The organism is Shimazuella kribbensis DSM 45090, from assembly GCF_000428065.1.
Classification (GTDB): domain Bacteria; phylum Bacillota; class Bacilli; order Thermoactinomycetales; family Thermoactinomycetaceae; genus Shimazuella; species Shimazuella kribbensis.
The window spans coordinates 1-57,671 of the sequence record NZ_ATZF01000007.1 but is presented as its reverse complement, the minus strand read 5'-3'; the positions used below and the strand labels follow the sequence as shown (position 1 = coordinate 57,671).

Below are 57,671 nucleotides of genomic sequence, written 5' to 3'. Positions count from 1 at the left end.
TTGACAGAAGGTAGTATTCCCCTTGATACAGGAGACTTTCGATTGATGGATCGAGCAGTGGTGCAGGCTTTGTCTTCAATCAGGGAGAAAAATCGATTTGTCCGTGGATTAGTAAGTTGGGTGGGATATCGACAAACTGCGATCGAGTATGTTCGGGAGGAGCGTTTTGCTGGGAAAACCAAGTATCCACTCAAGAAAATGCTCCGTTTCTCGATTGATGGGATTACTTCTTTTTCCTATAAGCCGTTGAAGTTAGCTACTTATCTTGGTTTTATTATTTCATTTATTAGCTTTACCTACCTGATTATTTCGCTTCTACAGAAACTTTTTTTCGCTGGTACTGTTGCCGGTTGGGCCTCCTTGATTGCCTGCGTATTGCTCCTAAACGGGATGACACTGATGTTATTAGGTGTTCTGGGCGAATATGTCGGCAGAATTTACGACGAGACAAAAAATCGACCACTCTATATTTTGCGAGATAAACAAAAAGCGGAGCATCCAACGTCCGATGAGGTGAACTGGAGTGCCCACCAGTAAAAACAAATTTATTCTCTTTTTGCGATTTTGCACCGTAGGTATTGGAAACACCATTATTGATTTTGTTGTTTTCTATTGCCTGATTCAAAGTGGTTTGCCCTATATAATCTCTCAGATTCTTTCTTATATAGCTGGAGTCTTGAATAGTTTTGTGTTTAATCGAGCTTGGACATTTCAGTAGAAAAGTAAAGCAAACATGCAAGAAATGATTAAATTTTTTGTTGTCAATGGTTTTGCTTTTCTCTTATCCGTTGGTTTGCTCACTTTATTTTATGATGTCTATCATTTTTCTCTTATGGTAAGCAAAGTCATCGCTTCGATAATTAGCATCAGTGTAGGTTTTATCGGAAGTCGTATTTGGGTTTTTTCCGAATGCCAAACAACAAGGAGTGATCGTAATGAAAATCAGAAAAGCAGTTATTCCAGCAGCAGGATTAGGCACGAGGTTTCTTCCTGCTACCAAAGCGCTACCAAAAGAGATGCTACCAATCGTTGATAAACCTGCAATTCAATATATTGTGGAAGAAGCAGTGCAAGCTGGAATCGAAAGCATCATTATTGTAACAGGTAGGAACAAGCGTTCCATTGAGGATCACTTTGATCGATCTATTGAGTTGGAACAGAATTTGCAAGATAAAGGGAAATCGGAAGTTTTACAAGAGTTACATGGAATCACCAATATGGCTTCGATTCATTACATTCGGCAAAAAAATCCTTTGGGTTTAGGACATGCCATCTTATGTGCAGAACATTTTATCGATGACGAGCCATTTGCTGTTCTATTGGGCGACGATATCATGGTTTCGAAAAAGCCAGCCTTACAACAAATCATGAATGTGTATGAAACATATCAAAACCCAGTAATTGGAGTAAAAACAGTACAACCAGCAGATGTAAATAAATATGGCATCATCGATGCATATCTGCAAAATGGAAGCGTGTATCAGGTTCGCGATCTAGTAGAGAAGCCGTCAATTGAAGCAGTGCCTTCTCAGATCGCCATCATGGGACGTTATATTTTAGAACCATCCATTTTCCCAATTTTGCAAACAATTGAAAGAGGTGCAGGCAACGAGATTCAATTGACCGATGCACTGCGAGTGTTACTAGAGAATGTGCCCATCCATGCATTGGAACTAGAGGGAGATCGTTATGATATAGGAGATAAACTAGGTTACTTACAAGCGAGTACGGAAATGGGATTACGGCGGAAAGAAATGCGAGAACCTTTACTCGCTTACTTGCAAAACGTACTAGAGAAAGAGTTGAAAAGGAGCGTTTATTGATGAAATCTGTATTGGTTACAGGAGGAGCAGGTTATATAGGAAGTCATACTGTTCAAGCGTTGGTTGCTCAAAATACAAATGTGGTCGTTTTGGATAATTTGACGACTGGTAATCGTGAAGCAGTGATGACGCCTCACTTTTATCAAGGTGATATTGCAGATGAACGATTGGTGCGTGAGATCATTCGCAAACACCAAATTGATGCAGTAATCCATTTTGCGGCAAAAAGCATCGTTTCGGAATCGATTCAAAATCCAGAGCTTTATTTTTACGAGAATACAGAAAAGTCATGTCATTTCTTTGAAACAGTCGTTAATGAGGGAGTAAAGCAGATTGTTTTTTCCTCCACAGCAGCAGTTTATGGAACAGCACAGGACAAACCCATTCCAGAGAATGAAGAAATAAAACCGATCAATCCATATGGAGAATCAAAGGCTAAGATTGAAAAATACTTACACCTAATGAGCACCGTTCATCCAATAAGATGGATCGCTTTACGCTATTTCAATGCTGCAGGTGCTTCACTTGATGGGACGATTGGAGAAGATCATCAACCTGAAAGCCACCTTATTCCACTTATTTTGCAAACGGTATTAGGAAAAAGGGAAGTTATCTCGATCTTTGGAGATGATTATCCTACCATGGATGGAACCTGTATACGTGACTATATTCATGTATTGGATTTAGCCCACGCTCATATTTTAGCTCTTCAATCATTACAAAAGGATCAACCTCTAAAACAAAACATTTATAATATTGGAACAGGTTTTGGTCACTCGGTGAAAGAAATTATTCAGACAACAGAACATATTACAGGCAAAAAGATAAAACAGAAAATAGAACAAAGAAGGATTGGTGATCCTCCTGTTTTGATTGCAGATAGCCGATACTTGCAAGAACATCTTGGATGGAAACCTAGATTTAGTGATCTGAAAACGATTATTGAGACAGCTTGGAAATGGTTTGAGGCTTATCCGAATGGTTATAAACAAAAAACTCGTGTTCAATAGGAGGGAGTTTTCATGGATTATCGCAAAGTATACAGACATTGGATAGAGCATGAATCTCTCGATCAAACACTGAAAAAACAGCTATTTGAATTGAATGGTTATGAGAAAGAAATCGAAGATTGTTTTTATACCTCTCTTTCATTTGGAACTGCGGGCATGCGCGGAATGATGGGTGTAGGGCCGAATCGGTTGAATAAGTATACAATTCGTAAAGCTGCCCAAGGATTGGCTCAATCTATTTCTAAATTAGGTAGGGAATATCAACAAAGGGGAGTAGTCATTGCTTATGATTCTAGGCATCAATCTTTTGATTTTGCCAAAGAAGCAGGACTTGTATTAGCGGCAAACGGAGTAAAAGCATTTGTCTTTCCAAGTTTATGCTCGACTCCAGAGCTGTCTTTTGCAGTTCGTCACCTACATGCAACTGCTGGGATTGTCATCACCGCAAGTCACAATCCTTCAATCTACAATGGGTTTAAGGTCTATGGGTCAGATGGTGCTCAGATTACTGCTGAGTTAGCAGAGCAGATCACGCAAGAAATATCCAAAGTTCCAGATGAATTACAAGTGAAAGTTGCTAATTGGAATAAAGCACAAGAACAGCAATTGTTTGTTTGGGTAGAGAGTGATGTAACCGAAGCCTATCAACAGAAATTGCATGCTATCGCCTTGCAACCTAAAGGGAGTAATCATGATTTCAAAGTGATCTATACACCTTTGCATGGAACAGGAAGTAAACCTGTTCAAAAAATACTTAACGACCGTGGTTTTAAGCAAGTATATACAGTGTTTGAACAAGATGTCCCAGATCCCAATTTCTCGACTGTCCTATCACCGAATCCAGAAGAGCCAGAAGCATTGAAAATGGCAGTCGAATTAGCACAGCAAAATGATGCAGATTTGGTTATAGGGACTGACCCCGATGCTGACCGAGTCGGGGTTTCCATAAGAGATAAAAGTGGTCAATGGATCGTTTTAACAGGAAATCAAGTAGGAGCACTGCTTTTGGATTATGTCTTATCCCAACGAAAAAAGCAAGGTATTCTTCCGGCCAATGGAGCGATGATTAAAACAATCGTAACTTCTGAAATGGGTAGAGCAATTGCTGATCAATATGGCATCGAAACTTGGGATACATTAACAGGATTCAAGTATATCGCAGAGAAGATAAAACACTGGGATGAAACGAAAGAATATCAATTTTTATTTGGCTATGAAGAAAGTGCAGGTTATCTTATCGGTGACTTTTGCAGAGATAAAGATGCTATCCAAACAAGTATGCTCATTGTAGAAATGAGTGCTTATTATAAGCACAAAGGCTTTAAATTGTATGAAATTCTGCTGAAGTTATATAAAAAAGTTGGATATTTCCAAGAAGATATGATTCCTATTACACTATCAGGGAAAATTGGACAGCAAAAAATAAATTATCTCATGGAATATCTACGATCAAACTTTCCTTCATCTATTTCAGGTTTAGCTGTGATGGAAAGAAAAGATTATATGCAAAATATAGAAGATTTACCGAAATCAAATGTACTAAAATTTGTATTAGAAGATGGCTCATGGTTTGTAGCTCGTCCATCGGGAACGGAGCCAAAGATGAAGTTTTACTTTGGGGTAAAAGATGTAAGTCTATCAAATACTAACAGAAAGCTAAAAATGTTTAAGACAATAGTAGGAGATTTACGAGAATTGCTAATAAACGAGGATTTGCTATTTTTATAAATTTGCTTTACTAGGGTAGAATCACATGCCCATATGTTACGCCGTACTTACGGAAGGGAACTTGTTTCCTCTGGAGTATGATCTTATTGGATAAGCTTCTAAAGAAGATGCACATATGAATGGATTATGGCATCGAGTATTCACTTGCATAGTAATTAATAGTGAAAACAGGACAATGTTATTACAGAAAAAGTCACCTTCCCTATATACATTTGACAGACCAAATTATGTGGATGTAGCTGTTGGTGGACATTATGTTGCAGATGAACGTATTGAGGATGGTGCAGCAGTCTGCCTAATTCCTAATGGCTGGAGTTTCTCAAATAAAACATAATACCTAGCTCTTCTTTGACTTCTCTTGCAACATTGTCTCCCGTTAGATCTTAAACAGGAAAAAGGAAATACAATGAATGAAATGGATACAATACACTCAATCATGGACTGAAAAATACTAGTTATTTTAGTTGGTTTTCCAAAAATCATATTTTATCTATGGAGAAGCTGGGAAGAAGCATAACAGAAAGCATCAATCAAAAAGAGAATTTCAAGGACAGAACAGTTGTTTATGGATGATACATTTTTAATATAGATTGAGCCATTTTTAAGATTTTATCTTTTAATTCTTTGGGTTCCATTACTTTTATCTGATCAGCAAAACCTAATAGATATCCTTTTGCTTCATTTTCTGTTTGAAACGTTAAATGAATGGGAATCCAGCCATTTTCCTTACAAACCCCGACTTTGGTAATTTGAACAAAACGTTCTGCAAAAGTGAGCCTATGATATATCGAAGAATGAGCCATTGCTTGTACTTCGTAAGTTGGTAGGTTCTTCAAAAAACTATTGGTTGAGTTTTCCCAGTAACAAGCGAGATCGAAGCTTGGAGGTCTTTGGAATGTTTCAGCTATTGGATTGGCTATTCGAATTCGTGAAACGCGATAGGATCGAATAGCTTCGTTTTTTTTGGAAGCAACGAAATACCAATTGCTTCCCTTGGCTACAAGACCCAAAGGACATACTATTTCTTCTGTCTTTTCTCCATTTGCTCGCTGGTATTGTATGTTTAGTTTGTTTTGTTTCCATATGGCTTTCTTAATGATTTCAAAAGCTGAGTTTTTTTCTTTTTTTCGCTTTCTCCATGTGCTTGTATCAATGTGAATACGATTCCAAACATCTGTTATACGCTCTTTATCCACAGGAAGAGAAGCAAGTAGTTTGTTTCTCGCATCTTGTGAGGTTTGAGTCAAACCCAGATCATCAAGCAAAGGTACAGAAGCAGGAAGTAATAAAGCTTGAATTTCTGCTTCTTTTAAACCAGTCAGACTTGTTCGATACCCCTCTAATAAAGACCAACCTCCATCTTTTCCACGATTTGCATAGACAGGAATTCCTGTTGCGCTTAATGCATCCATATCTCGATAAATAGTTCGTTGAGATACTTCCAATTTTTTTGCTAATTCACTGGCAGTAACTTTCCCATAGGATTGCAGTAATAAAAGTATGGATACAAGTCGATCACCTCTCACTCTATTATCCCTCCGTTATTTGCATTATATCAATGAAGAAAATTATAGTTCTTTCCATTGATATAATACTGGGCCTCATCCACTAAGGTTTTTTTCAGACATTAACGATATCCAGATGAGTTAGCAGGTTTACCTGCTTCCATCACTTCCATAATATATCTCCAAGCATCCGGACTAGAGCCATCTAGATCAGTAAATTTGTATATAGGAGCAAGTTGCCCGCTTGAAAGAGATTGTCCGTTCCATCTAGCTACATTAGGATCTTGGGCAAGTGACGCAACCGCTCGTCCTATATAACGAGGTGTTTCAGAGATAATAAAGTGAGGCTCTTGCTCTGTGGCTTCTTTCCAGTTGCCTTCTGTAACACTGAATTTTTCCAACATGATTTCTGACCGCAACCAACCTGGAGTAAGGGAAAGTGCAGTGCAATCATAAGGAGATATCTCATGTGCCATCGGTTACTTCTATGACTAATCCACCTTTGTTCTTTATTAGCAAAGGTAATGCAAAGTGGCTAGTAATTACATGAGTATCTATTGCCAGTCTTAACAACCTAAAACCGTTCTCAAGTGAGTGTTTCCACACGGGTTGGTTCCATTCAACTAAATACTCACCACCCCAAATATCATTGACAAGTATATCAAGTCTCCCCTGTTCTTTTTCGATTTTTGTTACTAGCGATTTTACTTGATGTGCATCTAAATGATCTACCTGTACTGCTATACCATGGCCGCCTGCTTGATTTACTAATCCCGCTGTCTCTTCAATGGTTTCTGGTCGGTTGTACTCTGATTTCTTTTTTTGGTTGTACGTCCTGTCACATAGACTGTAGCTCCCGCCGCACCTAATTCAATTGCTATTCCTCGTCCGGCTCCTCTAGTAGCTCCTGCAACTAAGGCCACTTTACCATTTAAAGGTTTCATATAACAACTATACTTCAGGTAATATGACATCCTTTGTCATATTACCATTGCTACAAAAAAAGGGCAGAAGTGTATGGGGAATCTTGAAAATAAGAAAGCAACTATTTGAAATTCAAATCATGGTAGAAAGATAGAGACAATGAACAAGGGGATGAAATGATGGATCATTTAAAAGAGAAAATAGCATTGGTAACAGGAGCGAGTAGAGGTATAGGACATTCGATAGCTTTATGATTAGCAAAAGACGGAGCAGATGTTATTGTCCACTATAGTAACAATCAAGAAAAAGCAAACCAATTGATAGAAGAAATTCAATTAATAGGTAGAAGAGCTCTAGCTATTTAGGCTGATTTGAGCAAAATGGAAGATGTGAATGGTTTATTCCATTCTTTGGACTCCATATTAAAAGAATGGGGTAAAACCCATTTTGATATACTTGTAAACAATGCAGGGATCAGACAAGAATCAACCATAGAAAGTATAACAGAGACTCTTACAATGAAGTGATGGATCTACATGTAAAAGCGCCTATCTTTCTTATTCAGAATTCGTTAACTCGTTTAAATGATGGTGGCAGGATTATAAATATCTCGTCCTCAGCTACTAGAATTGCTCTTCCGAATCTATTGGGGTATAGCGTATCAAAAGGTGCAATTAATACGCTCACCTATGTTTTAGCACAACAACTAGGGTCCAGAAAAATTACTGTCAATGCTATCTCACCAGGTTTTGTGAATACGGATATGAACGCTGCTGTTTTGAGTGATCCAAATGGGCGACAATTTGCTGCGAATCTCTCTGTTATGGGAAGATGGGCTGAAACGGATGATGTAGCGAATATTGCTGGATTTCTTGCTGGATCAGATGCAAGATGGGTGACAGGTCAATCCATTGATGCTAGTGGGGGATCTCGTTTGTAAAATAAGAAAAACCTGAGGGAAACAATCCCCCCAGGTTTTTCTTATTTTACTACCCCAACGGAATCATAAGCATTTTTTACTGACTTTACTTCGTTGGAATTTGCACCATACAAATCGGTGGTCGATTGAATTGCTGCATCACGCATATCAATGAATTGGGAATTGGAGGTTAAGTAACTGGTAAGGGCTCGATAGTAAATTGCTCTTGTTTTCACTCTTCCGATACCATTTATTGTTACTCCGTTGTGTTTTCCACCAGCGGCAATCAAATATGCAGCTTTGTTGTTGATTCCGCTATTGATGTGAACTCCACCATTATCTTCCCAACCAATATATCTGTCATCGTAATGGTCTGGCTGATTATATTTGGTTGGTTCAGACATGGATCGAAGTGCATCACCTGGTTTGTTTGGAGTATATACATCTTCACCTAGCAACCAGTTTTTATCATCAACCATTACACCCATTATATCTGACATCGATTCATTTAGAGCTCCGGATTCATTGCGGTATTGGAGATCTGCAGTATATTGCGTAACTGCATGTGTGATCTCGTGTGCGATAACATCCAAGGCACCAGCTAGGGATATAAATGTTTTTCCATCCCCATCTCCATAGATCATTTTTTCGCCATCCCAAGCTGCGTTATTCCATTTTTCACCAACATGTACATAGGATTTGATTTGAGTTCCATTGCCATCAAAGCTGTTTCGATTAAAATGTTTTTTATAAAAGTCATACGTTTTTTCTGCATATGCATGTGCGTCTATAGCAGAAGGATCACTAAATGTGGTTGTTTTACTAGATACTAATTTTCCGTTAATAATAGGGGAGTTTTCATTTTGGTTTTCTGCATCGAATGTGGAAATTTTACGAATCTGATCTTTCAGATAATACAAGCTTCCATCTTTGGTAATCTCAAACGTTTTTTTGTCACCTTTCACACCTTTTCCTTCACCAGTGATCTCATGAAGGATATTGATTTTATCCAATACTTTTCCGCTTTTTGCATCAATGAAGTATTGCCATACAGTTGGTTGAGGTCCTAAATAAGCCAGTTTCACTACATAAGCATAGGTGTGAGTTTGTTGATAGGGAAGAACAACTAACTCAGAGGTAGGTTGATATAGATACTGTTTCGCGTTTTTGACTTGCTTCTTAGAGATAGAAATCGCTTTTGTTGAAGAGATTAGCTTTGCTTGGGTGGCAGCAGGCAATTTAATATTAGGGATAACTTGTCCCAGATAACTAGTTACTGTATTAGCTTTGTCTGTATGAATGGTCTGTTCGGACCCGAATACAGGAATACCATGATGTATTTCTTGCAAACGATAGTGCGTCATACCCAATTCATCTGTATTTTTGCTTTTTAATTTAAAGTGATTTTGAGCTTGGTCAGTAAAGCGGAATAAATTTTTCCTCGCATTGAGATAATCCCAGACCAACTCATTAGGAGCTAAATGACGTTTGGATGAAGACCAATTTTCCTCAATAAAGGATGGGGTTTTGTAAACTGGGTGATAGCGAACATCAGGTGTTTCTTTTGCAGTTACAAAACCGGCAGAGGAAGTCAATGTCATAGCAGCAGCTAAACATGTTGTAAGTGAAGCAGAGAGCCAACGAAATTTCATGCATTCAACCCCTAATATTTTGTATTATTTTACAAATAAAGTATATCCGATTTAACTAACAATTTACAATGGTTTTATTATGTATAATTTTCAAATAGATAATCCAACCAAAAAAAAGATGCCAGTGTTACCACCAGCATCTTAATGATTTATTCATTATACAGATTCTGTTTGATTTTTTGTTACTGATGAAGTGGACTTAAAGCCGACAAACAATACTGATAACCCTACAAGAAAATGTACGATTTCAGTAGTTAGTGTAACTTCGATTAGCCCAAAAAGATTCGTCGTAAAAAGTCCAAGCACAGCTACTGCTGTATAAACAAAACCAAAGACAAGCGATACAATTTTACTCCATTGGAAGTTTCCACTAACAGCTAGGAAGAGAACCCCAGTAGCTAGGTGTACAATGTTGTGTGCGGTACTTAGGTGTAGCAATTCATGTATCGGACCAGTTGTCGGCAAAAAGAATCCAGCTCCACCTAATAAAAGAAAGATTGCTCCAAATACACGTAAGAACCCTTGAACCATAGAATAGACACCTCACTTTGATAATAGTAAATAAAATCAAACATAGTAAGATTTTACCATATAGTATATGCCGTAAACAAACTTTTTATAAAATTCTATTTATTAATATTTTTATTTAGATATCAATGCTAATTAGTTTACTTTTAACGCTCCTTTATACATGCCCATTCCACATGTGAATGTTATGATTCCGGTTTTTTCGGGAGTGAAGGATATAATGTTGTCACCTTCTTTTAATTCTTGATTTATTCGCAAATCTTGAATTATAAGATAAGATAAACAACCTGTATTGGATATTTTTTTGAAATTTAATTTCGTTGGTATACCTGCCTTAAGGGATATGGAGGAAGGAAAGTATCCGTTTGATCGGACTTGAATAACTGCCTCTTGGTATCCCTTTTTCTGAACACTACTGCTTAGGGTATTAGCATGTAAAGGGGATTCCAAACTTGATTGGAAAATTGCAAGAGATGCTAAAAAAGCACATGTAGGCAAAAAGAGATACCAAGAATATTTGGTTGTTTTTACATGTGAAGATGGAATGGAACGATGGATGAATTGAAACACGAGCAATGTAATGAAAGCAAACAGCAATGTAAAAAAACCAATGAATAAATGAGGTTTACTATTAGAGACCATTAATCCTGTCATCGGACCCATTAAACCACCCATAATACCAGCCAAAATACCATCCAATTGAGCTAAGATCCCAAATGGATAACCGATGATATAACCAATAAATATCCCAAGCACAATAGTATAAATGGTTGCTATCGTAGGATCGCTAATCACCTTTAAAGCAATCGTCATTCCAACAGTCAAAGATACCATCATTGCCATCGTCATGGCGATCATCATTCCACCCATAGAGGATAGACAATGTTTCCAAGTATAGACTTGATAACCAATAAATATAGTTATGAGTATCACGAAACAAACCATTAAACCTATAATCATTTTTCCCCTCCAAATTACTATTCTATCTATCTTTTCGACACGGATTGGAATATACCTATTGTATATACAAGTATTGGAAACATAATGTGGATTTCACTACTAGACTCTAAATGTTACAATATAGTTAACAAATAAATACATTTGCCAAAGGGTGATCTCCATGCCGAAATTTCTTTGTGTACAATGTGGGACCGAGTATGCTGAGTCTGTTTCCGAGCCGCATAAGTGTTTGATCTGCGAAGACGAGAGACAGTTTGTGAGATGGGATGGACAAGAATGGACGACGCTATCCTTGATGAAAGAGGATGGATTTAAAGTGGTTCCGTTTGAAGAAGAGCCAGGTTTATGGGGATTGAAATTGAACAAACCATTTGGAATAGGGCAGAGAGCTTTGTTAGTCCCTGGTGAAAAAGGTAATATTTTGTGGGATTGTATACCTTATATCGATGAACAAACTATCCAAGCTGTAAAAGACTTAGGTGGTTTGGAAGCTATTGCGATTTCTCATCCTCATTACTATTCTACCATGGTTGAATGGGCAGATGCTTTTGACGTTCCGATTTACTTACATGCATCAGATGCAGAGTGGCATATGCGATCAAGTGAAAAAATCACCCTTTGGGAAGGAGAAAGTTTTTCCTTAACGCCTGAGATTGAACTCATACATTTAGGCGGACATTTTGATGGAGCTACTGTACTTTTGTGGACTCAAGGAGCAGAAGGTAGGGGTAGTTTGTTAACGGGTGATGTGATTCAAGTGAATCCAGATAGACATTCCCTTAGTTTTATGTTTAGCTATCCCAATCATATTCCGTTATCATGTAATACAATTAAAAGGATAATAGCCAAAATAGAAACATATGACTTTGATCGGATTCATGGAGCTTTTAGAGAAAGGTTCATATGGGAGAATGCAAAAGAAAGAATAAAGGCATCTGCCAAGCGTTATAAAAAATACTTAGAAGCGTAATAGTAGCCAATACCACCAATACTCTTAGGGCTGAGTAGGTGGTATTGGCTTTTTTGTTATTTATCTATATTTTCGAAAAATCCAATCAAATATGAAGGATGCTTAAAAATAAATTCACCTAACTCCGATTTAGAGAATTAGCTGTAAGGGATTTCTTTTAAGATATCGGCCGCAACTGGCAAAGAATCAAATGAAAACTTTTTAAGTGGTTGAATATTGAGAACAAATTATTATGTAACATAGTCAACTCATATGGATAAGTTATTTTTATGTTTTTGGATTAATTGCGACTCTTGAACATGAATTCAAAAAAAGTCCAACACTCTATTGCTTAAAATCAGACATAAAGAAGAGAGTGCTGCATTTGCATCCAAAAAAAAGTCGAGTTTCTTCCATTATAATAGTAGATCAAATAGATCAAATAAGCGGAATTAAGATCAGAGTCTAACTAATGCGACTAAACAAATGAAGATTTGCTGGAAAAGAGAGTTAATTGTGGGTCGATCCTAGGGAAAGCTATGAATTAAAATCGGCATTTTTTCTTGTTATTTCTCAATACTATAGTTAACTTTTTCTATCGAGAAAAACAGGGAGTAAAAAGTGTTAAATCTTGCAGCTAATACCCCTCTGATTTACGCAATTTAACGTTACAAAATGTTAATTTTGTAACGTTGTGTGGAGAAAAAGCAGAACTAGGTTTGATATTCTAAAAATCTCCATGCATGCTAACACACCTTTCTTCAATATTTTGCACTTTAAGTATTTTTTTACCATTTTTCGTTCTGTTTAAAGAAAATAGTATATTTTGTTGATCTATCATATCTTTATTACTCTCGTTCATTTTTTCGATTTTAACAAGCTACTTACGAATTAAATTGACACACATAAAAAACAACCTTAGGCAGAACTAAGGTTGTTTTTGGGGATTTTACTGATTTGATTGTTTAATCGCAGTTGCATTCATCTTTTCCTGTTTTGGGACATTTTGAACGAATCATCTCATTCACCCCCCCTGAACCGGAATGGAAATCAATCAGATGAATTTCTCATCTTTTTCATTATACAGAAATCTATTCTAGTCATATACCCCCCCCGTTTTTAAAATAATTAGAATTAATACCGGGTGTATGATTTTTGTTTGAAATATGATAAAATGATGGGTGATTTATTTCCGCTGAAAGGAAGAAGAAAAATGGATGCACCCACAACAACAAACTACCAAGTGTTGTTATACTATAAATATGTTCATATCGAAAATTACGAAGCTTTAGCAAAAGAACATCTTGCTTTCTGCAAGGAATTAAACTTAAGAGGCAGAGTATCGATCGCTTATGAAGGGATAAACGGAACTGTTTCAGGGACAAAAGAAGAAACAGATAAATATATGGAATACATGCATGATCATCCCCTCTTTCATGATATGCAGTTTAAAATCGATGAGCATGATGGGCATGCATTTAAGAGACTTTCTGTCCGGCCTCGTAAAGAAGTAGTGACATGGAGAATCGATGAAGAAGTTGATCCTAGTCGAGTTACTGGTACTCACTTATCCCCAAAAGAGTTTAACGAGCACTTAAAAAGGGATGATGTGATTGTAATTGATGGTAGAAATGAATTTGAATATGATCTTGGTCATTTTCGAGGGGCGATACGTCCTCAGGTAAATACCACTCGTGAGTTTCCAGAATGGGTACGCAAAAATCTAAGCGAACACAAAGATAAAAAAATTATCACCTATTGTACCGGTGGAATACGGTGCGAAAAATTAACGAGCTTCCTGATCTCCGAAGGATTTGAGGATGTTGCACAGCTTGATGGCGGGATTGTAACTTATGGAAAAGATCCTGAAGTAAAAGGTGAATTATTCGATGGTAAGTGTTATGTGTTTGATGAGCGAATTTCTGTTCCGGTCAATCAAGTGGAACCAGTAATCATTGGTAAGTGTTACCATTGTGATCAACCAGCAGAAACTTATATCAATTGTGCGAATGATTTTTGTCATCGCCAACACATCGTTTGTCCTACCTGCCAGGAAAAATACCAGCATTTCTGCTCTAAAAAATGTGAAGATCTAGTAACACAAAAACAAGTCAAAGAATTAGTGGAGACATCTATATAAAAGATGTCTTTTTTGTAGATACAATTGTCAAATATCTTTATAATTGGTATTTTGCCAGATGTTTTGCAACACTCCTCGCGATTGATTAAAGTCATAACTCCACAATTGGAGGTGACAAGCAGCTTCACACATTAACACCAGAAGCATTGAACTTGCTGTAGACTCCCTCCTTTCTAATATTACTGAATCACGGAAACTCTCTTTTCGCTACACAAGAGATTCTTGTAAGATGATAAAAAAAGAAGCTGAACCATTTTGGTAAAGAGGTTCGGCTTCTTTTTTTACTTCGTTCTCTGTATGTGTAATCCATTCATGCTTCAATATACCCATGATAATCCGATCATAACAATTGCCATCTCGAAGGACAACTGAACGCATCCGGTCTTTTGTGATGAATCCAACTTTTTCATATGTTTTTATCGCATTTTTGTTATATCCTATAACATCTAACTCCACATGATTAAAATTTAGTTCGTGAAATGCGTAACGCAAAATTAATCTTAACTCCTCTGTTCCGTATCCCTTATGTCGATCTCGTCTATTGCCGATACCGATTGCAATTTGTCCTGTTTGATTATTCCATTCAATTGAATGGAATAATCAAATCCGATCAAAGAATCATCTGCTATTGTTCGAATGCTAAATTGCACCCCATCGGCACTTCGGCTTTTTAAATAGCTTTCCGTTTGTAGTTCTTGTAATGTTCTTGGATATGCAAAATCAGTATCTAAGTTTCTTAGTAAATGTCCATCATCATACCAGCTAACCATTTGTTGTGCATCCTCTATTCAAAAAGATGCAAGACGTATAAGATTTCCGTGGAAAAGGGGTGTTTGATTTGGAAACATACTCTATTTCATCCTTTCAACTGGTTATCACCTCATATAACTCCTTTAATTGCACCGACCAAATCATTGGCGTATGCCCCTTTCATTTATGTATCTTATAAAAATACTATGATATTCCTATTTTTTTCTATACATCAAAAAACACAACACATGTTATTTCGCATTTCTACTTTTCGCTGTGCGTAATATACCATTTTTTAGTGTTATCAAAAAACAAAACTGCATATTTTACCATCTCTAAAGCGTCGTAAATGGAAGTTTCTTGTGGATAGTATGATTTTGCGTGAGTATAAAATAACTCTGCATAGGACTTCAAATTGTCATTGGGCAAACATCTAATCGCCAAATTTTTCGGCATATTCCAAATTTGGATGGCATTATCATACTCAATGGATAGCACCTGATATACCAAAGTAGATACTTTTGTACACAACAAACGGATTAAATGAGTTAGCCGATCTTTACCATGATCCAATAGAGCAGTAAGATAGTTTGGCGTATCATATAAACGATATAATGATTCGTGTGCGGAATGCTTTAGTTGTTCATTTGTTGCTTCTTGGATTGGCATCGTTCCAGCGACTATTTTATATGTACCAGGAACAGGGCCTATATATCCATCAGGCAATTGGCTGGAAAGTGCTTTGCATTGGATGTACCGAAAAGGCGTTGTATCTATTTTAGCTAAATCTTGGTGGGCTTTTAAATAAAGCTCTAATGGCAGCATTCCATTCCTCTCGAAAATAGACGGTTTTAAAAATAACTGAAAATCGATATCGCTTGAACCATGAATAAAGCCACCTTTTACAGCAGAACCATGAACGATTAAACCAATAAAAACTTTACCAGTGTGTTTTTTGTAAACATCCATTACTTGTTCTGCAATTTTTTGTACTTCTTTTTTCATTTGATCATGACCCCTTGCTAAATCGATAGCTTGGCAAATTTTTGTGAAACAGTTGGAAATGCTGTTGGTTTCACCTTGTTAGCCGATCATTTCTATCGATATAAGAATTATATAATTGAATATTTACATACTTGTATTTATTAGGAAAAGGCGATCTACAAACCAATTATACACAAAATTCCATACATTGATTTCGTTACGAGAGCTTTTATTTAGTTATTCGTTTTTTGATTAAAATTTGCAACTCTCTCTTTTCTTTTGAATCCTATTTGCAGGTATCTTCCTTTTTCCGATAGACTATAGATACGAATAGGAGACAAAAAAAGAAGGAGGATGAATTTGTTTCACTCTAGAAGGCTACCGGTTAACATCAACCGCTTGATTGGGGATTTACCAGAAGATATCCAAGATTTTTTCCTAGAAATGATAAGTGCAGAGAGATCTCCGCTGACTATTGCCAATTACGCTTATGATTTCTCTTTATTCTTTCGTTTCTTAAAAGAAAAAAATAAAGATATGGATTCGCTTGATGCCATTACCATTAAACGTTTTTTTCGATACATAGAAAACGGATACGAACGTACTGTTTATATTCAAAATTCAGACGGAGAATGGATTACCCGTAAACATTTTCATGAAAACACAAGAAGCGGAAAGCAACGAAAAAGAGCCTCTCTTCGATCATTGTTTCGTTATCTTGTAACCGCGCAAATATTAGATAAAGATCCTATGCAAGCATATGAAGATGCAAGTCTCAAGACAAGGTCAAAACAAAAAGTACCTGTTTTTTTAACAATGGAAGAAGTGTCTCGGCTATTACACGCAGTTCAAACTTATCATAATCGAAAAAAAACAATTTCATGGATTAAATCAAGAGATATATCTATTCTACTTCTTTTGCTAAATACAGGTATGCGGGTATCTGAACTTGTTAGTTTGAATGTAAATAGTTTACAAAAATCCGGAGAATCTTTGCGTATCGTTATCATGGGAAAAGGCGGCAAAGAACGGATGTTGAAGTTGAACGCAGTCGTTGTTAACTCCTTACAGCAATATCTACAGGAAAGACCATCATCTTCTGATGCTGCCCTATTTTTAAATAAAAATAGCTCCAGATTGAGCAGAAAAGGCATCTCTGAACTTATTACAAAATATGTAAAAGAGGCTAAGTTGCCTCCCAAGGCTGCGAATATATCACCACATAAACTTCGTCATACTCTAGCAACCATGTTATTATCCAATGGGGAGAACCTTAGGGTGGTACAAGAAATTTTAGGTCATTCCAGTATTCAGACAACACAAATCTATACACATGTCATCAATACAGAGAAAGACGATGCTCTTGATAAATTGGCGTCGATACAAGCAGACATTCTCTAGAACAACCGTTTGATTTTTCTTGTTTGTTTCGCTATAATGATACAGACCGATGCACTATGTTCGGAATTTTTCGGGAGAAAAGGAGATGAGAGTATGAAGAGCAATAAACTTTCGGAGAGACAACAAGCTATTTTAAACTATATACAAAAAGAAGTATATGACAAAGGATATCCGCCATCAGTTAGAGAAATTGGAGAAGCTGTAGGTTTGGCTTCAAGCTCAACTGTTCATGGACATCTCAATCGCTTAGAGAAAAAAGGATATATTCGTCGTGATCCAACCAAACCAAGGGCTATTGAAATTTTAAATCAGAACTCCTCCAACATTACCAAAAAAGATACAGTTATGGTTCCTCTTGTTGGAAAAGTTACTGCGGGAGAACCCATTACAGCTGTAGAGAATATTGAAGATTACTTTCCACTCCCCACTCGAATAGCCGGAACAGATCAGACTACTTTTCTGTTATCTGTACAAGGTGATAGCATGGTTAATGCTGGTATCATGGATGGAGATTATGTTGTGGTTCGTCAGCAACATACTGCTGTGAATGGAGAGATTGTTGTTGCAATGACTGGTGAAGGTGAAGCTACAGTGAAGCGTTTTTTCAAAGAAGGTGACCACATTCGACTTCAGCCAGAAAACGACCGTTTGCAACCACTTCGCCTTCCTCAAGTCACCATACTTGGAAAAGTAGTTAGTTTGATAAGAGAAATTGTATAAATGACAAAAAAAGCTCTTATATTAGGAGCTAGCGGGTTAGTGGGGAATACATTGACTAACTTGCTCTGTAATGACATAGCATATGATGAAATACATATTCTAGTAAGAAGATCATTAAATTTCGCACATGATAAATTAATAGAGCATGTTATCAATTTTGAACACCTTAGCTCCTATTCTTCTTTATTTGAAGTGAATGATGTTTTTTGTTGCTTAGGGACTACCATGAAGAGAGCCAAAACAAAAGAAGCGTTTTATCAAGTTGATCATGATTATGTTTTAGAAGCAGCTAAACTAGCATCGATTCATCATGCTAAATTTCTAGTAGTAAGCTCGATGGGTGCAGATCCTCATTCTATGTTTTACTACAGTAGAGTCAAAGGTGAAATGGAGCGATCTTTACAGAGCTTAAATCTACCTGTTTTGTACATCTTCCGCCCTTCCCTACTACTTGGATATCGGGCAGAATTTCGATTTGGAGAAACACTAGTAACCCCGGTTAGTAAATGGTTGTTAAGAGGTCCATTGGTTCGGTATAAACCTAATCATGCTAAGACCGTTGCCAATGCAATGTGTACTGCCGCAAAACTGAGCAACACGGGAACACACATATATACTTCAATCGATATAGAAAAAATAGGACAAGGTGTTTATTAAGTGTAAGAATAAAGGTCAAATTCTCACGTAGGTGGAATTTGACCTTTATTCTTTTGGGCGATTTTGATCATTTGGTATAATGACGATCTATATGTCATTTTTAAAATAGAAAAAACCAATCTCTACTTTGTATAGAAATCGGTTGTTAGCAGACAAATCATTATCTATCGTCTAAACACACGAAAGTGCCTCACTCCGTCGTTATTTGCCAATGTATATCATATTTGTCAGATAATGCCCCATAAGATTCACTCCAAAAAGTTTTTTGTAATGGCATCTGCACTTGCCCACCTTGGGATAACTTTTCAAAGATCTTTTTCGATTCTTCTTTACTTTCTACTACAATAGCGATGGATACATTTGAACCTATTTGATGGGGTTGCCCTGGGAAAGTATCGGAGAACATCAAATCTGTGTCCCCTACTTTTAATAAAGCATGTGCAATTCGATCTTTTGCTTCTTCTGGTAAAGGAAATGATGGATCAGCTGGCATTTCACCAAATGTTTGAGACGTAATTATTTTTGCACCAATGGCATCTTGGTAAAATTTGATTGCTTCTTTTGTTGTTCCGTTTAGTGTAATGTATGGAGTTAAACGCAAAGCCACGAAAATCCCTCTTCTCTTGTTCTTTGGTTTGAAAAGCTGATTTGATCCTAACATAATGAAAATCATGATACAAACAAATGTTTCTTTTGTATGTTTGTATTTTTCTTACAATGATAGTAGCATTTTCAAACATCCGAAAAGAATGGATACATAAATATGAACTAGTGGCTGGCATAATATTGAATGATAAAATCACGAAATGCATGCGCTACTTTGGATAAATAATGATTTTTTCTCCATGCCAGTCGAAAAATACGTCGACAATCAGGTTGCTCTATTGGTAAGAGAATAAGGGAAGGTTCTTTTACTTTTGCAATCTCAGCTAAAAAAGCGATCCCCATACCTTCTTTTACAAAGGTACTTACTACAGTAGAATCATCTACCTCACATGCAAGCTTCGGTTTGAATCCTGCTCGTTTACAAAAATCATCTGTTAATATTCGAAAACTATTTTTTTCATCTAAACCAATAAATGGTTCATTTGCTACTTCGTACAATGAAATACTCTTACGCTTGGATAAGCGATGACCGGAGGGTACAGCCAAAAAAATTTCTTCCGTCAGAAAATCAATACTCTCCACTTCGGGATGATCGATCGGAAGTGTGGTAATACAAAAATCTAGTTCTCCCTCTTGGAGGAGTTCTATTTTTTTCTCATGCAACGAATTTTGGGTAAGGCGAAGGTTGACATCAGGATACATGGATAAAAAAGGACCAACTATTTCTGTATCGCACTTGTGATTGGTAGTTGCTAGTGAAATACGACCTTGTTTCAACCCTGCTTGATCGATAACTTGTTGTTTTCCCTCTTCTAGTATAGTATCCGGCTACCAGTGAAGGTGCTGTACCAGGAATAGCGAATAATGCAGATCTTAAAGTTGTGATCTCATTAGATGATTTAAAAGTGTAATGATAAATTTGCATCGTTTAATGCGATTCTCCCCCAGAAACAAATTTCAACCCCACTATTCCCGCTACGATGAGCAAAATAAATAAAATCCTCATAAAATCACGAGATTCTCCTAAATAAATCATTCCAAATATGACTGTTCCAACTGCCCCTATGCCTGTCCAGATTGTATACGCAGTCCCAATTGGTAATGTTCGAAGGGCTAACGATAATAAATACAAACTAATAATCATCGAAATGATCGTGAAAATACTAGGGACTAATTTAGTGAAACTTTGGGTATATTTCAATCCTACTGCCCAACCCATTTCAAAAACACCTGCAATGATAAGGTAAAACCAAGCCATCCTTCATCCTCCTAACCTGCTGTTAATTGATCACGTTCTTGTAATTCCGAAATACGAAACTTTCTGCGTTGACCTAAAAAAGTAAGAGCAAGCGACCCAATTAGATACAATAGGATCATCATAAAAGGTTTTATAAGTTCCGCAGGTTGATGATAAACAATAATATGTCTTAGACCATTTACCCCATAAGACATAGGAAGTAATGGGCTGATGACTTGGAAAACATGCGGGATAAGGTCTACCGGAAACGTTCCCCCACTTGATACCAACTGGAGTACCAATAATACAATACTTACCAGTCTGCCTGGTCCGCTTCCAAGTAAACTAATCAAGGCCCCGATTAATGCAATAGACATAAACGAAATACAAAGTAAAAATAGATAGTAAAAGAATGGTTGCTTGATAGGCAAACCGAGCACATAATGAATAACAATCCCTGTAACCATCGATTGAAATATACCAAAAGGTACAAAAGTCAAAAGCTTTCCGATTTGTATAAACCACGGATGGGAAGGATACAAACGCCACCGCAACTCACTAGCAGGAACAGCAAAATACAACATTAATCCTCCGATCCATAGAGAAAGCGGTAAAAAATATGGCGCGAGCCCTACTCCGTATAGATTTACTTTGTATATGCTTTGATCCAAAATCTCGATTGGGTTAGAAATGATACTGGATAAAGTAGAGGGATCAGCTTGTTGTTCTTTGGTAGCTTGGGTTAATTTATCCGCTAATTTCTTATTCCCTTCCTTTAATTTTTTTGCTCCAATGATCATCTGAGGAAGAGGTTTGATGATTTCTTGAAGACCGTTGTTTAATGCGGTGGTACCCTTTTTTAGTTCTTTTGCCCCGTTATTGAGTTGCTTCGCACCAAATGCAACTTGATTTGCTCCTTTGTCTAGTTGTTTTATTTGTTGTAACTTTACTTGGAGGTTGTTTATTTTGGAAACGACTGTATCTAGCTGATCACCTATATGTTCGATCGTATCCACTCGATTTTTGATCATACTAACTTGATCCAATAATGGTTTTCTTTCTGGATGATCAGCTAATGAGGCTTCGAGATCTTGCTCTAGATTCATCATTGCTGTTTTTATATTCGTGATTTCGGTTTTTATCTTATCGGTATTTACGTTATGTACAGATTTTAGTTTGGTAATAACATCATTGATTTTATCAGCTTCCAAGGCTAATTGATGTGTTCCTGATGCTACTTTATTGGTGCCGTCAACTAATTGAGATGTACCCGTAACGAACTGGGCAGATCCTCGATCTACTTTTTTTGCCCCTTCTGCTGCTTTATGTAATGCTTGTTGTAACAAATCCAAACCGGTTTCTAATTTTTCTGCCCCTGCTGACAGTTGATTTGCCCCTTCTGCTGCTTGAGAAATACCTGATTTAGCTTGTAGAAGAAGAGATAAGATATTTTCTACATACTGATTGGTAAATGTATTAGAAACCTCTGATGCCATTTCTGACTCGATGCGACTAGCGATGGTACCTGCAATATAGTTTTTCCCTTCATTTCGAATGAAAACAAGTTGAGATTTTACGGGTTTTGAAGAAGTAATGGATAAAGATCGCTGTGTAAAATCAACAGGAATTTTTACAACTAAATAATAGCGATCTCCTGCTATTCCTTTTTCCGCTATTTGGGAGCTTACTGTTTCCCAACGAAGATCTATTTTTTTTTGCAGCTGTTTTGCTAATTCTTCTCCATAATTCACGTGTTCTCCATGATACACGCCTCCCTTATCTTCCATCACAAGGGCAACTGGCAACTTATGCAGAGCACCGTAAGGATTCCAAAATGCATATAGATATAATCCGCAATAAAGAAGAGGGATAAATAAGATAGCCAAAATAGCTAACCGAGAAAGGTTATTACGAAGTAAACGTAACCACTGCGTTTTCGCCACATTCCATATGATCATCTTTTATTCTCCTCTAACAACATCGTCTTACTACAACGTGATGCTGTGTATTGGTCGTGAGTGGTAATGGATATTGCAAATCCTTCCTGTTTTTGAATATCCAATAGATGATCCCAGATAGCTTGCCATTTCCCTTTTGTTAGATGGCGTTCTGGATGATCCAAAAGAAGTAACTTTGGGTAGTGTACCAATGCCATGGCGATTTCACTGCATCGCATGTAATCCTCATTTAAATCCCTCAATCTTTCTTTTTGAACCGATTGAAGACCCCATTGCTCGATTAATTGGTCTGTTCGCTTATTGGCATTCCTTACTCCGAATAACGAACTATGTTGGATGAGTGATTCTCTAACTCGAAGCTCTGTAAAAAAAGGAGTAAAGTTTGGGATTGGTCCCATTCCAACATCAGAAGGTTTGATCGGATGTTTTTGACTGTTTTCCAATAAAAATACATCGCCTTTACTCGGATTTATATATCCTCCGAGTAAAAAATAGAAAGGAATCTGTTGCTTTATTTCTCCTCCTAGAAAAGCGAATTGCTCCATGGGGAATAATTCCATGTTCCATTGCTGTATTACATATTCTTTTTTCGTTTGAAGACTTATGTTGTTATATACGAACTTCCATTCCGTTTTCATCATTCACTCCTGCTGCGTTTGTTTACTCTTACTATGCTTGTAAACAATAGGAAGTATGTAAAATTAATAAATTAACCCTGTGTTATTCAGTTCTACTTCTATATGAGTGACAATTTTTATGTTGGGGTAGTCTTTCCACTGATTATTAGATCCACTCATCTATAGTTTTCTTGTCCGGAACAAAAAAATGATTCATGAAGACTTTATTAACTCTACTGTTAAGAACTTTTTAATTGGGATCACCAAGAAAAATTCATTTGTCAATTAATCTATATACTGGAGTAGCTATTACCGTGCCATGCCATCTCTGAGATGGTTCATTAGCGAAAAAAGCGCCCCTTATTCATACGATTTTCATCAAAAAAGAGCCATCCACTGGATGACTCATCTTATAGTTTCTGAACAGCCGTGTGCTCTATCCAGAGATATGATACTTCCAAAATATACCGATCGGTCTTTTGACATTTTTCGTAGTTAGACAGTTATTTAATGACTAAAAGTATGTCTAAATGTGTATTTTTCGTGAAGTGATTTTATATTATAGCGACAATGCTTTTTTGTTAATATCCATTAATAGTTCATTAATTTTTTGATAATCAGGGGTTTTTGGAAGCTTTGATTTTTCTAAAGCAACATTTAATTGATTATCATACATTTCGATCATTTCTAGTGCGTCTTTCAATGAATACTTACCATTTCTACAATCAAGCAGTAATTGTCTGTTAGAGCGAAACGTACTAAAGTCACCTGTTTCTAAAATCTCAATCGCACTGGTGAGAAGTCTAATACTATGCATGAAAAACTTTGTATCATAGCCATACGCATCAACTAAGTCTTGTCTTCCTGTATCGTTATTTTTTTTCGCTTTTAATTTTTGAATTTGGGAATACGCATACCCACCAAACTTAATTTTGATATGTTTTGATAAGAAATAGTGGCGATTATCAATGAGCCTTTGTCCTAATGATGTTACTTTTAAGTAATCTTGTTGCCTTGAAAAAAGAATTTCAATATTATTAGGTACACCTTGCAGCGCGTCTTTTACAAATTTATTGATATGAATAATGGTGACATCTATATCGTCTTTTGTATTACGGAAGTTTTTTCCTCCACTTTTATTATATTCATTAAAAGAATCTAAACCTAAGTAATACTCAATAGGAGGTATGCAAACTCCCTTGTAGTCTCTATCCGAAGTTTCCGTATTTGTTCCATAAGCATAACTTCCTGTTGGTGCAAGAATAATCGTTCTTTCCTCAAGCCATCTTAAGTTGCTGTTTTCCAAGTTTAACTTACTCACCTAACATTACTCCTAACACTAAACTTTTTATCCTTGTTGGTCTTTGGGTTTTATTTACTCATTCGTTGCAGAATGCTGATTTTAGTATAATCCCTTGTTAAGGCATATAGCCACCCAAAGCATTTTGAATACAAGAATGAAAAAAACAATCGACTAAACATTAATCGATTGTTTTTTATCTGTTTTTATATATGCATTTAACATCATATCCTTATTTGGATACAAGTGAAGTGGAAGCATGAACAAAATGCTCGATACGATCAAATGCTTCTTTTAGATTATCCATAGAAGTTGCATAAGAAATACGGATATAATCATCTGCCCCAAATGCAGAACCAGGAACAACTGCAACTAGTTCGTCTTTGAGCAAGGCAGTCGACCACTCGTCAACCGAGCCATACTTCGAACCAAGAGCATCTTTTATATGAATAAAAGCATAAAACGCACCTGGTGGAGTAATGCATCGGAATCCAGCTATGTTTTGGATTCTTTCAATCACATAATCTCTTCTTTCCTTAAAAGCGGATAGCATGGTAGCTACTGGTTCTTGGGTACCCGTTAATGCAGCAATCGCGGCATATTGGGCAATCGATGTTGGATTAGAAGTGCTATGACTCTGTAAATCCGTCATTGCTTGAATGATTTCTTGTGGTCCAGCTGCATAGCCAATTCTCCAACCTGTCATCGCATATGTTTTGGAAACCCCAGTGATAATGATTGTACGTTGGAAAAATTCCTCATCCAACGAAGCGATGCTTACATGCGGTTTTCCATCATAAATGAGATGTTCATAAATTTCATCGGAGATGATAAGCAAATCATGTTTGACGCAAACGTCACCAAGCTCTTTCAATTCTTGTGCGCTATAGATCATACCTGTCGGATTGGATGGAGAGTTTAATATCAACGCTTTCGTGTTGGAGGTAATTGCTTCCTCTAATTGAGATGCGGTAATTTTTAAATGATTCTCTTCTTTCCCTTCCACGATTACAGAAGATCCTCCGGCTAGTTTGACTTGCTCAATATAACTGACCCAATATGGAGCAGGAACAATCACTTCGTCTCCATCGTTTAAAATTACTTGGAACAGATTATAAAGTCCTTCTTTTCCTCCAACAGTAACCATAATTTCTTTTGGGCTGTATGTAAGTCTGTTCTCGTTTTCGAACTTTGCTATGATTGCATCCTTTAATTCTTTAATCCCGCCAGATGCTGTGTATTTCGTATAACCTTTATCCATTGCATCCTTTGCAGCAGCTAAGATGTGCTCTGGCGTATTGAAATCAGGTTCTCCAGCTCCTAGCCCTACTACATTGTGACCTTGTTGCTTCAATGAATTTGCTGTTGCCGTGATTGCCAATGTTGGTGATGGTGATAATTGTTTTACTCGATCGGAAAGTTTTGTCATTGCTCTCCTATCCTCTCTAATTCTTGTTTATTTCTTTTATGATACCACCATTACGTATGATCTACCAGATGCTTTGCTTCCCTCGCGATCATCAGCTCCTCATTTGTTGGTACAACTAATACTTTTACTTTGGAGTTTGACGTGCTTATTTCTCTTGTTTCTTTCGATCGTGTATTATTTTTTTCTCTGTCAATTTCAATTCCAAAAAAACTAAGTTGATCACATACTTCTTGTCTTACAAAGGAAGAATTTTCTCCAACACCTGCAGTAAAGAGTAAAATATCTACTCCATTCATTGCTGCAATGTACGAACCGATTGTTTTGCGTAATTTATACAAATACATGTCTATTGCCAACTTTGCTTGTATATTGCCTTCTTCCATTGCTTGTGTAATCTCACGCATATCACTCGACATACCTGTTACTCCCAATAACCCACTGTGTTTGTTCATCATAGATTGAATTTCAATCAATGTCAGATCTTCTTTTGCAATTACATAGGGAACAATTGCTGGATCTATATCTCCACAACGAGTACCCATCATTAATCCTTCCAGCGGGGTCATCCCCATACTTGTATCTACAGAAATGCCATTTTCGATAGCTGTAACACTTGCTCCATTTCCGATATGAGCAGAGATGATTTTTAGATCAGATAGAGATTTTTCAAAAAACAAACTTGCTTGTTCAGAGACATATTGGTGGGAAGTCCCATGAAATCCATAGCGACGAACTTTGTGCCGTGTGTATAAAACATAAGGTAATGCATATAAAAAAGCATGTTTTGGCATGGTTTGATGAAAGGCAGTATCAAATACAGCGACATGAATAGCATTAGGGAGTTGTTGTTCCGCTGCTCCTATTCCTAATAGATTTGGAGGGTTGTGTAAAGGCGCTAAATCGACTGTTTTTCGAATAGCCTGTCTGACTTCACTGGTAATAATTACAGATTTAGAGAAGTGTTCCCCACCATGTACTACGCGGTGTCCAACTGCTGCCACTTCATCTTCACTAGTGATAACTCCATCATTTTTGTCCATTAATAACCTTAAGACTAAATGTAATCCTTCTCGATGATCCAGAATCTCCGCTGTTCGCATCTTTTCTTCTGTTCCTGTTACTTCATAGGTAACAATGGCACTTTCAGTACCTATTTTCTCCACTAAACCTTTGGCTATAACCGATTCATCATCCATTTCAAATAACTCATATTTAATAGAAGAACTCCCGCAATTAATGACTAAAATTTTCATGCCTTACCGCTCCGTTTCTGATTTATATGCATATACAATATAAATTGCCATAGACATTCGAATGCTATTCTACTCTTTTTTTACAGTAGATTAAAGTGTGGAACAAAAAAAGAAAATTTAATCAAATATAAATGGTGAAAATCAATACACACTTAAATATATTGCCTGTGCAATTCTTGCTCAACCTTCACGCCTGTTACTTGGATAAGGGTAAATCCCTTTCGTAATATCGTATGAAACATTCTAGGCTTGTACTTGTGAAATGCCTGTTCCTATAAAATTTTGTATTCTTTATTTTACAGTTCAATTCGATTATTAATTTGAAAGACATCCCAATTAATTATGTAAATTTTATAGACCTAAAATTCGGTTTTTTTATGTGCTGTTGGTTCAATCGTAAATAGCAGCAGCATTATAGGGGTACCGCCACATGCCCATCAAGCTAAGAAAAATGGATACCCTCAAAATGAAAAAAATGAGCTGCATTTTCTCTGGAACATCCTCAGAAAAAGTACTCATTTCTCATGTTTAGTGATGTGGCAACTGTTTAGCTTGATGGCTATGGGGTACCGCCAACATTTTGTAAAAATCCTACACTAAGAGATTCAAAATGAAAAAACAGTCGATTTTCTCTATACTTAGAATGAATCCCTCAGCCATTCGAACCGATGAGGAATTCATTCTTTAATTCGTTCTCAGTGGTCTGAGATTGTGTAAACCAATCGTTCGATCAAAGTTATACTTGCATTCCCCTAAGGGATTAATGTATTGCCAACCTAGTGGGGAGATGTGACTCAATAGATGTTCTGAAAAAGGATTCATCTGCATCAAACACTCCGTTCTTCCTTCATCCATTGTTGTTTCAATCGTGATGTCAATCCTCTCAAGTAAAGTTCCTAGAATGTATAGAGTCGGTACTTTTCTACCTATCTGAACATAATGGACTTTGATTTTTCAGGCAAGATCCTAACAAAAATGCGGAAAGTCCCAATTTCAAAACAAAATTCGGAACAATGATAAAATAAAAATGATTTGAGGCTGCACATGAGCAACTTCAAATCATTTTCCCAATTATTATAGAGATGGCACCAAAACCAGTCTTCGCTCCCTCTACCCCTAAAAGATATGACCGAATACGCTTTAAACCTCTCTTTTTCGCTCAGGGTGGTAGATAATTCTAATGTAATCTGTATCCCGACTATCCATATCCCCAAGATATTTTCGTTCATGCTCCGGAATTAATTCATATAATTCTTTTAACCTGGCTCTTGCGGGCTCGGAAGGATATTCAAGATAGTCGTAATAAGCTTCTCTGCATTTCTCTAACGACGTTTCGCTTCCGTTCAACTTTTGATAAGTATCGACTAGCTGTTTATACTTTTCAATTGAGTCGGCGCTATACACTACTTCTCCAAACGTAATTTTGCCCAGATCTTCAAAAACTATAGTGGTTGGATTAGTAAAGCTAGTAAATAAGGTTCCGTTTTGAAAGTATTCTTCAATATCATCTATTTCAAAATTCAATTCAAATTTCGTCGTATAACAAGTTACACGCCCATCCTTATAAATAACTAGATTAGCCAAATAGTTCTTATCCTGATGCTTAAGAAAGATGGTGAACGCTTCACCTTCAGTGGTTTGATACCCTATTTCATTTTTTACATAAAACTCACTTGCTTGCGGGGAATATATTACTCTTCTGCTTGTTTGTAGTTGTATTTCATCCTCAGAGATTGTATACATGTTCTCCATTTTCGGATTTAGACGTTTGACAGTATCTCTTATATGCCTTAAATAACCCGCTTTATTATATTTCCATTCAGCCGATTGTACTTTGTAAGTCCCTAGTCCATATATCGAAATGTTTTCACTGTCTGGAACCTGTGAAACTATCCAACTATGCGTCATTTTTTTCTTTAGACCAGCCAGATCCACCAATTCCCAGCAGTTTACCATTCCATCTTCATATACATCTATATTGACATAGTGGTACTGAATATTATTAATGATTCCGGGTACTCTGGTTCCTTCTATTCTTTTTTGTCTACTGATTTTTTGCATGTTCTCCATCGCCTCTTAGTCTATGATTTTTAACCTGTAGATGTCGGTTCCTTTTTTCCATGCTCTTATTATAATTTATTCCCCCCCTTTCTAAGGCCTAGTGACAGAGTTTCTACCATAGACCGCAAAGTAGCATCATGATGTAAATTATCAAACACTTTCATTCAGTCATATAAATGAGAGGTGGTTACTTTGTGTCAACATGCAAGAAGTATGGATACAAAGTAACCACCTTTTGAACGCTCGGAAGTGTATCAGTTATGGAGATAGGAAAGGGCACCCTTGAGGAGCCAGCCCACAGACCAGACTCATGATAACGAACCAGATGAATGAGACCACCCACAGGCTGGGTCACTCGTGTGGAGTTCCATCGTGAAAGTACGATTCCATATCAATTTACGTATCAATGACGAGATCTCAGTTATTGATGAAATAATGGCTGTCGCCAGTGACCCGGACGAAGTCGACCAACAACTTGAATTAAATGGTGCATCGTGCGTCCTAAACGATCTAACGGCCAAACCATCAAAGTGTCTTCAGAACGAACATAACGAACAGTCTGCGTTGGACCTAAATTACAACCATAGCAAAACGCAGTAGTAAGATATCGCTCTTCAGGATAATCTATTTTTGCATCATGACCTGAAATCGAACCAAAAATGCATGTCCAATTCAGCCAATATTCCGTATCCGCGGGTAGATAAGCGCAAAAACAGGACATAGTCTAGGAATATTTCCAAGAGTGGCACTTTAATGTGCGAATAGGTGCCATACCCCATAATAGATTGTCTATGTGGTAGCACTTACTCTGGTTTTGCAACAATCAATCGGAGAGCACCAGTAAAAGTGGACTGCGTTCGATAATGACCATATTTGCGATCCCATTCCCCTGATTTTAGCTCCTCCTCTAAAGATTGAACATATTGTTTTTCAATCTCACCAGGTAAAAATCCCCAAGCAGACTGAGCTGCTCTCACTTCTTTTTCTAGAAAAGCTTCTGGGCGACCATAAAACGCTTCTTGAAAACCATCTTTACAATCTAAGGGAATTGGTATTTTCTGAATCTCTATTTCTCCACCTAATACTTCTGTCAGGTAAGCAATGGCGGGATATCGTTTTCTCTCTATTTCAATAAGCTCAGGAAAATAATTCACATTCCAAAATTCATCGAGTGCATCTGGATCGAAGGTTAGAACTAAAATCTGACCTTTTGTAACACGTCTTATCTCTTCAAGGCCAGCCTTTATATCTGGCCAATGGTGTACCGTAACCATCGCCATTGCAGCATCAAATGCATCGTCATCAAATGGAAGATGATCTGCAAATCCATGAATCGCAGGTACTTTATTCGTAACAGCTCTTTGCGCTCGCATTACCTTGGAAGGTTCAATTGCTATCACGTAACGATCCTTTGGTTCATAGGATCCAGCGCCAGCACCGATATTAAGCACTGTTTTTGCTACTCCTAGGGTATTGTGGACATAAGATGATATACGATTATCGGTCTGACGAATAGTGGAATATCTTTGACCTGTCTTGTCATAATTAAATGCGGGATTTGTGATTTCGATCATAATAACATCTCCTATAGTTATAGTCTATGGTTTATAAACATCATATAACTTTTGAATTGTTGAAGAAACTAAATAGAAATGTTTCCCAGTTTGGTCCCATTCCTCACACATCCTAATTGGGAAATATCACTAATTTATGTCCCGTTTTTACATGTATCTCCCCGTTACCCCCAGTAACGTTTGTTCCGTTTTTTTGTTTGACGCTCCCATACTCTATTCGTAAGTAACTAAAAATTTTGTTTTGATGGTTATATAATAAATGCGATCTTAATTTATTGATGCTCTAGGAGATTCAAAAGGAAGAGAAGGCGGTTGTCGATTCAGATTAATCTGATATTTACCAAATCGATTGACATGTGCCGTTACATAAGGACTTAAATAGGAAAGCCATTCTTCTTCGTATTCATTTCCTTCTATCAAAAACGATCAAACACCAGCTTTCTAATTATCGAACAGAAATTTTAGTAACCAGTATTCGTGTTCATCAATCACATGAATTAAAAAATAACCGACTCCTTAACATACAGGCGGTCGGTTATTTTTATCTGTCAGTTGTAAATGCCTACTTTGAGCCCTCTTCAAGGGGTTCTATTCTTCCTTTTCAACATCAAGACGATTGCCGTCTTTATCGTAATGAAAAAACCCTTCTCCTGTTTTGATCCCCAGATGTCCGGCACGTACCATTTTTTTCAACAATGGTGCTGGTCGAAACTTGGTGTCTCCAAATTCTCGATACAATCGCTCTAGTGCAGCTAAAACAGAATTTAAGCCAAATCGATCTGCCATTTCAAAGGGTCCATAGGCAAAATGGTATCCATTTTTCATGGCAAAATCGATTTCAGCAGCTCCTGCAACACCTTCCATGAGAATGTAACTAGCTTCGTTGATAAACAATACAATCATCCTTGTAGTAACAAACCCTGGGGATTCGAACACTTCTACCCCTTTTAGCTGAAGCGTGGTTAACAATGTTCGTAGCTGAGCAACACATTCTTCTGAAGTTTTCAACCCGCGTACTACCTCTACTAGGGGTCGTTTGGTTACAGGATAAACAAAATGCAAACCAACCACTTTGTCTGGTCGATTGGTGACTGCGGCAATCTCGGTAAGACTCAAAGTGGAAGTATTACTAGCAAATAAGACATCCTCCCGACATAATTCATCACAAATCTGGAAAACAGCTTTCTTTGTATTCATATCTTCTACTACCGATTCGATAACAAAATCTGCTTTTTTTAAGAAATCCATATTAGAAGTAAAAACAATTCGAGAAAGAGTTAATTTTTTTTCCGCAGTAGTGATGCCCCATTTGGATAGTTTTTTATCTAAGCTCTGTTCAATTTTTGATTTTGCATATTGGGCCAACTCCTCTGTTTTCTCTAATAATAAGACTTCATAACCTCTGGATGCACATAATTCAGCAATACCTTGGCCCATGGTACCACCGCCGATGACAGCAATTTGTTGTATTTCTTCCACCAAAACAAAATACTCCTTCCCTAACTCACCAATTGTTGCATTAATAATTTACGAAATTGATCTCCGTCCAATCTTTCTTCTACTAACAGGGTGTTCAAACAATCTCGGAAAAATGAATGGTGTTTCTTGGTCATTTGAATCGTTTGTTGATACAACTTATCTAAAATCCGGGAAACTTCTTTTGAAAGTTGATCCGTTGACAGTAGAGTCATATCGATTATACCTAATGAAGTCAGTCCTGTATCAATCATTGTTTTACAAAGTTGAATTGCTTGTTCGTAATCGTTTTTGGCTCCAGTAGATCGATTATCATACCATACTTCTTCTGCTGCCGTACCTGCTAAACAAATCATAACTTGTTTCTCTAATTGTTCTTTGGTGTGTAAATATCGATCATCTTTTGGATGATGTCGAACATAGCCGAGGGCCTGTCCTCTAGGTGTTAAAACCACTTGTGCCACTGTGTTAGGCTCTAATAATTCTGCAACTAAAGCATGTCCCAATTCATGAATGGCAACACGTTTTTTATCTTCTAAGGAAGTGGATCGATCTGTTTGTTCTCCCATCAATACTTTATCAACTGCTTGAGCAAAATGTTGGTCTCTAATATCTTTCGATTCGGAACGCATAGCATATATCGCGGCCTCATTAACAACACTAGCAAGACTTGCACCAGAAAAACCATATGTTTCTTGCGCTATTTTGTTTACATTCACATTTTCATGAATAGGTCTTTTTTTCATGTGTAAAGATAATATGTGAGCTCGTCCTTCTTTATCAGGTAAGTCCACCGAAATATGACGATCAAACCTCCCAGGTCTAGTCAGGGCTGCATCCAATAAATCTTTTCTGTTTGTTGCTGCGATGACAAAAACAGCGATATCATTCTTTTTAATACCATCCATTTCTGTTAATAACTGATTGAGTGTTTGGTCATATTCTTTATGTTGAGACCCTTCTCTTTTTGCTCCAATCACATCGATTTCATCAATAAAGATTACTGCGCGATTTTTCTTTTGCTTTTTTGCTGTGTTTCTAGCTTGTGTAAATAATTGACGTACACGATTGGCCCCGACACCCACATACATTTCTACAAATTCACTACCAGAAGCCGTGAGAAAAACAGCATCTGAATAGTGAGCAGCAGCTTTGGCCATTAAAGTTTTCCCTGTACCAGGTGGGCCAGTTAACAAAATCCCTTTGAGCGGTTGAATTCCATATGCTTGCATTTTGTCTTGCTGTATAAGGAAATCCAGTGCTTCCATTAATTCTTTTTTCGCTCTCTCTTGTCCTCCGATATCCGTAAATTGAATACGAGGTATAGTGTTACGTTGATCTTTGGCATTTTCTTTTTTCCAAAGAGAACCCGCTTTTGTCCCTGTTCCTGAAAAATACCAAATTGCGATACCAATACCGACGATTACAAGCATAGGTAGTATGGGAACTCCTAAATAAGCAAGAAAAAGCAAAAGACCCAGTCCAACCCCTAGCAAGGAAAAGTACATTTATTTCACCGCCTTTATTGGTAATATCTGAAACCATGTTTTATTTCCGTCTTGTAGAGAAAGATAAACATATTGATCATCTAAAAATAAGTTATATGGAAGATGATACTTATTCGCTATTTGTCGAACAGTAGATTGAACAAGCGTATATTTCCCTGTATTCATACCTTCTTCCACACCAAACACCATTTCTTGCCATGCTTTTTTGATTGTGGCTGTTTGGGGATTGATAAAAGATATTTTCCATTTACCTTGTCCGAGTTCCTCATCTAATTGAGTAGGTACATCTGGGAATTTATCTATAAAATCATAATTTGGTTTCGCATGCACTTGTACTTTCGTGATTCCAGGCTCTATTTTCATGTTGACGATAGAAATTTCTACCTGTTTTTGCAACACATCTTGTATAGGCTTTTCCACTTTGAAATATTGAAAACCTTGGTAACCACGGAAGAGTACAAGTAAAGTGACAACCAAACTAATCGCAACTATTTTCATTTGTTTTGTCATGATTGTCACGTACCTCCATCTTCTGATATATCACAAAGTACACTAGTTAGTATATCACATGTAATATATCTCCGTTGAAAGGAAAGATTGGAAATAAGAAAAAAGACCGTATTTACGGCCTTTGTAAAATGTGTAAGACATACCTTCTTGTTGTAAGGTGATACTATAGTTACACCGCAAGGGAGGGTATACCATGTCTTCTTGTTGGTTGTACGATCTATTGGAGACTCATTTATCCGAAGTACAGCTAAGTCAGGTGGAATCCTTTATCCATTCGGAATCATGGGCCTCCCCCGCAGCCCGATGCCGAAATTGGACTGAAGAAGAAGAACCACCACTACGTTTTCGTCTGGATATTGATGTACAAACATAGATTTACTTAGTCATAGTTTTACAAAAAATCTTCTACCTATTCCTTCGCCGAGTCCATTTCGCCTGCCAATTACTGGCAGGCCTATCTGCTTTCCAATTCTTGAAATGCTTGATTCGCTTGATGACTAACTTTTTCTTCATCAATCGTTTTCAATTCTCGATTTAGCATTAATGCTTTTCCATCTACAAAAACATCGACAATATCTCCACGCGAAGCAGCATAAACGATATGAGAAACAATATCGTGTAGAGGTTGCATATGTGTAGCTGTTCTATCGATAGTAATAAAATCTGCTTTCTTTCCTTTAGAAAGCGTTCCTGTTATTTGATCAAGAAACAAAGCTTCAGATCCATATACTGTACCCATCCATAGAGCTGTTTTTGCGGGTACCGCAAGTGGATCTTGATTTATTCCTTTGTGTATAAGAGCCGCTAGTTGGATTTCTTCTAATAAATCTAGATTATTATTACTCGCAGAACTATCCGTTCCCAATGATGGTCGTATGCCTGCTTCTAACATTTTTGTGATTGGTGCAATACCGCTTCCTAACTTTAAGTTACTACCTGGATTATGTGAGATTTTCACATTTTTTTCTGCTAGAAGCGCAATCTCTTCATTATTTAGATGTACAGCATGAGCAACCAAAGAAGGGAGTTCAAAAAATCCAAGTGAATTCAAGTGAGCAACTGGTCTCTTGCCATATTCTTCAACATTTTGGGCTACTTCTCTAGCTGTTTCTGACATATGAGTATGTATAGGTAACCCCAGATCGATAGCTTTTTCGATAAACTGTGTAATATAAGTTGGTGAACAAGTATAGGGGGAGTGTGGAGACATCATGGTAGTTATTCGACCACTAGCTGCACCATGCCAATTTTTTGCAAACTCCGTAGCTTCTTTTAATTTTTTCGCTCGAAGTTGATCATCTCCAAAACCAATACAACCCCGGCATAAAGAAGCTCTTATACCTGTGTTTTCTACTAATTCCGCTACAGTATCCATATAATCGTACATATCTAGAAAACAGGTTGTACCTGAACGAATCATTTCCGCTATCGAAAGAGAAGTACCCGCTGACACTTGTTCTTTTCTATATTTTCCTTCCAAAGGCCACATTTTATCTTCCAACCATTCTTGTAGCGGTAAATCATCAGCATATCCTCGTAACAAACTCATTGCAGTATGACCATGTGTGTTTATAAACCCTGGCAATAGTACTTTTTTGCTCATATCTACTGTTTGATCAACTGAAATTGGTAATTCATTTCCTTCGTATACTTCTAAAATAACGTTATTTTCTACTACTAAGGTTCCCACGAAAGGCGAGTAGTTTTCTTCCATCGTTAAGATAAGTGCATTTGTGTAAGCAGTTTTCATTTTTTCCTCCATTATTTCAAATGAATAATAACATTTTGGTTTATGTGGTAATAATCCTTAAATCCTCTTATCACATATTCTTGGTCATCCAATTCATACCCTGCTGCACCTCGATTGATAAGTCGAGGAAGAACTAAGACATCTTGTTTCATTTTAGCATGTTCTCCCACTATTATTTGTCGTTTTTTATGTATAGCAGCATTCATATGATATTGCGTATAAAGATAATAATAGTTAAACAATGCAGATGAAACGAGAAACAATACAAGTTGTATTTGTATTATTGGTTTTTTTAAAGCACCAAAAAGTAGGATAATACTAGCCATCGCTAATGGTATTGCTGGAAAAGCAATTCTTCCACCTGTCATCGATGGAGTAAAAATAGTTGCTATGTTAATTAAAAGAAATCCAAGAGGAAACATCAAGAACAAATAATTTTTCATCTGGATTGCCAAATATCCTGACATGGCGATAATGATAAAAATTAAGATCAGGCCATAAAGACTCAAATAAATCCGATTCATAAGCAAAGAATGAAATATATTTGATTGTCCAAAAAGAGGAATGTCAAAAGTATATGGGAGTAAAACAATAGGTCCACTTATAAGCCAATACCATTTAGAGGTAACTTGATAGCAGAGTATTGAAAGTAGGATAACTAGAAGAATAGTGAAAATAGCTTGTTGATCGATAAAAAAACGAACCATTGCAGGAAAAGTAATCTTAAGTTTTCCAAAGAGAGATAATTGATTGTAAAAAGCAATGGCACTTGATGATGCTCGTGCATTTACGCCTGGTGATAAAAATAATCCAAGAAAACCAACAAAACCAAAGAGAAGGAAGCTAAGATATATAGGTTGCATTTTTTGTTGATAAAACCATTCTTTTCCTATCCAGAATAATAGCAAACCTAATGTTAATAAAGCGATTTGCTCTTGCGACCATCCGAGAAAAAATGCTAATACCAAAAAAATACAAACGGGTATTCTATGTTGAAAGGCCTTTCCATAGTCGATACGTCGAAAATAGACAACCAATAAAAATAGACCTACCATCGGATAAACATAATTAAATGATCCGACTGCATAATATAAAGTTTGACGTGCGATGTATAGATGTACAAGAAAGAACATAGATATCAAGACAAAACCAGCCGATTCGTCTCCTCTCTTTGGTAATCTTACAAAGACAGAGTAAAAAATGAGATAACCAAACAATGTTAGGATAAATGGATTGAAAACTCTCCAGATATTTATTCCTTTGACTAGCATGAGTATAGAAAAGATATTAGTAAAAAACCTTCCGTTAACATGGTAATAGTCATATATTTGGTTATATATGACTTGGTAGATAGAAAAATCATGTCCATTAAAATGCGGATACAAGCTAAAATAAGTAGCATAGCGATAATCATCGCCATACATAAAGATCTTTTGATCCAACAAAAACATACCAAGAAAAAGCATTACAAAAGGGATATGAGGAATGAGCCACTTCATGCGATTTTTTATCATCCATATCTTCCTGTCCATTACCTATCAGAAATATTTTCGAACGAACTGCAACAAGGTTGTAAGATTATATTTTGTTCCTTTATAAATAGGAGAAAAAATATCCCCTTTTTCCGATATTCTATCCCCTATATTTGTGAGGGTAAAATCGCTAGGCCTAATAGGCTGTATCAATTCATCCCATTCAAGTGGTGTGGAAACATTAGCCTCTTTTTTAGAACGAGGAGAGTAAGGAGCTATTAATGTTTTTCCTCTCCAATGTTGCAGATAATCAAAATATACCTTTGTTCCTCTATCTTTGACTCTTCTTTCAATCGTAATTAGCTTTGGATACTTTTCCGATAGATAACGAGCAACAAAGGTACTTATCTTACGTGTTTCTTCAAAAGTATGAATGGGTTCTAAAGGTATATAAATTTGTAAACCACTTGCTCCAGATGTTTTGACTATTCCATCTAATCCCATTTCATTGATTAATTCCCTTGTATAGATTGCAACTTCCTTCACTTGTTCAAAGGGAGATCCAGTAGGATCAAGGTCAAAAATTAATTCTGTAGGTGTATTTACTCTATTATAAGAATGGAATGATGCATGAAACTCCAAGCAAGCGAGATTAGCTAACCAAATAAGTGTTGGGATATTTTGCAACATGACATACTCTGTATTCTCAGCTTTTGTAGTACTGACAAAATGGGGTTTAGAGACAGGTACATTTTTTTGATAGAAAGAATCACCAAATACACCATCCGGAAAACGAATGGTTGTGAGTAATCTGTCTCGGCAATATCGAAGTAGATAAGGACCTAAAACACCTAAATATTGAACATAGGCCCATTTCGTTATCCCAGGAAAAAGCTCTTTATCAGGATTGGAGATCTTCACTTCTTCTCCATCTATACGAACATACATATCGCCTATTTCCCAACTTTCCATGAGCAAATAGTTATTTATCACATACACTGCTGTATATACGTAGATCTAAAGGAGGATTCCCTATGTTTAACAAAAATATTGACTATGAAGCTTTATGGGATGAAATCGAAAATGAATTGGATACAGATGTAACAATTGAAGAGTATCAAAATATTAATGATCTCTCATCTTCGCATTATCAAGCACGACATTGCCGTCCAATATATGATCCATTGTTCTTTATTTTCTTCCCGCATCGTCGTCATTATTAACGTTCAATCATAGCACCTTTTAAGGTGCTAAATTATTTTAGAAAACTTTCAATTACAGGGTTACGAAGAGTTGCATCAGGGGTCCATTCTAAAAATCGTATATTTGCCTGCATATTTGGTGAAAACCAGCGAATCTCTTCTTCTTTAAAAGCAGGAATTGCTGTTACTGGATTGGAGACGGAAAGAGAATTGCTGTATATCGTTAAGATTTGTTTTTCTTCTGTGCTCAAGCCAGAAGATACTCTTCCTATGTATATCCATTCTCCCCTTTCTCTTTTACCTAATAACAATGAATACACAGATCCAGATTTTAGTGTCACACCAAGTACAGTAGCTGTTACATATTGAAAATGCTTTATTTTCTTCCATGTAGGATGTTTTACTCCCAAATGATATTTTCCGTTTTTTTCTTTTAACACAATTCCTTCCCAACCTTGATTTTTTGTATAGTGAAATAAAGACTCTCCATCAGTGGTCGTCGGACAAACTTGAATCTTATCCGTTGGTTCTATTGTTTCATGTAAAATAGATAATCGTTCATGGAGTGGTTTATCTGTTATCCAATCATTATATTGAAGAATATCAAATACAATATAACTAACTGGTATTTTCGAAATGTATTGTTGAATCTTACTTGCTGTTTTCATGCGATCTCTTTTTGCGACTTGAAAAAAATCTGCTTTTCCTTTATTTATTGTTATCATTTCTCCATCTAAATATAAAGTTTGCTTTGCAAACTTGTTTGTTAATATATCCCTGATTTCTGGATAGATGAAACTTCTTACATTTCCATTTCTCGTATGAAGCAGAACATTTCCATTTTCTATTTTAGCAAGTATTCGAATTCCATCCCATTTGACTTGATAAACCAGGTTAGGATCTACCAATAGTTGATTAGATAAAACAGGCTCCATTGGTTTAACCAGTGCACACATGCATTTTGATCCTCTCTAAACAGGCCTTTTTGAATACTGTAGCCCTATCCTCCCTATTACCATGACAACTATCAGATACAACATGATAGTAAGGGTATATACTGCCAACCGCTGAGTGACAAGTGTAAAATATAAGATCCCATCCTTTTGAGTTCTATGCTTTTGACTCTTGCTTTTTACCCCATTTTTTCTTTAAATAAAGCACACCTGTAGTAAGAAAAGGGATAATCATGATGATGTAAGTAAAATACATCATCCACATCGCCGTATAGGTTTGAAAATCTGCTGCATTTGGTGTTCCCCACTGAGAAAGAGGGATAAGACTAATGGCAATAGGTATTGTTAAACAATTAAGATCTCTCAGTCGAAACAACTGTTTTATACTTAGTGCTGTTACATAAACACATACAGATAGCTTGGTAAATATAGAAAACGTCCATATACCAGCCATAATTACCTCTACACGTTGAATAACCCCACCCACATCGATTTTTTTTGCAATGGTGAATGCAGGATAAGTATTTATTGCTGTTCCATATCCACCCAAACTCAAAATGGAAAGTACAGTTATGATCATTACTATCACACCACCGATGAAGGCTCCTAAAACATATCCTTTCGTGATTTTTTTGTTTTTGGATACAAAAGGCGTCAGCATAAGAAAAAGTACCAATTCGCCAAAAGGAAATGATATAAACCCATAGGAAGACTTGAAAATATCATGAATATCATGCTCTAATATTGGCCTAATATTATTTGGATGCATTTGTGGAAGTACAGCAAAGATAAACACAATAAACAAGAAAGTAAATAGAGGAGTCAAAGTCTCTGTTGATCTGGCTAGGGTCTCGATTCCTAAACGAACCCCAATAATCACAACGATAACGAAAATATATTCTGCTGCATCTAATGGTGTCCCTACCAACATTCTTGTATTAACAAAATTACCTATATTAGAAAGAACCAAGCTTGATAGTGTTAATGAAAAAAAAGTAAAAATCAAAGCAATGACAAAACCTAAATAGTTACCAAAAGACTCATTGATAGCTTCTATTAATGATCTACCCATAAAGAATTTTCCTATTGATGCGTAGCACCAAACTACCAGTAAACCAATTCCTAATCCCAAAAGTGCTGAAATCCAACCATCCTGTCCCGCATAACTGGCTAACATGCTAGGTGCAATAATGACTGAAGTTCCAACTGTATATAGAAGAACCAGTATGGCAAATTGACGGTATTCAATCTTTTCTTTTCTTATCATGTCCTAGCCCCCTACTGGTATTAGTTAGAAGTAAAGGAATTTCAATATATTTGCTACTGTTGCAAGCAGGAGAAAAAAGGAGAAAAACCATATTTCTTTGGTATACTTTAATTTCTTTAAACGTGGAATCTCAAACAAAGCTACCACAACTGCCACAACAGAAATCAAGATCGATTGCCACATGCGCTATCACCTCTACTTCATAGACGGAGTGGATTTATTTACTTTACCAAAGTTTCTAATCTTCACTTTTACGTTTACTTTAACGGATAGTGTAGAAAAAGTTTTATTCCAGTTTTTCTTTAACTTAGACCAATCTTTCGGATAAGTCTGATGAATTTGATCTCCAAAACCGAAAATATCACTTTGATATTCTTTTTGCGTCTTTTGTAGAACCATAGTTATTTGATTTTTTATTTCTTTTTCCGTTTTCTTTTCTAGTGCGTGGATAACATTTAGATTTAGCAAATTGGATTGGCATTCGAGTTCTGCTACATTTGCCTCTGAATTTATCTGTACATCTATGGAAGGTTTATGATTTCTCATATTTGCCTTTATAATAGAATTTGTATGAATCAGTTCTGTCACATCTTTATGATCTTTATTACATGGCATCTCAATAACCGTACTCTTTATTTTGCCAATCAAATATTTATAACCAGAAGCCTCTGTTTCATTCAGGTATCCAACTAACTTATCTTGTCGCAGCACCCCAACACTGGTGTACTGCAAATAATTTTTTATCGATATGTTCTCGACGTTCTTCTTTTGTTCACCTTCCTTTAGACTACCTCTAATCTCTACTGCTGTAATAACCGGTTCCTTTCCATCACCTGATATTTCATTATCCAATTGATCGATTTTCAGAGTAGAAAATGGAGCCCAATACTTCTCAGAATGCCTAAGCATGTTAAACATATAGGCTGATGGTACCTTTTCTAATGGGGTTACCATGGTTAATACGTCTTGTGCCTTATTCCCTTTCGTCATAATAATAAAAAAATCACTTCTTAATTCATGATCGCGTGATATAACATCAAGAGCTGGAGCTACACCTTCTCTCACAATAGACTCCCCAAGCACTAACATGCGTAAATGCGCTAAGTATAGTTTTCGAGGGGTACTCGCTGTCAATTGGCGAATCGCTCCCATTAATGTGTTTGATTTTGTCTTATAAGTTACAACAGGAGCTCTTCCGCCACCCCCACCTTTAGATGCTATTTCACTTGGATCTACTATTTGAGTGGATATCACATACTCGTTATCAATCTTGTCCACACCTAGACCAATAACAAGCGCTATTTCATTTAATTCCCTACGGCTCCAACATCCTGATAAAAGTAATACCATTGAGAGGAAAACAACCAATAGAAGTTTTCTTTTACTCATTTTTCATTCTTCCCTTTTTTATTTGGTTTCGTAGGTGGGGAATTATTACCTCTCACAACATCTTGAGATACTAAGCTAACTGGGCGTTTATCCATCATCCAATGTGGCATCCGAACAATACTATCTTTAAATTCGGAAGAGATATATGGTCCATATGGTGTCATATAAGGAATTCCAAAGGAACGTATACTACATAAGTGCAACACAATCACAATTATGCCCATCATAACTCCGTATAACCCAAATCCAGCAGCAATCATCATCAAAATAAATCTCAATATACGCAATGCAATCGACATATTATACGCAGGTATTACAAAACTTGAAATCGCAGTAATTGCAACCACGATTACCATACCGGCTGATACAATACCTGCTTCTACTGCAGCTTGACCAACTACTAATGCACCAACAAATGAAACAGTCTGACCTACTGCTTTGGGTAATCGAACCCCAGCTTCCCGTAAAATTTCAAAAACCAATTCCATCAAGAATGCCTCTACAAATGCAGGGAAAGGAACTCCCTCTCTTTGTACCATCAGATTGACAAGCAATGGAGTTGGTAGCATCTCTTGATGAAATGTGGTAACAGCAATATAGACGGCTGGGGCAAGAAGAGAAATAAATAAACAAATAAAACGCAGTATCCGAATTAAACTAGAAATAAGTGATCGTTCATAGTAATCTTCTGCCGCTTGAAAAAATTGATTAAATAATGCTGGAACCATCAAGACAATAGGTGTACCATCTACTATAATGGCAACTCTACCTTCGAGCAGTCCACCAGCTACTACATCTGGTTTTTCTGTATGATGAACGGTAGGAAAAGGAGAATAGGCTTCATCTTGGATAAGTTCTTCAATGTATCCGCTCTCTAAAATACTATCGATGTCAATTTTATCTAAACGTCTTCGGACTTCTTCTAAAACGTTATTATCTACCAATCCATCAATAAACATAATGCTTATCTCTGTTTTTGTAAGTTCTCCAATAGTCTTCCCTTCTAATCGCAAGCGAGGGTTATTGATTTTCCTTCTAATCAAGGCAGTATTTGTTCGGAGTGTTTCACTAAAACTTTCTCTAGGACCACGAACAACACCTTCAGCTTCAGGAACTCCTCGATCTTTCCAGGATTTTAGACATAATCGGTATCCTATTCTACTTCCTTCCATGAGGAAAACAACTTCACCACAAAGCATGGACGTAAATAATTCATCAAAGTTTTCGATTTGAACTACTCCGCCAATAGGTAATAAAGACCTTTGAATAAAAGGGAGCCAAGACTCTGGAGAAACATCAAAATCTTTCCAATCATTTTCTTTTAAAAATATCATCAATGGTTCTAGTACAAATTGATGAAAAGCATTTGAATCTGTTAAACCCTGTGTATAAAGGAAACAACAGCCTAATTTTTGATTTTCTCCAATATAAACCTCTCTAACGACAATGTCCTGACTTCCTCCAGTTGTATCTTTTACATGTCGGATATTCGCATGTAACGAAGCTGAGATGGATTTCATTTTTTTCTTCTCTTGCTCTTCTGTTTCCTCAAATTTTTGTTGGGTATTGCTACCTTCATTAGCTGACATGTTTTCTGCTTCGTTTTGTACATCTTCCTTACTTTGTTTGTTGTTTGTTTTCTCTTCTTGAGATATTTTATTGGGATCTTCGTTATTTGCTGTTTTTGGTGAACTCAAATGAGAATCACTCTTTGGTTCATCTTCCTGCTGAGATTTGTTTAATGGTTCATGTATCTCATTTTCTGTTATTTTCTCATCTTGCTGGTCCAGATTACTCTCACTAATCGTTATTTCTTGCGAAGATTTATGTGATTTGTATGGAGACTTTAATCGTTTCTTATCCCTTTTGTTTTTATCTTCATTTGATTTCATTCTGATACCTCATGTTCTTTATTTTCATAAGAAGTTACATAAATTTTGCACCAGATAAAGGAATTTCATTCACGAAATAAAGCAATTTTGGTGATTTTACATGATAACGCAAAGCTCGTACATCGTATCTAATAACGACATTTGAATAATATATTTCAATGCAATTTTTGGGATTAAAAACCTAATTTCTTGCTGTCAAAGGTGCTTCCAAACATCTTGTAAAAATCCTATGTTTAGAAAATCAAAAACAAGATGTCCCTCCAGAAGTTGTTCAATATCTAGTGGATCAGGTAAATACTTCGATTGGAGATTTCTTTGACGGGATAGAGGGAACATCCGTCGATTTTGATATCGAATAACCATTAAATAGAAAAAAACTTGAGTTTTTATAATGCCTTAAGTCATTTCATGTTTACATAGTGGATATTTTTGCCCATCCCCACGAAAAAGTGGAATAAGAAAAAACAATGCTTTGTATTGACAATTAAGATCATTTCATCTAATATACTAATGTACCAAATTAATAGTACAAATAATGATGAATATCCATATGGAAAAACTTATCAGGGGATCAATAGTATGTAACACTCCAACAGAGAAGAGGAACACAATCATGAAGCGAATTTTTATTATTAATGGGTATGAACCGTACCCAAATGCATCAGGACGATTAAATCAAACCCTTGTCGATCATATGACAGATCAACTCCGCTCCTCCTATGAAATAAAAACAACCATTGTTGCTAATGGTTATACACCTGAAGAAGAATGGGATAAATTTCGTTGGGCTGATGTGGTTATCTATCAATCACCTGTTTTTTGGTTTAGTATTCCTGGAGCCTTTAAAACATATATTGACAAAGTATATGAATATGGAGTTTTCTTTCAAGGTTCGGATACTTATGGGGGCGGCGGGTTATTTACAGAGAAGAAATATATGCTGTCCTTGACATGGAATGCTCCATCAGAAATATTTTCAAATCCAGGACAATTTTATGAGGGGAAAGATGTAGATGAAGCAATGTTCCATTTTCATAAAACACAAGAATATATTGGGATGAAACAATTGCCCACTTTCTCTTTGTACAATGTTATAAGAGATCCTGATATCAATTCATTTCTAAGAATGCTAGATGAGCATTTACAAGAAGTCTTTCCTAATGAATAAAGAAAACCATCTTAATCCGATACATGTAGGATAGAGTATTCATTAAAATTATATTTTTAGTATATCGGTAAGCGATATAAGATTGTCGTCTGTTCTACATGTCTTAAGCGATCCAAGGCGTCTACAGATCGTTATGACTCTGAAAGATAATGTGGAGCAAAACTGTGGAATCTATTATAATCAAATGCCCAAATCTACTTTGACTCATCATTTAAAAGTCCTTAGCAGCTGGTGTGGAACAAGTAAGGATGGAAGGGAAATAACATTTTATTCCTTACACACGGAGGATTTTGAGCAGTTGTTCCCGGGATTGCTCCTGTTGATTTTAAATACTCATACCGAATTAATTGAATAAGGCAGTCACCTAAAAAACAACCTTTACTTGATTAGCAAAGGTTGTTTTTTATATTAACTGTTTCATGTTTGTTGACATGGATGCAATCATTCACGATTTGGCTATACCAAAAATAGAGTACTCCTCTCAAGATTTCCCTCTGAAATATATAAAGCAAAAATTAGAGGAACACTTTTTGACACACCATACGGCTAAAGCCGTAGGATTCTTGGGACGGTAGTCTCATGACTACTTCATTACCAAGCTAACCCCGTGAGCCCCACGGTTCATTACAACAGAATAGTCCTACTGCTTGGTTTTCGCATTTCAAACTATCCAAAAAATGTAATTGATGGTAGTTTATAACCAGAATGTATGTTTGTAAATATATTTTCTGAAAAAAGTGTTGGACTTGTCAGAGGGCTGAACCCTTTCCCGTCCAACGCTTGCTTTCCATTTGGTAATGAGGAAGAAAACCAACGCAAATCGTCTAAGTTTTGCGGTTCTTTTGAAATTGGTGGTACCCCTACTTGTGAACAAAACAAGATAAGCCTAATCGTCTATCAAATCCCTTTTATTTCTTGTCCATTTCCTTGATAATATACCAATATCGATTCATCGTCTTATTTGACATAACGTAGAACAAATTAATAAAGAATATGGCAGGTGCAGTAATAGCGACTATTCCTGCAAAAATTTGTTCAAACGTCAAAGCCAAAATGATAGCTGTTACCCCATTTTGTTGAGCAAATGCCAAATGAATGCGATCACTAATTGGTAAATTTTTCGTGAGCAAAAAACCAACTACTATCTGAGCAATAAAGGTAACAATAGCTAACCAAAAACCATTTATTATATCGATACCATCTAACATAAGCATTCCTAACATAAACGTAGAAGTCCATAATGCAATTTTGGTAATACAAGAAATAAATACATCAAATGATGGTCGCAAAAATAGGCCCACAAGAGCAATTCCTAACATCAGAAAGTGGGATACTGCGATTATCATCACAACACCTAATAAGATGTAGACAAGAATGGAATACTTGCGGATCAAATACCAAATAGCAAATGTTACAATAGCAAAACTAATATTAGCACCTAGATTAACAGCATAATCCGAAATATTTAAAATATTTATTTCCGTATTTTCGATGTTCATATAATAAGCAACAACCATCGATGCATAAAAAGACAGCAAAACTGTGATCGGGTCATCAAAAGAAGCCCATGAAGCCAAGATCGTTCTTACTCTTTTGGACATACGGGAATTATTTAAAATAGCGGCAACAGATAATGGATCAATTTGTGCGACAACAATTCCTAAAATTAAGTATTTTGGATCGTTATGAAAATAGAACAATACACCACTTATGATTCCTATTTTGATTAACACCCCAACCGTAATTACGGGAATGATAATACGCATATTCTTCTTTGTATCTTCTAATCTAATACTATAAGTGCTACTGTATAAACCTAATGCCAACAGTAGATGAATGACTAAAATATATATCTCTGACTCATTTGCATGTTGGATGTCAACTACATATGCTGAAAAAGCACCCAAAACTAAGAAAAAAATTAATTGAAAGAGACCAGTCACCGATACCCTCCTTTGATTAGTAAACTTCACTTGTATTTCCAATAATTTAGTAAACTCCTACAAATAGCATAGCACATAGGTCATCTTTCTCTATTGACTGATTCTTAAGAATATGGATATCTATAGATAGAGCCACCAAATGTACGAGCTTATTTGAGGAATCTGGAAGAACAAAAGGATCTTCCCCTGAATAGGCGTGGCCACCAATCAACAAGATGATACTGATAGGACAAACGCAAACGAAACCCAACAATTACTGGAAACAAGAAAAAAGTTCGAGTCTCATGAAAGGGAGACGATGATCAGGGAAGTATTCAGAGGGATCAAACATATCCCTCAGAAGGTGAAACAGAGTTGGTACTGGACACCCACTCCTAGGGCGCTGCTAGCTCTCACCTTTCTCCTATCGCCGACAGCGCACATCATCCACCAAGTACTGCCGGCGATCATGATGGAGCAAGGTCATGGTGGTCATGTTGTAGCACTGCCGATCTTTCAGCTGGGGCTTCAGCTGGCAGCGACAACAAGCGCTACTCGGATCATCCACCAATATGGTCCAAAAAGGATGATCGTCTGGGGTGTCATTGTGTGGATCTTCACCTACCCGCTCACTGGTATCTTGGTGTCAAAGGACTGGATCTGGGGTTTCTATCCGAAAGCATTTACCACCTTCCCCACCACTTGGGCTGTCGTGGCCATTGGTGCTTGGTGGTTGGAACTGAGGAAACAGCGGGGCAATGAAAGAGACGATGGTCTCCAAGTCGACAACTGGTCGAAACTGTTCCGAGGTGTTGTGATGGGATCCCTCACTGCACTGGGTTTTTTCTTGGTGCGAAACCATCAGATTTGGCTGTGGGTAACCATCCCTGCTGTCATCACCGGACTACTCTTCGTACCTATCATTCAAATGAAGGAGACAACACTCGAGACAAAAAAGAAAGAGAAAAAACAAGAGAAAAACACGACATGGCGGAACGATAAAGCCGTTTGTCTCGAACTCCTCGGTATGGGAGCTCCGATCTCGGGTTCGATTCTTGTATCGGTACTGATCCTTTCAGCGATGCAAGGTTGGGCTTCCTTGATTCTGTTGTCAGTCGTACCTATGTGTACGCCTCTCATCAGTATCCATCTGCTTCAAAAAACGGAGCTGGGCACAAAGAATCCCACTCCTAGTTGGTGGACAACTGTACATCGGTGGCTCCTGTGGAGTCATGGGATTGCTATCGTCGGCTACGGTTTGATAGCCTTGGGACTTAGTACCTCCCAAGGAATACTTCTGATGGTGGCTGTTCCCTTCGTCATGCTGGGTCGTACGGCCCCAACGTGGATAGCTCGAAAGGCTAGGCAACTCACGTCGAATACATCGCTCTATGTAGCGGCAAGCAAATCCCAAGATACTTGTGTCCAACTGATCTCCGCGTTCCTAGGATTTGGCATAGGACAATGGCTGGGTTTGACACCAGCTTTGTTGCTCGGTGCAATACTCTGTGGTGTATCACTGTTCTGCACATACCGGTATCCGTCTCGGTAAAATGCAATCGAACTCCTACTCTGATTCGACGCATGAGCGTCGAATCAGAGTAGGATGAATATAAACTAGTGTATAATCAAATTCGCATCTCACAAAAAAATCGCTCGTTTGTAAGTCTTATGACACATAACAGGAACATAAAAATGAAGCTACGGAAAAGACCAAAAATCGTTGGACTCAGTCCTTCCAATGGCTTGATTGTCCCTTTTTGATTACTTTAGTTCCATCATATAGTTGCGGCCAGAATACAAGACTGCTAATCCAAAAAGAACTGCTACCGCACCAAAATAAAATGGTATATGAGGGTTATACCACTCTGATAGTTTTCCTGCTAACCATGGTGCAATTGCCCCACCAACAAAACGTATAAAGCTATATGAAGAAGATGCTATAGACCTATCTACAGGCGAAACTTCCATGACGGCAGTTGTTATAAGTGTATTATTCACCCCAAGAAGTCCACCAGAAAGAACAATACATACGATAAGCACTGGAACATATTCAGTAAAAACACCCATAAAGAGTAACAACAACGTAAATAAAAACAAAATCATATACATTACTTTTTTTGTACCGAAATGTTCTTGCAATTTCGGAGCAATCACGACAGAGGATATTGCTAAAAATATGCCCCAAAAGAAAAAGACAAACCCAATACCTTGGGCATCAAGATGTAATACAAAAGGTGAAAAGGCCAGCAAGGTAAAAAAGCCAAAATTATAAAAAAGAGCTGTTATTCCAATAGACAGTAATCCTCGATGTCCCAGGGCCCGGATAGGATCCACAATGGAACTCTTTTTCGCTGGTTTTGGAACCTTATCTAGCAAAACAAATACTGCAACAAAGCCAATAACCATTAGAAAGGCTACTCCAAAAAATGGACCTCTCCAACTGATGCTACCTAATAAACCTCCTAATAAAGGTCCAACAGACATTCCAAGACCAAGTGCTGCTTCATACAAAATAATGGCACTTTCCGTTCCGCCTGTAGCAACGCTAACGATCACTGCTAATGCTGTAGATATAAACAACGCATTTCCTAAACCCCATCCAGCTCGATAACCGACTAGTTGTCCAACTGTTCCTGATAAACCACCAAATAAAGAGAATATTATGATAACAAAAAGACCTATAAGCAGCGTAGCCTTTGGCCCGATGCGACTGGACAACCAACCCGTAATAAGCATCATAACACCTGTAACAAGCATATAACTTGTAAATAATAAAGAAACTTGACTAGGTGTAGCATGCAATTGTTTCCCGATTGCAGGTAGTATTGGATCTACTAACCCTAAACCCATAAAAGCAACCATACAAGCAAAGGCTACTGCCCATGCTGGCTTTGGTTGCTTAAAAATCGTTTTGAGTGAATGTGCCTGATTCCCCACTGCCATAACGTCATTCTCTGTTGCTGCCATATAACAAGAATCCTTTCTGTATACAAATATTTCGATTCACGAAATTAATTATAACATATATTTCATTTGTATCCTATCCTTGCAAGCTATATAAAAAATAGCTTCTTTTTGTGTACGATAAAATTCATAAAAAAAAGAAGCTATTGCTGACAGGAACAGGAATATATGGATCTAATCTAAGACAAAAGTGGAATCCGATCCTTATATTTCTTTACAATCTGTTCGTTATGTTCATCTGCACCATTTATATTTCCACTAATAAACACAGGTGGTGGATTATAACCTTTTTCGATAAGCAGATCAGTCACCTCAATAAAAATACTATTTAAAATCGCTGCACCAACAATAGTAGATGCAGAACCGAAAGAAACAGGGGATGATGCATGTTTCATCATGGCATCTCCTTTTGGTATATGATTATCCAAAACCAGATCTACCACGTGACAGAGTAACTTTCCGCTGTGATGTCGGGACAATTCATGTTGATACTGAGAAGAAGTTAAACCAATCACATAGGCACCTTTTTCTTTCGATATCATTGCAACATCGACAGGAACAGGATTTTTACCAGAGGTAGAAATAACAATCACAACATCATGTGGGCGAATATCTTCCTTTCCCATAAACGTATGTGCATAATCATTTTCTCTTTCATTCTGTGAGGAAGAAACAGCACCTTCATGTAACATTAAAGGTTCATGAAATATTACTCGTACAGGTGCAAGCCCGCCAGCTCGATAAAATAATTCTTCACCCAACATATGAGAATGTCCACATCCAAATAAATGCACAATCCCACCCTGATCAATACAATCAGCTATTTTCGTTGCTGCATCTATAATATTAGTTTCCTCTTCCCGCTTCACTTGATCCAACAAACGATGGACATGTTCCAAATAAGTTTCAAACATTTTATTCGCTCGCTTTCTTAATAATGGTAGCAACTTTTTCTGGGATGGTTTCTTTTGTAATGGGATGAATAGTTGATCCGAATATATGTGGAATAAATAGCTCAATTCCGGTGTTTTTGACCCCGTCTACGATTTCTTTTATATTATCCTCTGTAATTCCACCAGCGGGCTCTACTGCTTGAATGTCTTTTTTTGCAGCAATACGTGTTAAATCAATCAACTCATCTAAATGAGCGAGCCCTTTTACTGGCATCAATTTAATAGAAGGAATACCAAAAACTTTCACCAATTCAACAAATAATTCTGTGTTGATTTCTCGACCAGAACCAAGTCGTACAGTTCCTACTTTTCCTGATGGAGCCACCAGAGCATTTACCCACTGATTTTTTGATTTCCCTTCTAAATAACCCATTGCATAACTAGCATTTTCAAACGGTTGATTAAGATGACCAGCTTCAGATAACACTGCTATTTGAAGTGCCTTTTTCCAATTATCTTTGTTACCATTCCCACCTAATCCAACACTCACGACATCCACAACTTTTTTGAATTCGTTTATGGTTTGTACTGCATCCTCAATCTCATAATCTTGTGCTGTAATACCTGGTAGAATGTATCCTTTTCCTGCTACTATGATATCTTGTAAATTCGCAACATCTTTTGCTAAAAAATTAAATAGGATAAAATCGTTTAATCGTTTTGTTTGCAATCTATTTCATCCTTTGCTTGTTCAATCATTTGTGTCATATTTCGCAAGGCAACGGAAATGATTTTTTCTCCTTTTTCTTTTGAAGCCAGAGTGGCATCCCCTAGTACCGCCGTTTTTGAAAATGTGCTCCATTTTGTGGGAGTAACATCTGCTGTATCTGGAATATCAGGAGAATCATGAATTGCGCGATCCATACGAACTTTATCTTCAGCCAAATACAACATATAGGAAGTTTCTAGTTCACATGCATGAAAATAACTATCGTGTATGGGTTGGGATTCACGTACATCATGAATAACTTCTTTTGTACCTGGATAAAACATCACAAATACTTTTAATTTCGGATACTTCTCATATAAAACACGTGAAGCTTCCTTTAGAGCAACCGAATTCCCATAATGACCATTCACAATCACCATAATACGAAAACCTTGATGGAATAAACTTTCTCCGATTTCCACTATGAAATGAGTAATAGTTTGATTGGAAATCGTTAGACTCCCAGGAAAATCACTTAAACTCCAAACTTGGCCATAAGGTAGGGTAGGTAAAACCATTCCATCAATAGAATCAGCTAGTTTTTTGGAGACTTCTTCAGCAAGATAATTATCGGTCCCCAAAGGAAGATGAGGACCATGAGCTTCTACTGCTCCAACAGGTAATATGGCTACTTTTGATTTTTCAATAGCTGACTTTATTTCATAGGAATTTTGTTCTTGAAACTGCATAAGAGCATCCCTTCCCTTTACTTTTTGAACGAAAAACATCTAGCTGGATTGGTAACAAAAAATTTATGGATCAAAGTTTCACCATCATACCCGCGTTGATTTGCTTCTTCGATAAAGCGAGGGATCCATTTTCCAATGATATAGTTTAATCCCAATCCATGATCATAGTGCTTATAATAACTTTTCCGTGCTGTATCTCCACTAATCAAAATCTGATCTTCATACCCTTTATTCACCAAATGTAGTATTCCGTTAATTCTAGTGCTTTCCGGGTAATACTTTATTTTTCCTATTCCATCAAAACTTAAAAATGCACCAGTTCGAGCTACTTGTTCATGATAAAACGGATCTGGATTTCGATCCATATGACCAAAACTTACATGCTGCAAATCTATGCCTTCACTTTTTAGAATCTCGATCTGTTCCAGTGCCATCGTACCAGCTTCAGTATGAGAGTGCACAGGTGCTTTCGTCTCATGATGTGCTCGTGCAATTACTCGAATGGTTTTTTCTTCTAATGGAGTAATGCGATTATAACCAGTTCCGAATTTTACTTGCCCAGCTTTGAACGAAGTACCTTCTAACCCCATTTCCACCTCAGAAATGACGTGATCAGTCAGTTTTCGGATCGATGTTTGTTCTATCCATTGCCCGAAAGTTGTAAATTCACCAATTACTTGGCGTAAAGCTGGTGTAAGTTTCGCTTCCCAAAGAAAGCTCTTATTAAAACCAGCAGTTCCTACAATTTGAATCCCTGTCTCTTGTGAAATCTTTGCAACACCCTGCACATCTCGTCCATAATCAATAGCTGTAGCATCTACCATACTTTGTCCACCTAGGTGTTTAAAATCAAGGACATCTTTTTTGGAAGAAGTATAGTCATCTAGTAATAAATCATCTTCTCCTTTTTCAACCCAGTAAGGAGGACGACAAATAATATGCTCATGAGAATAAGTAAAGCCGAGAGACTCGGCTTTGATGTCACCCAAAAAAGTACGTATAAACGACATAGAATGACACTCCTTAAAACAGAATTTGTGCTAAAAATTTAATGATTGGACCTAGGACAAACATATCTGAATCAGCTGCCCACATAGCCGTATCTGGGATCGTTTTGGTAATCAGATTGGTAACCATCAAATATTGTCCCCAAGCAACTACCGTTGCCGTCATAAAACCACCGATCAAAGCACCACGAACCCCACCAGTAGCATTACCAAAAACACCTGCAGCAGCACCATGGAAAAAGAGAACAATCATCGTAGGTACAAATACATATCCAATTCCTTTACCAAGTACGAGCAACCAGAGGATTGCACCTACTAATGTACCCAAAAATCCTAGTGTCACCGCATTTGGTGAAAAAGGATATAGGATCGGAACATCCAGTGCTGGGCGTGCTCCTGGAACTATTTTTGTTGCAATTCCTTTAAAAGCAGGTACTAATTCCCCTATAAACATCCGTACTCCAACTAGAACAACAGCGATCCCACCGGCAAACGTAAGAGACTGGATGATAGAATAAATAACAAAATTTTGTTGTCCAGCTTGTTTGATTAATTCGGTTGCTCCAGGAGTACCTTTTGTAGAGACAATAATAGACCCAATTAAAAATAATAAACCCATCGATAATGCCGTGATTACGTTTGAATCCCGAATAAATTCCAATCCTTTAGGAACTTTTAGTTTTTCTGCGTCATTTTCCTTATTGCCAAATAATTTTCCTAAACCGGCTCCCAACAAGGCAACCGATGCAGATGTATGTCCTAATGCGATCTGATCATTTTTCGTGATTTTCCGCATAATCGGCTGTGTTAAAGCTGGTTGTAAAGTCCAATAGAGCCCCATAACAATCGACAAGAAAATTACAAGTGGCCAAAAAGATACATCCCCAACAGCGTTGATTACGATTCCGGCAAATATCGTTGTTGTCCAAAACATCATGTGGCCAGTCAAATAGATATACTTAAACTTAGTAAATCTTGCGAGAAGAACATTAATTAAAAATCCAATCGACATTGCTAATGTGATAGCGCTACCAAATTTCGAATTAAAAGCATCTTGTCCCAAAAATCCAGCTAAAGGTGGAACATTAATACCAAATACTTCTTTCCACATTGGTTCAAAAATGTTAAGTGCACCCACAATAATATTTGCACCAGCACTAATGATTAAGAAACCAACTACGGCTTTTAACGTCCCTGTCACAAGCTGACTTGCTGTTTTCTTTTGGAGAACAAGACCAACTAACACAATAATACCTAGCAAAATTGCAGGAGTACCAAAAATGTTGTTCGCAATCCAAGTTAGTATATTCATGTTGTAATTTCCTTTCTAGATGCGATTTTGCAATGCTTCTTTGATTTCCTCTAGATCGAAGTAATTATTTACAATTACAATCTCAGATTCATGACCTGCTAACGTTTGCGCTAATTCTGCACTTGTTACAATTAAATCACTACTCATCCCAGATGCAGAGGATACGTCCACATGCTCTACATCTGCGCCTACGCCCATTTCATTTAAAACTTGTTCAATATTCATACGCAAAATTAAGCTAGTACCTTGTCCTAACCCACAAACTGCTAATATCTTTTTCATAACAATACCTCCTGAATAATACTTTTCTATGTGTTATTGAATAAGTGAACTACCTCTAACTTGTCCTCTGTTGTCAAAATGGTATGCAATTTTTCCTTGTTACCAAAAACTTTCGAGATTTGTCTTAACATCTCCAAATGGCTTGACTTATCTATACCAACCAAAGCACAAACAAGTTTTACAGGATCATTTGACTCATGTCCAAAAGCGATCGAGGTAGTTAATCGGATGATGGATAATCCCGTTTGCAAAGCACCTTCCTCAGGACGAGCATGAGGAATTGCAATACCTGGAGCGATTACAATATATGGTCCTATATCTGTATATCCCTTTACCATTGCATCAACATAATCTGGTTTCGCTTTTTTTGCATTCACTAATAAATCTCCTGCCAAACGAATGGCATTTATCGCATTCTTTCCTTCAACATCTAATTCCACAGTTTCTAATTGCAACAGTTCCACTTTGATACATCCTCCCTTATTGATCGTCGATAACCTTCCGTTTGTTATTACCCGAGAGCTCAATTGTATATTGATATCGATCTGCACGAGCAATCATTTCAACTAGTTCAAAGGGTACATCTTTAGCCATAGAAAGCCTTCGTAGGGATAAAACCGCACTGTATGGAGGAATCAAGAGAGTACTAGCCTCTAAATCGGTTGCTTCCCGTGCACGGATCCACTCGGTTGCATGCTCAATGGTAATACCATAACGATTTTCCAAGTCGACATAAAGCGACTCATCCTTAAGACCTGTATTTACAAAATTCGGGATCATACTACTGCGTAAATAACTGACCATGATTGCAATGGGCTCATCATCTACACATCTTACTCTCTTCAACTTTATAACAGAATCATTTTGATTCAGTTGTAAATCATGAATAAGTTTCTTAGATGGTTTAATCTCTACCATCTCAAGCCCTAACGTTTTCGTGCGTTTTCCTTTTTTCTTCATTTCGGTCGTCCAACTGGTTACACCATCAACTTGTTGAATGATTTCTTTGGATTTTACAAATGTCCCTCGTCCTTGTTGTTTTACTACTATCCCCTCAACTTCTAACGATTCTATCGCTTTACGAACCGTAATACGACTTACTTGATACATCTCTTCAATCTCTGTTTCTGTGGGGAGAGCCTCCCCTTTTTGCAAATTCACTTGAATATAAGCAATTAGTTCCTTCTTCAACTGTTTGTACAAAGGAACAGTAGAATTTCTATTTAAGAACTCGGTCAATGTAAATCACCTCCATCACCAAACATCATAATGATATACAAAAAAGAAAGCGCTTTATCTAAATTCATTATAACGTTTGTATATTTATCTATCAACTCATTTATATATCATTTACATAAGAAAGAAAAAAACATAACAAACTTATTCATTTCGAAAACATTAGAAAGCTTCTTTGATCAAAATAAAAAGCCCCCTCTATCAGGAGCTTCTCGTTTAGAAATTTTATGATTGTGCCTTCTTTTTCTCTTTTAATTCTGCTAATCTTTGTTCAAACTCTGGTCGGTAAGGATTCAGCTCTGGTCTGTCGCTATCTAGTAATTTTTCTAGTTTTCGTATCATTTGTTCTTCATCTTTTCCTTCATAATCAAGGAGATCAAAAAATTTTTTATCGTCCATTCGATCTGCCACTCTAGATCACCAATCCTTCCTCTACCATTTTTATTCATTTCTTCTTCCCTTAAAAAAACCTTAATAGCAATTTTAACATAACAGACATGTTTTTTTGTTGGCTTGCATCGTTTTTAAATTAAAATTCACATCTTATCTTTATTTGCTTTCCTCTTTCTATAAAGATCACCGTATCATTCCGGAAAAAACACACTTTTAAAAATATTTTAGATATGATTTAGCCTCACAGAAGACAGGTCATGTACAAGGTATATTTTGATGCGAAATCACAGTCGATAAATTCGAGAAACGATTAAAAAAGATGAATTTCCAATATATTGTAATCGGAGTCATTCCGATGAATAAGAGTAATTCCTATTTTCTCTTCTGCTGTGCTTGCTTGTTTTCTGCTTCATTTGCTGTAACCCAACATTACCAGAAGAAAAATTCTTGTGTTATTTTGTATGATCATATTAATTTTAAGTTCGTTCCATTAAATTCTGCTTCAATAGTAGTACGTCATTGAAATAATCTCACTTCATCTGCTAAAGTTTCCGGTGATGGAGTTGTATCGTATGAGCTCATCAAATACAAAAGAGCTAAATGGATGTTAAAGCCAAATATACTCCAATTTCATCAAGAAAAAACTAGGTAAAGTAACATGGAATGATGTTGTTTCTTCGCTCCATATCAGATAAATAGCATTCAAAAACACATGATCTCTATATACTTAGAGATCATGTGTTTTCTTTTTCCCGGTGCTCTAATTTGGTCCATTTTCAATGCTTGGTAAAATTAAACTTCGCACGATTTCTAGTTCTAAGCTTACAGATTTTTGCCGACTGAAAGCCCACGGTTTGAATCGTGGGATGAAAGACGGCGTTGCTCCAAACCCCAAAAAAAGGGGTTGCAAGAGCAACGAATATTTTGTA

General features: G+C 36.8%; 52 protein-coding genes and 5 pseudogenes (1 of these 57 running past the window's edge). 17 read left to right on the top strand and 40 right to left on the bottom strand.

The window, feature by feature from the left end; translation table 11 throughout:
- From A3GQ_RS0111840 to A3GQ_RS24220, 6 genes and pseudogenes are all read left to right on the top strand, one after another.
- On the top strand, positions 1-537 hold the 3' portion of the coding sequence (locus tag A3GQ_RS0111840; protein WP_028777234.1) for a glycosyltransferase family 2 protein. Its footprint begins 441 nt before the window's first position; 537 of the gene's 978 nt are visible here — the last part of the coding sequence; its start codon lies beyond the left edge, outside the window; it ends in the stop codon at positions 535-537.
- Positions 524-1,033: pseudogene (locus A3GQ_RS26260) on the top strand (GtrA family protein). Before A3GQ_RS0111840 ends, A3GQ_RS26260 begins: the two are co-directional and overlap by 14 nt.
- Positions 936-1,823, top strand: coding sequence for a UTP--glucose-1-phosphate uridylyltransferase GalU (galU, locus tag A3GQ_RS0111835; RefSeq protein ID WP_028777233.1), 888 nt, complete (start codon positions 936-938; stop codon positions 1,821-1,823). Before A3GQ_RS26260 ends, galU begins: the two are co-directional and overlap by 98 nt.
- The gene (gene galE / locus A3GQ_RS0111830; protein WP_028777232.1) at positions 1,823-2,833 is read left to right on the top strand and encodes a UDP-glucose 4-epimerase GalE; all 1,011 of its coding nucleotides are present in this window, start codon (positions 1,823-1,825) and stop codon (positions 2,831-2,833) included. Before galU ends, galE begins: the two co-directional genes overlap by 1 nt.
- Before the next feature lie 12 nt (positions 2,834-2,845).
- Complete coding sequence (locus A3GQ_RS0111825) at positions 2,846-4,561, top strand: phospho-sugar mutase (protein WP_028777231.1); 1,716 nt, start codon at positions 2,846-2,848, stop codon at positions 4,559-4,561.
- A 115-nt stretch (positions 4,562-4,676) separates the two neighbouring features.
- Positions 4,677-4,895, top strand: coding sequence for an NUDIX hydrolase (locus A3GQ_RS24220; RefSeq protein WP_028777230.1), 219 nt, complete (start codon positions 4,677-4,679; stop codon positions 4,893-4,895).
- Between the two features lie 229 nt (positions 4,896-5,124).
- Here the strand turns inward: A3GQ_RS24220 and A3GQ_RS0111815 are convergent, their stop codons facing one another.
- Entirely contained in the window at positions 5,125-6,087 is a 963-nt protein-coding gene (locus A3GQ_RS0111815; protein WP_028777229.1) for a helix-turn-helix transcriptional regulator, read from the bottom strand.
- A gap of 101 nt (positions 6,088-6,188) precedes the next feature.
- Positions 6,189-7,010: pseudogene (locus tag A3GQ_RS24215) on the bottom strand (SDR family oxidoreductase).
- A 159-nt stretch (positions 7,011-7,169) separates the two neighbouring features.
- Between A3GQ_RS24215 and A3GQ_RS24210 the strand changes: the two are divergent.
- Positions 7,170-7,930 (top strand): annotated as a pseudogene (locus tag A3GQ_RS24210) (SDR family NAD(P)-dependent oxidoreductase).
- 41 nt (positions 7,931-7,971) lie between these two features.
- On the opposite strand, the gene A3GQ_RS0111800 reads toward A3GQ_RS24210, so the two are convergent.
- The 3 genes from A3GQ_RS0111800 to A3GQ_RS28030 form a co-directional block, all read right to left on the bottom strand.
- Positions 7,972-9,561, bottom strand: a complete 1,590-nt coding sequence (locus tag A3GQ_RS0111800) for a M4 family metallopeptidase (protein ID WP_028777228.1) — start codon at positions 9,559-9,561, stop codon at positions 7,972-7,974.
- A gap of 156 nt (positions 9,562-9,717) precedes the next feature.
- Positions 9,718-10,092: a DUF4383 domain-containing protein gene (locus A3GQ_RS0111795; protein WP_028777227.1), complete on the bottom strand. Its 375-nt coding sequence runs from the start codon at positions 10,090-10,092 to the stop codon at positions 9,718-9,720.
- Between the two features lie 132 nt (positions 10,093-10,224).
- Complete coding sequence (locus A3GQ_RS28030; protein WP_245596777.1) at positions 10,225-11,049, bottom strand: cupredoxin domain-containing protein; 825 nt, start codon at positions 11,047-11,049, stop codon at positions 10,225-10,227.
- Positions 11,050-11,209: 160 nt separating this feature from the next.
- Here A3GQ_RS28030 and A3GQ_RS0111785 point away from each other — a divergent pair, with 160 nt between their 5' ends.
- Together A3GQ_RS0111785 and trhO are read left to right on the top strand one after the other, a co-directional pair.
- Positions 11,210-12,019 (top strand): MBL fold metallo-hydrolase, encoded by an 810-nt coding sequence (locus A3GQ_RS0111785; protein WP_028777225.1) that lies wholly within the window; start codon positions 11,210-11,212, stop codon positions 12,017-12,019.
- A 1,192-nt stretch (positions 12,020-13,211) separates the two neighbouring features.
- On the top strand, positions 13,212-14,138 hold the full coding sequence (gene trhO, locus A3GQ_RS0111780) for an oxygen-dependent tRNA uridine(34) hydroxylase TrhO (RefSeq protein ID WP_028777224.1): 927 nt from the start codon (positions 13,212-13,214) through the stop codon (positions 14,136-14,138).
- A 303-nt stretch (positions 14,139-14,441) separates the two neighbouring features.
- On the opposite strand, the pseudogene A3GQ_RS24205 reads toward trhO, so the two are convergent.
- Positions 14,442-14,908 (bottom strand): annotated as a pseudogene (locus A3GQ_RS24205) (GNAT family N-acetyltransferase); the annotation flags it as partial.
- Between the two features lie 244 nt (positions 14,909-15,152).
- Positions 15,153-15,893 carry a hypothetical protein gene (locus A3GQ_RS0111770; protein ID WP_028777223.1) on the bottom strand — a complete coding sequence of 247 codons (741 nt, stop codon included), beginning with the start codon at positions 15,891-15,893 and terminating at the stop codon, positions 15,153-15,155.
- 339 nt (positions 15,894-16,232) lie between these two features.
- Here A3GQ_RS0111770 and A3GQ_RS0111765 point away from each other — a divergent pair, with 339 nt between their 5' ends.
- From A3GQ_RS0111765 to A3GQ_RS0111755, 3 genes are all read left to right on the top strand, one after another.
- Complete coding sequence (locus tag A3GQ_RS0111765; protein ID WP_028777222.1) at positions 16,233-17,273, top strand: tyrosine-type recombinase/integrase; 1,041 nt, start codon at positions 16,233-16,235, stop codon at positions 17,271-17,273.
- 93 nt (positions 17,274-17,366) lie between these two features.
- A complete protein-coding gene (lexA, locus tag A3GQ_RS0111760) occupies positions 17,367-17,993 on the top strand; it encodes a transcriptional repressor LexA (protein WP_028777221.1) in 627 nt (208 codons plus the stop codon).
- A complete protein-coding gene (locus A3GQ_RS0111755) occupies positions 17,994-18,650 on the top strand; it encodes a Rossmann-fold NAD(P)-binding domain-containing protein (RefSeq protein ID WP_028777220.1) in 657 nt (218 codons plus the stop codon).
- Positions 18,651-18,840: 190 nt separating this feature from the next.
- Here the strand turns inward: A3GQ_RS0111755 and A3GQ_RS0111750 are convergent, their stop codons facing one another.
- The 14 genes and pseudogenes from A3GQ_RS0111750 to A3GQ_RS0111680 all read right to left on the bottom strand — a co-directional run bounded on the left by A3GQ_RS0111750 (position 18,841) and on the right by A3GQ_RS0111680 (position 34,179).
- Positions 18,841-19,257, bottom strand: a complete 417-nt coding sequence (locus A3GQ_RS0111750) for a VOC family protein (RefSeq protein ID WP_028777219.1) — start codon at positions 19,255-19,257, stop codon at positions 18,841-18,843.
- A 161-nt stretch (positions 19,258-19,418) separates the two neighbouring features.
- Entirely contained in the window at positions 19,419-20,033 is a 615-nt protein-coding gene (locus tag A3GQ_RS24200) for a LysR substrate-binding domain-containing protein (protein ID WP_051271655.1), read from the bottom strand.
- A 151-nt stretch (positions 20,034-20,184) separates the two neighbouring features.
- Positions 20,185-20,514, bottom strand: coding sequence for a quaternary ammonium compound efflux SMR transporter SugE (gene sugE, locus A3GQ_RS0111740; RefSeq protein ID WP_028777218.1), 330 nt, complete (start codon positions 20,512-20,514; stop codon positions 20,185-20,187).
- A gap of 11 nt (positions 20,515-20,525) precedes the next feature.
- Positions 20,526-22,451: a YhgE/Pip domain-containing protein gene (locus tag A3GQ_RS0111735; protein ID WP_028777217.1), complete on the bottom strand. Its 1,926-nt coding sequence runs from the start codon at positions 22,449-22,451 to the stop codon at positions 20,526-20,528.
- A complete protein-coding gene (locus A3GQ_RS0111730; protein WP_028777216.1) occupies positions 22,448-23,089 on the bottom strand; it encodes an ATP-binding cassette domain-containing protein in 642 nt (213 codons plus the stop codon). The genes A3GQ_RS0111735 and A3GQ_RS0111730 overlap by 4 nt, the downstream gene beginning before the upstream one ends.
- 538 nt (positions 23,090-23,627) lie before the next feature.
- Positions 23,628-24,389 carry a nucleotidyltransferase domain-containing protein gene (locus A3GQ_RS0111725; RefSeq protein WP_028777215.1) on the bottom strand — a complete coding sequence of 254 codons (762 nt, stop codon included), beginning with the start codon at positions 24,387-24,389 and terminating at the stop codon, positions 23,628-23,630.
- Between the two features lie 211 nt (positions 24,390-24,600).
- Entirely contained in the window at positions 24,601-25,797 is a 1,197-nt protein-coding gene (locus tag A3GQ_RS0111720) for a pyridoxal phosphate-dependent aminotransferase (protein WP_028777214.1), read from the bottom strand.
- A gap of 50 nt (positions 25,798-25,847) precedes the next feature.
- Positions 25,848-27,050 carry an acetate/propionate family kinase gene (locus A3GQ_RS0111715; RefSeq protein ID WP_028777213.1) on the bottom strand — a complete coding sequence of 401 codons (1,203 nt, stop codon included), beginning with the start codon at positions 27,048-27,050 and terminating at the stop codon, positions 25,848-25,850.
- A 1,140-nt stretch (positions 27,051-28,190) separates the two neighbouring features.
- Positions 28,191-29,111, bottom strand: a complete 921-nt coding sequence (locus tag A3GQ_RS0111705) for a DUF7638 domain-containing protein (RefSeq protein WP_028777212.1) — start codon at positions 29,109-29,111, stop codon at positions 28,191-28,193.
- A 532-nt stretch (positions 29,112-29,643) separates the two neighbouring features.
- A pseudogene (locus tag A3GQ_RS26990) lies at positions 29,644-29,811 on the bottom strand (Tn3 family transposase); the annotation flags it as partial.
- Between the two features lie 103 nt (positions 29,812-29,914).
- Positions 29,915-30,685 (bottom strand): class I SAM-dependent methyltransferase, encoded by a 771-nt coding sequence (locus A3GQ_RS0111695; protein WP_028777210.1) that lies wholly within the window; start codon positions 30,683-30,685, stop codon positions 29,915-29,917.
- 588 nt (positions 30,686-31,273) lie between these two features.
- On the bottom strand, positions 31,274-32,164 hold the full coding sequence (locus tag A3GQ_RS0111690) for a 3-hydroxyacyl-CoA dehydrogenase family protein (RefSeq protein ID WP_028777209.1): 891 nt from the start codon (positions 32,162-32,164) through the stop codon (positions 31,274-31,276).
- 20 nt (positions 32,165-32,184) lie between these two features.
- Entirely contained in the window at positions 32,185-33,669 is a 1,485-nt protein-coding gene (locus A3GQ_RS0111685) for an AAA family ATPase (RefSeq protein WP_028777208.1), read from the bottom strand.
- Positions 33,670-34,179 (bottom strand): hypothetical protein, encoded by a 510-nt coding sequence (locus A3GQ_RS0111680; RefSeq protein WP_028777207.1) that lies wholly within the window; start codon positions 34,177-34,179, stop codon positions 33,670-33,672.
- A gap of 193 nt (positions 34,180-34,372) precedes the next feature.
- On the opposite strand from A3GQ_RS0111680, the gene A3GQ_RS0111675 reads away from it, so the two are divergent.
- Positions 34,373-34,552, top strand: a complete 180-nt coding sequence (locus A3GQ_RS0111675; protein ID WP_028777206.1) for a hypothetical protein — start codon at positions 34,373-34,375, stop codon at positions 34,550-34,552.
- Positions 34,553-34,633: 81 nt separating this feature from the next.
- Here A3GQ_RS0111675 and A3GQ_RS0111670 read toward each other — a convergent pair whose 3' ends face one another.
- Genes A3GQ_RS0111670 through ligD form a run of 3 tightly spaced genes read right to left on the bottom strand, consistent with a single transcriptional unit; the run spans position 34,634 to position 38,394 of the window.
- Complete coding sequence (locus A3GQ_RS0111670; RefSeq protein ID WP_037464797.1) at positions 34,634-35,929, bottom strand: amidohydrolase; 1,296 nt, start codon at positions 35,927-35,929, stop codon at positions 34,634-34,636.
- Between the two features lie 11 nt (positions 35,930-35,940).
- Positions 35,941-37,443: a DUF6056 family protein gene (locus A3GQ_RS0111665; RefSeq protein ID WP_028777204.1), complete on the bottom strand. Its 1,503-nt coding sequence runs from the start codon at positions 37,441-37,443 to the stop codon at positions 35,941-35,943.
- A gap of 24 nt (positions 37,444-37,467) precedes the next feature.
- Entirely contained in the window at positions 37,468-38,394 is a 927-nt protein-coding gene (gene ligD, locus A3GQ_RS0111660; protein ID WP_245596776.1) for a non-homologous end-joining DNA ligase, read from the bottom strand.
- A 41-nt stretch (positions 38,395-38,435) separates the two neighbouring features.
- Here ligD and A3GQ_RS0111655 point away from each other — a divergent pair, with 41 nt between their 5' ends.
- Positions 38,436-38,624, top strand: a complete 189-nt coding sequence (locus A3GQ_RS0111655; protein WP_028777202.1) for a hypothetical protein — start codon at positions 38,436-38,438, stop codon at positions 38,622-38,624.
- A 32-nt stretch (positions 38,625-38,656) separates the two neighbouring features.
- On the opposite strand, the gene A3GQ_RS0111650 is transcribed toward A3GQ_RS0111655, so the two are convergent.
- The 5 genes from A3GQ_RS0111650 to A3GQ_RS0111630 all read right to left on the bottom strand — a co-directional run bounded on the left by A3GQ_RS0111650 (position 38,657) and on the right by A3GQ_RS0111630 (position 43,732).
- Entirely contained in the window at positions 38,657-39,559 is a 903-nt protein-coding gene (locus A3GQ_RS0111650; RefSeq protein ID WP_028777201.1) for an ATP-dependent DNA ligase, read from the bottom strand.
- Positions 39,560-39,713: 154 nt separating this feature from the next.
- Positions 39,714-40,823: a GerAB/ArcD/ProY family transporter gene (locus A3GQ_RS0111645; protein WP_028777200.1), complete on the bottom strand. Its 1,110-nt coding sequence runs from the start codon at positions 40,821-40,823 to the stop codon at positions 39,714-39,716.
- 24 nt (positions 40,824-40,847) lie between these two features.
- On the bottom strand, positions 40,848-41,006 hold the full coding sequence (locus A3GQ_RS26985) for a hypothetical protein (protein WP_156877680.1): 159 nt from the start codon (positions 41,004-41,006) through the stop codon (positions 40,848-40,850).
- Positions 41,007-41,018: 12 nt separating this feature from the next.
- The gene (locus A3GQ_RS0111635) at positions 41,019-42,212 is read right to left on the bottom strand and encodes a Ger(x)C family spore germination protein (RefSeq protein ID WP_028777199.1); all 1,194 of its coding nucleotides are present in this window, start codon (positions 42,210-42,212) and stop codon (positions 41,019-41,021) included.
- Positions 42,209-43,732, bottom strand: a complete 1,524-nt coding sequence (locus A3GQ_RS0111630; protein ID WP_037464847.1) for a spore germination protein — start codon at positions 43,730-43,732, stop codon at positions 42,209-42,211. Before A3GQ_RS0111630 ends, A3GQ_RS0111635 begins: the two co-directional genes overlap by 4 nt.
- Positions 43,733-44,717: 985 nt before the next feature.
- Here A3GQ_RS0111630 and A3GQ_RS0111625 point away from each other — a divergent pair.
- Positions 44,718-45,272, top strand: coding sequence for an NAD(P)H-dependent oxidoreductase (locus A3GQ_RS0111625; protein WP_028777197.1), 555 nt, complete (start codon positions 44,718-44,720; stop codon positions 45,270-45,272).
- Positions 45,273-45,354: 82 nt separating this feature from the next.
- Positions 45,355-45,627 carry an ArsR/SmtB family transcription factor gene (locus tag A3GQ_RS26245; protein WP_281170825.1) on the top strand — a complete coding sequence of 91 codons (273 nt, stop codon included), beginning with the start codon at positions 45,355-45,357 and terminating at the stop codon, positions 45,625-45,627.
- Positions 45,628-46,180: 553 nt separating this feature from the next.
- Here A3GQ_RS26245 and A3GQ_RS0111620 read toward each other — a convergent pair.
- Positions 46,181-47,215, bottom strand: coding sequence for a cation:proton antiporter (locus A3GQ_RS0111620; RefSeq protein ID WP_028777196.1), 1,035 nt, complete (start codon positions 47,213-47,215; stop codon positions 46,181-46,183).
- Between the two features lie 298 nt (positions 47,216-47,513).
- Between A3GQ_RS0111620 and A3GQ_RS0111615 the strand changes: the two genes are divergently transcribed.
- Positions 47,514-48,746 carry a hypothetical protein gene (locus A3GQ_RS0111615; protein ID WP_169818286.1) on the top strand — a complete coding sequence of 411 codons (1,233 nt, stop codon included), beginning with the start codon at positions 47,514-47,516 and terminating at the stop codon, positions 48,744-48,746.
- Between the two features lie 212 nt (positions 48,747-48,958).
- On the opposite strand, the gene A3GQ_RS0111610 is transcribed toward A3GQ_RS0111615, so the two are convergent.
- The 10 genes from A3GQ_RS0111610 to A3GQ_RS0111565 all read right to left on the bottom strand — a co-directional run bounded on the left by A3GQ_RS0111610 (position 48,959) and on the right by A3GQ_RS0111565 (position 56,760).
- Complete coding sequence (locus tag A3GQ_RS0111610; protein ID WP_083964210.1) at positions 48,959-50,164, bottom strand: MFS transporter; 1,206 nt, start codon at positions 50,162-50,164, stop codon at positions 48,959-48,961.
- Between the two features lie 176 nt (positions 50,165-50,340).
- The gene (locus tag A3GQ_RS0111605) at positions 50,341-51,075 is read right to left on the bottom strand and encodes an SIS domain-containing protein (protein WP_028777193.1); all 735 of its coding nucleotides are present in this window, start codon (positions 51,073-51,075) and stop codon (positions 50,341-50,343) included.
- A 1-nt stretch (position 51,076) separates the two neighbouring features.
- On the bottom strand, positions 51,077-51,784 hold the full coding sequence (locus tag A3GQ_RS0111600; protein WP_028777192.1) for a KDGP aldolase: 708 nt from the start codon (positions 51,782-51,784) through the stop codon (positions 51,077-51,079).
- Positions 51,766-52,512, bottom strand: coding sequence for a creatininase family protein (locus A3GQ_RS0111595; protein WP_028777191.1), 747 nt, complete (start codon positions 52,510-52,512; stop codon positions 51,766-51,768). Before A3GQ_RS0111595 ends, A3GQ_RS0111600 begins: the two co-directional genes overlap by 19 nt.
- A gap of 17 nt (positions 52,513-52,529) precedes the next feature.
- Positions 52,530-53,522 (bottom strand): phosphotriesterase family protein, encoded by a 993-nt coding sequence (locus tag A3GQ_RS0111590; protein WP_028777190.1) that lies wholly within the window; start codon positions 53,520-53,522, stop codon positions 52,530-52,532.
- 13 nt (positions 53,523-53,535) lie between these two features.
- Positions 53,536-54,831, bottom strand: coding sequence for a PTS ascorbate transporter subunit IIC (locus A3GQ_RS0111585; RefSeq protein ID WP_028777189.1), 1,296 nt, complete (start codon positions 54,829-54,831; stop codon positions 53,536-53,538).
- A 15-nt stretch (positions 54,832-54,846) separates the two neighbouring features.
- Positions 54,847-55,113 (bottom strand): PTS sugar transporter subunit IIB, encoded by a 267-nt coding sequence (locus A3GQ_RS0111580; RefSeq protein ID WP_037464795.1) that lies wholly within the window; start codon positions 55,111-55,113, stop codon positions 54,847-54,849.
- A gap of 26 nt (positions 55,114-55,139) precedes the next feature.
- Positions 55,140-55,577: a PTS sugar transporter subunit IIA gene (locus tag A3GQ_RS0111575; RefSeq protein WP_028777187.1), complete on the bottom strand. Its 438-nt coding sequence runs from the start codon at positions 55,575-55,577 to the stop codon at positions 55,140-55,142.
- Between the two features lie 16 nt (positions 55,578-55,593).
- Positions 55,594-56,352: a GntR family transcriptional regulator gene (locus A3GQ_RS0111570; RefSeq protein ID WP_028777186.1), complete on the bottom strand. Its 759-nt coding sequence runs from the start codon at positions 56,350-56,352 to the stop codon at positions 55,594-55,596.
- Between the two features lie 222 nt (positions 56,353-56,574).
- On the bottom strand, positions 56,575-56,760 hold the full coding sequence (locus tag A3GQ_RS0111565) for a hypothetical protein (RefSeq protein ID WP_028777185.1): 186 nt from the start codon (positions 56,758-56,760) through the stop codon (positions 56,575-56,577).
- Positions 56,761-57,671 lie beyond the last annotated feature (911 nt).

What these genes read in the sequence shown, in the direction of transcription:
- galU (WP_028777233.1), top strand. Translation starts at nt 936, where the DNA reads ATGAAAATCAGAAAAGCAGTTATTCCAGCAGCAGGATTAGGCACGAGG.
- galE (WP_028777232.1), top strand. Translation starts at nt 1,823, where the DNA reads ATGAAATCTGTATTGGTTACAGGAGGAGCAGGTTATATAGGAAGTCAT.
- A3GQ_RS0111825 (WP_028777231.1), top strand. Translation starts at nt 2,846, where the DNA reads ATGGATTATCGCAAAGTATACAGACATTGGATAGAGCATGAATCTCTC.
- A3GQ_RS24220 (WP_028777230.1), top strand. Translation starts at nt 4,677, where the DNA reads ATGAATGGATTATGGCATCGAGTATTCACTTGCATAGTAATTAATAGT.
- A3GQ_RS0111800 (WP_028777228.1), bottom strand. Translation starts at nt 9,561, where the DNA reads ATGAAATTTCGTTGGCTCTCTGCTTCACTTACAACATGTTTAGCTGCT.
- A3GQ_RS0111795 (WP_028777227.1), bottom strand. Translation starts at nt 10,092, where the DNA reads ATGGTTCAAGGGTTCTTACGTGTATTTGGAGCAATCTTTCTTTTATTA.
- A3GQ_RS28030 (WP_245596777.1), bottom strand. Translation starts at nt 11,049, where the DNA reads ATGATTATAGGTTTAATGGTTTGTTTCGTGATACTCATAACTATATTT.
- A3GQ_RS0111785 (WP_028777225.1), top strand. Translation starts at nt 11,210, where the DNA reads ATGCCGAAATTTCTTTGTGTACAATGTGGGACCGAGTATGCTGAGTCT.
- trhO (WP_028777224.1), top strand. Translation starts at nt 13,212, where the DNA reads ATGGATGCACCCACAACAACAAACTACCAAGTGTTGTTATACTATAAA.
- A3GQ_RS0111770 (WP_028777223.1), bottom strand. Translation starts at nt 15,893, where the DNA reads ATGAAAAAAGAAGTACAAAAAATTGCAGAACAAGTAATGGATGTTTAC.
- lexA (WP_028777221.1), top strand. Translation starts at nt 17,367, where the DNA reads ATGAAGAGCAATAAACTTTCGGAGAGACAACAAGCTATTTTAAACTAT.
- A3GQ_RS0111755 (WP_028777220.1), top strand. Translation starts at nt 17,994, where the DNA reads ATGACAAAAAAAGCTCTTATATTAGGAGCTAGCGGGTTAGTGGGGAAT.
- sugE (WP_028777218.1), bottom strand. Translation starts at nt 20,514, where the DNA reads ATGGCTTGGTTTTACCTTATCATTGCAGGTGTTTTTGAAATGGGTTGG.
- A3GQ_RS0111735 (WP_028777217.1), bottom strand. Translation starts at nt 22,451, where the DNA reads ATGATCATATGGAATGTGGCGAAAACGCAGTGGTTACGTTTACTTCGT.
- A3GQ_RS0111730 (WP_028777216.1), bottom strand. Translation starts at nt 23,089, where the DNA reads ATGAAAACGGAATGGAAGTTCGTATATAACAACATAAGTCTTCAAACG.
- A3GQ_RS0111720 (WP_028777214.1), bottom strand. Translation starts at nt 25,797, where the DNA reads ATGACAAAACTTTCCGATCGAGTAAAACAATTATCACCATCACCAACA.
- A3GQ_RS0111715 (WP_028777213.1), bottom strand. Translation starts at nt 27,050, where the DNA reads ATGAAAATTTTAGTCATTAATTGCGGGAGTTCTTCTATTAAATATGAG.
- A3GQ_RS0111705 (WP_028777212.1), bottom strand. Translation starts at nt 29,111, where the DNA reads ATGCAAAAAATCAGTAGACAAAAAAGAATAGAAGGAACCAGAGTACCC.
- A3GQ_RS0111695 (WP_028777210.1), bottom strand. Translation starts at nt 30,685, where the DNA reads ATGATCGAAATCACAAATCCCGCATTTAATTATGACAAGACAGGTCAA.
- A3GQ_RS0111685 (WP_028777208.1), bottom strand. Translation starts at nt 33,669, where the DNA reads ATGTACTTTTCCTTGCTAGGGGTTGGACTGGGTCTTTTGCTTTTTCTT.
- A3GQ_RS0111680 (WP_028777207.1), bottom strand. Translation starts at nt 34,179, where the DNA reads ATGACAAAACAAATGAAAATAGTTGCGATTAGTTTGGTTGTCACTTTA.
- A3GQ_RS0111675 (WP_028777206.1), top strand. Translation starts at nt 34,373, where the DNA reads ATGTCTTCTTGTTGGTTGTACGATCTATTGGAGACTCATTTATCCGAA.
- A3GQ_RS0111670 (WP_037464797.1), bottom strand. Translation starts at nt 35,929, where the DNA reads ATGAAAACTGCTTACACAAATGCACTTATCTTAACGATGGAAGAAAAC.
- A3GQ_RS0111665 (WP_028777204.1), bottom strand. Translation starts at nt 37,443, where the DNA reads ATGATAAAAAATCGCATGAAGTGGCTCATTCCTCATATCCCTTTTGTA.
- A3GQ_RS0111655 (WP_028777202.1), top strand. Translation starts at nt 38,436, where the DNA reads ATGTTTAACAAAAATATTGACTATGAAGCTTTATGGGATGAAATCGAA.
- A3GQ_RS0111650 (WP_028777201.1), bottom strand. Translation starts at nt 39,559, where the DNA reads ATGTGTGCACTGGTTAAACCAATGGAGCCTGTTTTATCTAATCAACTA.
- A3GQ_RS0111645 (WP_028777200.1), bottom strand. Translation starts at nt 40,823, where the DNA reads ATGATAAGAAAAGAAAAGATTGAATACCGTCAATTTGCCATACTGGTT.
- A3GQ_RS26985 (WP_156877680.1), bottom strand. Translation starts at nt 41,006, where the DNA reads ATGTGGCAATCGATCTTGATTTCTGTTGTGGCAGTTGTGGTAGCTTTG.
- A3GQ_RS0111635 (WP_028777199.1), bottom strand. Translation starts at nt 42,212, where the DNA reads ATGAGTAAAAGAAAACTTCTATTGGTTGTTTTCCTCTCAATGGTATTA.
- A3GQ_RS0111630 (WP_037464847.1), bottom strand. Translation starts at nt 43,732, where the DNA reads ATGAAATCCATCTCAGCTTCGTTACATGCGAATATCCGACATGTAAAA.
- A3GQ_RS0111625 (WP_028777197.1), top strand. Translation starts at nt 44,718, where the DNA reads ATGAAGCGAATTTTTATTATTAATGGGTATGAACCGTACCCAAATGCA.
- A3GQ_RS0111615 (WP_169818286.1), top strand. Translation starts at nt 47,514, where the DNA reads ATGATCAGGGAAGTATTCAGAGGGATCAAACATATCCCTCAGAAGGTG.
- A3GQ_RS0111610 (WP_083964210.1), bottom strand. Translation starts at nt 50,164, where the DNA reads ATGGCAGCAACAGAGAATGACGTTATGGCAGTGGGGAATCAGGCACAT.
- A3GQ_RS0111605 (WP_028777193.1), bottom strand. Translation starts at nt 51,075, where the DNA reads ATGTTTGAAACTTATTTGGAACATGTCCATCGTTTGTTGGATCAAGTG.
- A3GQ_RS0111595 (WP_028777191.1), bottom strand. Translation starts at nt 52,512, where the DNA reads ATGCAGTTTCAAGAACAAAATTCCTATGAAATAAAGTCAGCTATTGAA.
- A3GQ_RS0111590 (WP_028777190.1), bottom strand. Translation starts at nt 53,522, where the DNA reads ATGTCGTTTATACGTACTTTTTTGGGTGACATCAAAGCCGAGTCTCTC.
- A3GQ_RS0111585 (WP_028777189.1), bottom strand. Translation starts at nt 54,831, where the DNA reads ATGAATATACTAACTTGGATTGCGAACAACATTTTTGGTACTCCTGCA.
- A3GQ_RS0111580 (WP_037464795.1), bottom strand. Translation starts at nt 55,113, where the DNA reads ATGAAAAAGATATTAGCAGTTTGTGGGTTAGGACAAGGTACTAGCTTA.